The organism is Mycobacterium sp. Dal123C01 (assembly GCF_052566995.1).
In genome coordinates, this window is sequence record NZ_CP199580.1 from 569,551 (window position 1) to 624,162 (window position 54,612).

Annotated in this window: 61 protein-coding genes, 1 pseudogene and 1 riboswitch (2 of these 63 cut by a window edge); of the genes and pseudogenes, 31 read left to right on the top strand and 31 right to left on the bottom strand. The window is 66.2% G+C overall.

The features are described 5' to 3' along the window. Window positions 1-148: the 3' portion of an SDR family NAD(P)-dependent oxidoreductase gene (locus ACTXG5_RS02765; RefSeq protein ID WP_445162241.1), read on the top strand. Its footprint begins 764 nt before the window's first position; only the last 148 of its 912 coding nucleotides appear in the window; its start codon lies beyond the left edge, outside the window; the stop codon is at window positions 146-148. A gap of 61 nt (window positions 149-209) precedes the next feature. On the opposite strand, the gene ACTXG5_RS02770 is transcribed toward ACTXG5_RS02765, so the two are convergent. Next, window positions 210-905 (bottom strand): M24 family metallopeptidase, encoded by a 696-nt coding sequence (locus tag ACTXG5_RS02770; protein WP_445162242.1) that lies wholly within the window; start codon window positions 903-905, stop codon window positions 210-212. Between the two features lie 48 nt (window positions 906-953). Here ACTXG5_RS02770 and ACTXG5_RS02775 point away from each other — a divergent pair, with 48 nt between their 5' ends. Next, window positions 954-1,445, top strand: coding sequence for a cupin domain-containing protein (locus ACTXG5_RS02775; RefSeq protein WP_445162243.1), 492 nt, complete (start codon window positions 954-956; stop codon window positions 1,443-1,445). Here the strand turns inward: ACTXG5_RS02775 and ACTXG5_RS02780 are convergent. After that, window positions 1,433-2,044, bottom strand: coding sequence for a TetR/AcrR family transcriptional regulator (locus ACTXG5_RS02780; protein ID WP_445162244.1), 612 nt, complete (start codon window positions 2,042-2,044; stop codon window positions 1,433-1,435). The two genes, ACTXG5_RS02775 and ACTXG5_RS02780, sit on opposite strands and share 13 nt — an antisense overlap. A 99-nt stretch (window positions 2,045-2,143) precedes the next feature. On the opposite strand from ACTXG5_RS02780, the gene ACTXG5_RS02785 reads away from it, so the two are divergent. Next, a complete protein-coding gene (locus tag ACTXG5_RS02785) occupies window positions 2,144-3,898 on the top strand; it encodes a CocE/NonD family hydrolase (protein ID WP_445162245.1) in 1,755 nt (584 codons plus the stop codon). A 13-nt stretch (window positions 3,899-3,911) separates the two neighbouring features. Here ACTXG5_RS02785 and ACTXG5_RS02790 read toward each other — a convergent pair whose 3' ends face one another. Next, on the bottom strand, window positions 3,912-5,354 hold the full coding sequence (locus ACTXG5_RS02790; protein WP_445162246.1) for a flavin-containing monooxygenase: 1,443 nt from the start codon (window positions 5,352-5,354) through the stop codon (window positions 3,912-3,914). Then, window positions 5,345-5,824 (bottom strand): VOC family protein, encoded by a 480-nt coding sequence (locus ACTXG5_RS02795; protein WP_445162247.1) that lies wholly within the window; start codon window positions 5,822-5,824, stop codon window positions 5,345-5,347. The genes ACTXG5_RS02790 and ACTXG5_RS02795 overlap by 10 nt, the downstream gene beginning before the upstream one ends. 75 nt (window positions 5,825-5,899) lie before the next feature. On the opposite strand from ACTXG5_RS02795, the gene moeA reads away from it, so the two are divergent. The 5 genes and pseudogenes from moeA to ACTXG5_RS02820 form a co-directional block, all read left to right on the top strand. Next, window positions 5,900-7,099, top strand: a complete 1,200-nt coding sequence (moeA, locus tag ACTXG5_RS02800; protein WP_445162248.1) for a molybdopterin molybdotransferase MoeA — start codon at window positions 5,900-5,902, stop codon at window positions 7,097-7,099. Window positions 7,100-7,137: 38 nt separating this feature from the next. Further along, entirely contained in the window at window positions 7,138-7,833 is a 696-nt protein-coding gene (locus tag ACTXG5_RS02805) for a phosphatidylserine decarboxylase (RefSeq protein ID WP_445162249.1), read from the top strand. After that, window positions 7,830-8,729: a CDP-diacylglycerol--serine O-phosphatidyltransferase gene (gene pssA, locus ACTXG5_RS02810; protein WP_445162250.1), complete on the top strand. Its 900-nt coding sequence runs from the start codon at window positions 7,830-7,832 to the stop codon at window positions 8,727-8,729. Before ACTXG5_RS02805 ends, pssA begins: the two co-directional genes overlap by 4 nt. Continuing rightward, complete coding sequence (locus tag ACTXG5_RS02815; protein ID WP_445162251.1) at window positions 8,726-10,909, top strand: AAA family ATPase; 2,184 nt, start codon at window positions 8,726-8,728, stop codon at window positions 10,907-10,909. Before pssA ends, ACTXG5_RS02815 begins: the two co-directional genes overlap by 4 nt. Before the next feature lie 348 nt (window positions 10,910-11,257). After that, window positions 11,258-11,788, top strand: a pseudogene (locus ACTXG5_RS02820) (MFS transporter); the annotation flags it as partial. Here ACTXG5_RS02820 and ACTXG5_RS02825 read toward each other — a convergent pair. After that, on the bottom strand, window positions 11,774-12,022 hold the full coding sequence (locus ACTXG5_RS02825; protein ID WP_445164631.1) for a hypothetical protein: 249 nt from the start codon (window positions 12,020-12,022) through the stop codon (window positions 11,774-11,776). The pseudogene ACTXG5_RS02820 and the gene ACTXG5_RS02825 sit on opposite strands and share 15 nt — an antisense overlap. 28 nt (window positions 12,023-12,050) lie before the next feature. Here ACTXG5_RS02825 and ACTXG5_RS02830 point away from each other — a divergent pair, with 28 nt between their 5' ends. Beyond that, window positions 12,051-12,602 carry a hypothetical protein gene (locus ACTXG5_RS02830; protein ID WP_445164632.1) on the top strand — a complete coding sequence of 184 codons (552 nt, stop codon included), beginning with the start codon at window positions 12,051-12,053 and terminating at the stop codon, window positions 12,600-12,602. Here the strand turns inward: ACTXG5_RS02830 and ACTXG5_RS02835 are convergent. Beyond that, window positions 12,576-13,193 (bottom strand): TetR/AcrR family transcriptional regulator, encoded by a 618-nt coding sequence (locus tag ACTXG5_RS02835; RefSeq protein ID WP_445162252.1) that lies wholly within the window; start codon window positions 13,191-13,193, stop codon window positions 12,576-12,578. The two genes, ACTXG5_RS02830 and ACTXG5_RS02835, sit on opposite strands and share 27 nt — an antisense overlap. Before the next feature lie 21 nt (window positions 13,194-13,214). Between ACTXG5_RS02835 and ACTXG5_RS02840 the strand changes: the two genes are divergently transcribed. Genes ACTXG5_RS02840 through ACTXG5_RS02860 form a run of 5 tightly spaced genes read left to right on the top strand, consistent with a single transcriptional unit; the run spans window position 13,215 to window position 18,494 of the window. Further along, window positions 13,215-14,051: a hypothetical protein gene (locus ACTXG5_RS02840; protein WP_445162253.1), complete on the top strand. Its 837-nt coding sequence runs from the start codon at window positions 13,215-13,217 to the stop codon at window positions 14,049-14,051. 54 nt (window positions 14,052-14,105) lie between these two features. Beyond that, the gene (locus ACTXG5_RS02845; protein ID WP_445162254.1) at window positions 14,106-15,542 is read left to right on the top strand and encodes a hypothetical protein; all 1,437 of its coding nucleotides are present in this window, start codon (window positions 14,106-14,108) and stop codon (window positions 15,540-15,542) included. Continuing rightward, window positions 15,539-16,996 (top strand): acyl-CoA reductase, encoded by a 1,458-nt coding sequence (locus ACTXG5_RS02850; protein WP_445162255.1) that lies wholly within the window; start codon window positions 15,539-15,541, stop codon window positions 16,994-16,996. Before ACTXG5_RS02845 ends, ACTXG5_RS02850 begins: the two co-directional genes overlap by 4 nt. Next, on the top strand, window positions 16,993-17,925 hold the full coding sequence (locus ACTXG5_RS02855) for an SDR family NAD(P)-dependent oxidoreductase (protein ID WP_445162256.1): 933 nt from the start codon (window positions 16,993-16,995) through the stop codon (window positions 17,923-17,925). Before ACTXG5_RS02850 ends, ACTXG5_RS02855 begins: the two co-directional genes overlap by 4 nt. Then, on the top strand, window positions 17,922-18,494 hold the full coding sequence (locus ACTXG5_RS02860) for a TetR/AcrR family transcriptional regulator (RefSeq protein WP_445162257.1): 573 nt from the start codon (window positions 17,922-17,924) through the stop codon (window positions 18,492-18,494). The genes ACTXG5_RS02855 and ACTXG5_RS02860 overlap by 4 nt, the downstream gene beginning before the upstream one ends. Before the next feature lie 95 nt (window positions 18,495-18,589). Here the strand turns inward: ACTXG5_RS02860 and ACTXG5_RS02865 are convergent, their stop codons facing one another. The 7 genes from ACTXG5_RS02865 to ACTXG5_RS02895 are packed head-to-tail and all read right to left on the bottom strand — an operon-like array spanning window position 18,590 to window position 23,815. Beyond that, window positions 18,590-19,408, bottom strand: coding sequence for an enoyl-CoA hydratase-related protein (locus ACTXG5_RS02865; protein ID WP_445162258.1), 819 nt, complete (start codon window positions 19,406-19,408; stop codon window positions 18,590-18,592). After that, on the bottom strand, window positions 19,405-20,427 hold the full coding sequence (locus ACTXG5_RS02870; RefSeq protein WP_445164239.1) for a TIGR03617 family F420-dependent LLM class oxidoreductase: 1,023 nt from the start codon (window positions 20,425-20,427) through the stop codon (window positions 19,405-19,407). Before ACTXG5_RS02870 ends, ACTXG5_RS02865 begins: the two co-directional genes overlap by 4 nt. Before the next feature lie 50 nt (window positions 20,428-20,477). Continuing rightward, the gene (locus ACTXG5_RS02875) at window positions 20,478-21,128 is read right to left on the bottom strand and encodes an LON peptidase substrate-binding domain-containing protein (RefSeq protein ID WP_445162259.1); all 651 of its coding nucleotides are present in this window, start codon (window positions 21,126-21,128) and stop codon (window positions 20,478-20,480) included. Beyond that, window positions 21,128-22,279 carry a glutamate--cysteine ligase gene (locus ACTXG5_RS02880; RefSeq protein WP_445162260.1) on the bottom strand — a complete coding sequence of 384 codons (1,152 nt, stop codon included), beginning with the start codon at window positions 22,277-22,279 and terminating at the stop codon, window positions 21,128-21,130. The genes ACTXG5_RS02875 and ACTXG5_RS02880 overlap by 1 nt, the downstream gene beginning before the upstream one ends. Beyond that, window positions 22,260-22,973: a superoxide dismutase[Cu-Zn] gene (sodC, locus tag ACTXG5_RS02885; RefSeq protein ID WP_445162261.1), complete on the bottom strand. Its 714-nt coding sequence runs from the start codon at window positions 22,971-22,973 to the stop codon at window positions 22,260-22,262. The genes ACTXG5_RS02880 and sodC overlap by 20 nt, the downstream gene beginning before the upstream one ends. Before the next feature lie 31 nt (window positions 22,974-23,004). Further along, complete coding sequence (locus tag ACTXG5_RS02890) at window positions 23,005-23,487, bottom strand: LytR C-terminal domain-containing protein (RefSeq protein WP_445162262.1); 483 nt, start codon at window positions 23,485-23,487, stop codon at window positions 23,005-23,007. Between the two features lie 19 nt (window positions 23,488-23,506). Then, entirely contained in the window at window positions 23,507-23,815 is a 309-nt protein-coding gene (locus ACTXG5_RS02895; protein WP_445162263.1) for a DUF3263 domain-containing protein, read from the bottom strand. Window positions 23,816-24,080: 265 nt separating this feature from the next. Between ACTXG5_RS02895 and ACTXG5_RS02900 the strand changes: the two genes are divergently transcribed. The 4 genes from ACTXG5_RS02900 to ACTXG5_RS02915 all read left to right on the top strand — a co-directional run bounded on the left by ACTXG5_RS02900 (window position 24,081) and on the right by ACTXG5_RS02915 (window position 26,980). After that, window positions 24,081-24,674: a peptide deformylase gene (locus ACTXG5_RS02900; protein WP_445162264.1), complete on the top strand. Its 594-nt coding sequence runs from the start codon at window positions 24,081-24,083 to the stop codon at window positions 24,672-24,674. Continuing rightward, entirely contained in the window at window positions 24,674-25,492 is an 819-nt protein-coding gene (locus tag ACTXG5_RS02905) for a GNAT family N-acetyltransferase, cg3035/Rv0428c family (RefSeq protein WP_445162265.1), read from the top strand. Before ACTXG5_RS02900 ends, ACTXG5_RS02905 begins: the two co-directional genes overlap by 1 nt. 2 nt (window positions 25,493-25,494) lie before the next feature. Next, a complete protein-coding gene (locus ACTXG5_RS02910) occupies window positions 25,495-26,370 on the top strand; it encodes an exodeoxyribonuclease III (protein WP_445162266.1) in 876 nt (291 codons plus the stop codon). Window positions 26,371-26,542: 172 nt separating this feature from the next. Further along, window positions 26,543-26,980: a hypothetical protein gene (locus ACTXG5_RS02915; protein WP_445162267.1), complete on the top strand. Its 438-nt coding sequence runs from the start codon at window positions 26,543-26,545 to the stop codon at window positions 26,978-26,980. Between the two features lie 7 nt (window positions 26,981-26,987). Here the strand turns inward: ACTXG5_RS02915 and ACTXG5_RS02920 are convergent, their stop codons facing one another. Further along, complete coding sequence (locus tag ACTXG5_RS02920; RefSeq protein ID WP_445164240.1) at window positions 26,988-27,230, bottom strand: Rv1535 domain-containing protein; 243 nt, start codon at window positions 27,228-27,230, stop codon at window positions 26,988-26,990. A 63-nt stretch (window positions 27,231-27,293) separates the two neighbouring features. On the opposite strand from ACTXG5_RS02920, the gene ACTXG5_RS02925 reads away from it, so the two are divergent. Beyond that, window positions 27,294-27,569 carry a hypothetical protein gene (locus ACTXG5_RS02925; RefSeq protein WP_445162268.1) on the top strand — a complete coding sequence of 92 codons (276 nt, stop codon included), beginning with the start codon at window positions 27,294-27,296 and terminating at the stop codon, window positions 27,567-27,569. On the opposite strand, the gene ACTXG5_RS02930 is transcribed toward ACTXG5_RS02925, so the two are convergent. After that, on the bottom strand, window positions 27,566-28,246 hold the full coding sequence (locus ACTXG5_RS02930) for a PAS and ANTAR domain-containing protein (protein WP_445162269.1): 681 nt from the start codon (window positions 28,244-28,246) through the stop codon (window positions 27,566-27,568). The two genes, ACTXG5_RS02925 and ACTXG5_RS02930, sit on opposite strands and share 4 nt — an antisense overlap. Window positions 28,247-28,420: 174 nt before the next feature. After that, a riboswitch (TPP riboswitch) is annotated at window positions 28,421-28,531 on the top strand. On the opposite strand from ACTXG5_RS02930, the gene thiC reads away from it, so the two are divergent. From thiC to ACTXG5_RS02945, 3 genes are all read left to right on the top strand, one after another. Continuing rightward, on the top strand, window positions 28,524-30,164 hold the full coding sequence (gene thiC, locus ACTXG5_RS02935; protein ID WP_445162270.1) for a phosphomethylpyrimidine synthase ThiC: 1,641 nt from the start codon (window positions 28,524-28,526) through the stop codon (window positions 30,162-30,164). It overlaps the preceding riboswitch by 8 nt. Further along, entirely contained in the window at window positions 30,161-30,988 is an 828-nt protein-coding gene (gene thiD / locus ACTXG5_RS02940) for a bifunctional hydroxymethylpyrimidine kinase/phosphomethylpyrimidine kinase (protein WP_445162271.1), read from the top strand. Before thiC ends, thiD begins: the two co-directional genes overlap by 4 nt. An 8-nt stretch (window positions 30,989-30,996) precedes the next feature. Continuing rightward, entirely contained in the window at window positions 30,997-31,629 is a 633-nt protein-coding gene (locus ACTXG5_RS02945) for an alpha/beta hydrolase family protein (protein WP_445162272.1), read from the top strand. Between the two features lie 3 nt (window positions 31,630-31,632). On the opposite strand, the gene ACTXG5_RS02950 is transcribed toward ACTXG5_RS02945, so the two are convergent. Further along, entirely contained in the window at window positions 31,633-31,911 is a 279-nt protein-coding gene (locus ACTXG5_RS02950; protein WP_445162273.1) for a hypothetical protein, read from the bottom strand. A gap of 58 nt (window positions 31,912-31,969) precedes the next feature. Between ACTXG5_RS02950 and ACTXG5_RS02955 the strand changes: the two genes are divergently transcribed. The 3 genes from ACTXG5_RS02955 to ACTXG5_RS02965 all read left to right on the top strand — a co-directional run bounded on the left by ACTXG5_RS02955 (window position 31,970) and on the right by ACTXG5_RS02965 (window position 33,584). Beyond that, the gene (locus ACTXG5_RS02955) at window positions 31,970-32,194 is read left to right on the top strand and encodes a hypothetical protein (RefSeq protein WP_445162274.1); all 225 of its coding nucleotides are present in this window, start codon (window positions 31,970-31,972) and stop codon (window positions 32,192-32,194) included. A gap of 63 nt (window positions 32,195-32,257) precedes the next feature. Further along, window positions 32,258-32,695 (top strand): MarR family winged helix-turn-helix transcriptional regulator, encoded by a 438-nt coding sequence (locus tag ACTXG5_RS02960; protein WP_445162275.1) that lies wholly within the window; start codon window positions 32,258-32,260, stop codon window positions 32,693-32,695. Between the two features lie 16 nt (window positions 32,696-32,711). Next, a complete protein-coding gene (locus tag ACTXG5_RS02965; protein ID WP_445162276.1) occupies window positions 32,712-33,584 on the top strand; it encodes an LLM class F420-dependent oxidoreductase in 873 nt (290 codons plus the stop codon). 11 nt (window positions 33,585-33,595) lie between these two features. Here ACTXG5_RS02965 and ACTXG5_RS02970 read toward each other — a convergent pair whose 3' ends face one another. The 6 genes from ACTXG5_RS02970 to ACTXG5_RS02995 form a co-directional block, all read right to left on the bottom strand. Then, the gene (locus tag ACTXG5_RS02970) at window positions 33,596-34,018 is read right to left on the bottom strand and encodes a DUF4190 domain-containing protein (RefSeq protein WP_445162277.1); all 423 of its coding nucleotides are present in this window, start codon (window positions 34,016-34,018) and stop codon (window positions 33,596-33,598) included. Between the two features lie 73 nt (window positions 34,019-34,091). Next, entirely contained in the window at window positions 34,092-35,588 is a 1,497-nt protein-coding gene (locus ACTXG5_RS02975; RefSeq protein ID WP_445162278.1) for a neutral zinc metallopeptidase, read from the bottom strand. A 103-nt stretch (window positions 35,589-35,691) separates the two neighbouring features. Further along, a complete protein-coding gene (locus ACTXG5_RS02980; protein WP_445162279.1) occupies window positions 35,692-37,182 on the bottom strand; it encodes a M28 family peptidase in 1,491 nt (496 codons plus the stop codon). After that, entirely contained in the window at window positions 37,179-38,675 is a 1,497-nt protein-coding gene (locus tag ACTXG5_RS02985) for a M28 family metallopeptidase (RefSeq protein ID WP_445162280.1), read from the bottom strand. Before ACTXG5_RS02985 ends, ACTXG5_RS02980 begins: the two co-directional genes overlap by 4 nt. 59 nt (window positions 38,676-38,734) lie before the next feature. Next, complete coding sequence (locus ACTXG5_RS02990; RefSeq protein WP_445162281.1) at window positions 38,735-39,154, bottom strand: DUF2752 domain-containing protein; 420 nt, start codon at window positions 39,152-39,154, stop codon at window positions 38,735-38,737. Between the two features lie 21 nt (window positions 39,155-39,175). Then, window positions 39,176-39,508: a CD225/dispanin family protein gene (locus tag ACTXG5_RS02995; protein WP_445162282.1), complete on the bottom strand. Its 333-nt coding sequence runs from the start codon at window positions 39,506-39,508 to the stop codon at window positions 39,176-39,178. A gap of 298 nt (window positions 39,509-39,806) precedes the next feature. Here ACTXG5_RS02995 and ACTXG5_RS03000 point away from each other — a divergent pair, with 298 nt between their 5' ends. Together ACTXG5_RS03000 and ACTXG5_RS03005 are read left to right on the top strand one after the other, a co-directional pair. Next, window positions 39,807-40,328 (top strand): serine/threonine protein kinase, encoded by a 522-nt coding sequence (locus tag ACTXG5_RS03000; RefSeq protein WP_445162283.1) that lies wholly within the window; start codon window positions 39,807-39,809, stop codon window positions 40,326-40,328. 213 nt (window positions 40,329-40,541) lie between these two features. Beyond that, on the top strand, window positions 40,542-41,060 hold the full coding sequence (locus tag ACTXG5_RS03005; protein ID WP_445162284.1) for a serine/threonine protein kinase: 519 nt from the start codon (window positions 40,542-40,544) through the stop codon (window positions 41,058-41,060). Between the two features lie 3 nt (window positions 41,061-41,063). Here ACTXG5_RS03005 and ACTXG5_RS03010 read toward each other — a convergent pair whose 3' ends face one another. Genes ACTXG5_RS03010 through thiO form a run of 4 tightly spaced genes read right to left on the bottom strand, consistent with a single transcriptional unit; the run spans window position 41,064 to window position 43,873 of the window. Next, on the bottom strand, window positions 41,064-41,831 hold the full coding sequence (locus ACTXG5_RS03010; RefSeq protein ID WP_445162285.1) for an SGNH/GDSL hydrolase family protein: 768 nt from the start codon (window positions 41,829-41,831) through the stop codon (window positions 41,064-41,066). Next, window positions 41,828-42,628 (bottom strand): thiazole synthase, encoded by an 801-nt coding sequence (locus tag ACTXG5_RS03015; RefSeq protein ID WP_445164241.1) that lies wholly within the window; start codon window positions 42,626-42,628, stop codon window positions 41,828-41,830. Before ACTXG5_RS03015 ends, ACTXG5_RS03010 begins: the two co-directional genes overlap by 4 nt. A 7-nt stretch (window positions 42,629-42,635) precedes the next feature. Then, window positions 42,636-42,845 (bottom strand): sulfur carrier protein ThiS, encoded by a 210-nt coding sequence (gene thiS / locus ACTXG5_RS03020; RefSeq protein WP_445162286.1) that lies wholly within the window; start codon window positions 42,843-42,845, stop codon window positions 42,636-42,638. Further along, complete coding sequence (thiO, locus tag ACTXG5_RS03025) at window positions 42,845-43,873, bottom strand: glycine oxidase ThiO (RefSeq protein ID WP_445162287.1); 1,029 nt, start codon at window positions 43,871-43,873, stop codon at window positions 42,845-42,847. Before thiO ends, thiS begins: the two co-directional genes overlap by 1 nt. Before the next feature lie 154 nt (window positions 43,874-44,027). On the opposite strand from thiO, the gene thiE reads away from it, so the two are divergent. Beyond that, window positions 44,028-44,723, top strand: a complete 696-nt coding sequence (thiE, locus tag ACTXG5_RS03030; protein ID WP_445162288.1) for a thiamine phosphate synthase — start codon at window positions 44,028-44,030, stop codon at window positions 44,721-44,723. On the opposite strand, the gene ACTXG5_RS03035 is transcribed toward thiE, so the two are convergent. After that, a complete protein-coding gene (locus tag ACTXG5_RS03035; protein WP_445162289.1) occupies window positions 44,695-45,327 on the bottom strand; it encodes an NUDIX hydrolase in 633 nt (210 codons plus the stop codon). The genes thiE and ACTXG5_RS03035 overlap by 29 nt on opposite strands. A 131-nt stretch (window positions 45,328-45,458) precedes the next feature. Here ACTXG5_RS03035 and glnX point away from each other — a divergent pair, with 131 nt between their 5' ends. Genes glnX through ACTXG5_RS03050 form a run of 3 tightly spaced genes read left to right on the top strand, consistent with a single transcriptional unit; the run spans window position 45,459 to window position 50,025 of the window. Beyond that, window positions 45,459-46,778, top strand: a complete 1,320-nt coding sequence (glnX, locus tag ACTXG5_RS03040; RefSeq protein WP_445162290.1) for a protein kinase G-activating protein GlnX — start codon at window positions 45,459-45,461, stop codon at window positions 46,776-46,778. After that, window positions 46,778-47,755, top strand: a complete 978-nt coding sequence (locus ACTXG5_RS03045) for a glutamate ABC transporter substrate-binding protein (protein WP_445162291.1) — start codon at window positions 46,778-46,780, stop codon at window positions 47,753-47,755. Before glnX ends, ACTXG5_RS03045 begins: the two co-directional genes overlap by 1 nt. Next, window positions 47,755-50,025, top strand: coding sequence for a serine/threonine-protein kinase PknG (locus ACTXG5_RS03050; protein WP_445162292.1), 2,271 nt, complete (start codon window positions 47,755-47,757; stop codon window positions 50,023-50,025). The genes ACTXG5_RS03045 and ACTXG5_RS03050 overlap by 1 nt, the downstream gene beginning before the upstream one ends. A gap of 155 nt (window positions 50,026-50,180) precedes the next feature. Here ACTXG5_RS03050 and ACTXG5_RS03055 read toward each other — a convergent pair whose 3' ends face one another. The 4 genes from ACTXG5_RS03055 to fgd all read right to left on the bottom strand — a co-directional run. Further along, on the bottom strand, window positions 50,181-51,035 hold the full coding sequence (locus tag ACTXG5_RS03055; RefSeq protein WP_445162293.1) for an endonuclease domain-containing protein: 855 nt from the start codon (window positions 51,033-51,035) through the stop codon (window positions 50,181-50,183). Window positions 51,036-51,173: 138 nt separating this feature from the next. Continuing rightward, the gene (locus ACTXG5_RS03060) at window positions 51,174-52,358 is read right to left on the bottom strand and encodes an acetate kinase (RefSeq protein WP_445162294.1); all 1,185 of its coding nucleotides are present in this window, start codon (window positions 52,356-52,358) and stop codon (window positions 51,174-51,176) included. Next, complete coding sequence (pta, locus tag ACTXG5_RS03065) at window positions 52,351-54,426, bottom strand: phosphate acetyltransferase (RefSeq protein WP_445162295.1); 2,076 nt, start codon at window positions 54,424-54,426, stop codon at window positions 52,351-52,353. Before pta ends, ACTXG5_RS03060 begins: the two co-directional genes overlap by 8 nt. Further along, window positions 54,419-54,612, bottom strand: the final stretch of a protein-coding gene (gene fgd, locus ACTXG5_RS03070; RefSeq protein WP_445162296.1) for a glucose-6-phosphate dehydrogenase (coenzyme-F420). The gene runs 817 nt beyond the window's last position; the window shows 194 of its 1,011 coding nt (coding positions 818-1,011); its start codon lies off the right edge, out of view; it ends in the stop codon at window positions 54,419-54,421. Before fgd ends, pta begins: the two co-directional genes overlap by 8 nt.

Here is a 54,612-nt window from a genome sequence, read left to right on the forward strand (position 1 = left end):
GCAGTACTACGGTCCCGACGGCTTGGGCGAGCAACGCGGCTACCCCAAAGTCGTGTCGTCGAGCGACAAGTCGCACGACGTCGACGTGCAGCGCCGGTTGTGGGCGGTCTCGGAGGAGCTCACCGGGGTGGTGTATCCGGTCGACTGAGGCAGATGGTGCCGACCCGCTACGCCCGGCGCATGCGCCGCGCTTGCGATCGGCACTGAGGTCAGGGCAGATCGAGCAGCTGCTCGTAAAACCCGCCAAAACCGCGCGGGCGGTTGACCAGATGGATCTCGAGGATCCAGTGGCACGGCCGCCCGCCGCGGTCAGCGCGCCGCATGGGCTTATCCGAGCCGGGCGTGATGTACCACTCGAGGCCATCGCCGACGATTTTCTTGTGCGGAAACTCGCCCACCAAATGCCCGGCGATGGGGCTGCCCCATTCGAAACCCTCGGCGCGGGCCTTGCCGACGACGTAGTCGAACAACTCGGCGCCGGTGACCTCGGAATGACTGTCGAAATAGTCGTGCCCGGCCTGCCACACCCGCGGAAGCGCGTCGCGCACAGCGGTTTTCCCCGGATCGTCGCCCAGCACGAAGGTGCGACCGAAGTCAGCTTCCCACTCCTCGAAGATCGGGCCCAGGTCCAGGAAGGCGATGTCGTCGGCGGCGATCACCCGGTCCGGCGGATGCTCCTTGAAGGGCTGCAACGTGTTCTCGCCGGCCCGCACTATCCGCCGGTGCCAGTGCCGGGTCACGCCGAACATCTCCGCGGCCAGGTCGCGGATCTCGTCGGACAACGTCTGCTCTGCCACGCCGGGCCGGATCATGGCGCGTCGTTCGATCTCGTCGAACAGTTGGGCCGCCTTGCCCTGGGCATCGAGGAGTCGTTGCACTCGCACTTCTTCTCGAGCTTGTTCCATGGCGGTCGACCCCTCCACACCCGCGATGCTAGCTGGCAGGCTGGTCGGGTGTCCCTCGTCGTGCCGCCCTATCCGCCGCCCCGCTACACCGCCGACGAGCCGGAGGTCAGCGCCTGGCTCAAACGCGCGGACTCACCGCCGGACTACCAGTTCTCCGGGGTCAAGTACCACTACCTCGCCAACCAGCAGGCCACCGATGGCGACTACGGCCTCTACCGGGTCGATATCGCCCCGGCCGGTGGCGGGCCCCCGGCCCACTTTCACCGGGCCATGTCCGAGGCGTTCTTTGTGCTCTCCGGGACGATGAAGCTCTACGACGGCACCGAGTGGACCGACGGCCGTCAAGGCGACTTCCTCTGTGTCCCGCCGGGCGGGATCCATGGTTTCCGCAATGAGGCCGACGAACCGGCGTCGATCCTGATGGTGTTCGCGCCGGGCGCGCCGCGTGAGGCCTACTTCGAGGGTCTCGCCGCCCTGGCCGACATGAGCGACGACGAACGCAGCGACTGGTTCGTCCGGCACGACAACTACTGGATCTGAGCCGTCAGGTCCCCGCTCACGTAGTGCTGCAGGTTGGGGGTGATGGCCGCGATCACCTCGTCGTCTGTCATCGACGCGATGGGTTCGATTTTCCAGACGTAGCGCATCAGCGCGAAGCCCATCATTTGTGACGAGATGAGCCCGCTGCGGATCAGGCGGTCGCGTTCGTCGCCGCCGAGTTCCGATACGCCCATCAGGTTGCCCTCCACGACGCGGCGCAGCTTCTCGCGGGTGGCCGGTTCGTGCGCGGCGGTCTGCAGGATGGCCCGCAAGGTCGGTCCGACCTCGTCGTCGGCCCAGGCCGCCAGGAGCAGCGTGATCAGCGCGGCGCCAAGCCGATCGACCGGTGTGGTCCACACTTTGGCGACGCTCTCCAGCCATTTCAACGGCGGGTTCGTCGCGGCGTCCAGCAGGCCTTCTTTCGAGCCGAAGTAGTGATAGACCAGCGCGGGATCGACGTCGGCCGCTCGCGCGACCGCGCGGATGGTGGTTCCGGCCCAGCCGTGATCGGCGAACTCGCCACGGGCGGCAGCGACGATCCGCGCGGCCAGCACCCCGCGTTCATCCCGCGGTCCCGGAGTTATCGATTTCCTCGGCATAAGTCTCATCGTAGCGTGAATTTCCTCTTGCGTTGAGACTTGTTTCAACGTAGCGTGAGACTCAGAGTTTCAACGAGCCGTGAAAACCAGGAGAAGGCCATGAGCACCACCTCGAAGCGGGTCGCCGGAATCGAGCCCGGCCAGCGTCAGCTGAACGGACCGCAGACATCGGGCCGGGAGTTCCGCAACCTGAGCCAACCGCGTTACCGCACGCACCGGTACCTCAACGTCAAGATTCCGATGCGCGACGGAATCGAGTTGGTAGCCGACGTCTTTCGCCCGGACGCCGACGGCTCATTTCCGGCACTGGTGGCCGCATCTCCCTACGCCCGGCAAGTGCAAGACCTCGGCGCGCCGGCCGGCTTCATCGAGGCCGGGGCCACCGACTTCTGGGTGCCGCGCGGCTATGTCCACATCATCGTGAACCTGCGCGGAACCGGCGGCTCCGGTGGGACTTTCGCCTTCTTCGACAGCCAAGAGCGCCGCGACATGCACGATGTGATCGAGTGGGTCGCCGAACAACCGTGGTGTGACGGCAATGTCGGCATGCTGGGCATCAGCTACTTCGCCATGACCCAACTCGAGGCCGCCGTCGAGCGGCCGGCACACCTCAAAGCCATCTTCCCGTTCGCCGTCACTAGCGATCTCTACGATGCCGCGACGCACCACGGCCTGCCCAGTACGAAATTTGTCAGTTCGTTTCTGTCGATGCTTGGGCTGACGGCAGCGAAGAGCGACAGGTTCTACCGCAGTGCGCCTTTCGCCATTGCCCGCCGGCTGCTGAACCTGCCCCCGATACACAAGAAGTTCGCCACGATGAACGGCGAATCGGCCAACGGCATGCTCAACCTCCTGATGAAACTGCCCCATCCGCCGCGGCCGTGGGACGAGCTCTGGCAGGACGCCGTCGTCAAACATCCGCTACGGGATGCATGGTGGGACGATCGTGACCTGACGCCGTTGCTCGAAAACATCGATATACCAGTCTATTTAGGCTGCGACTGGGAGAACGCGCCACTACATCTGCCGTCGACCTTTTCGACGTTGCGCAACCTGACCAAGAGCCCTTGTGTGCGGGTCGCGATGCTCGGCAAATACGGCCTGACCTGGCCGTGGGAGAGCATGCACATCGAGGCGCTTGCGTGGTACGACCATTGGCTGAAGGGACAGGACACCGGGATTCTCGAGGGCCCCGCGTTCCGCTACTTCCTGCCCGAAGCCGACGAGTGGAAGGCGGAGGAAGCATGGCCACCGCTCAAGAGCTCACATGTGGAGTTCGCGCTGCGCGCCGACGGCGGTCTCGCCGCCGACGAGGGTGAGCCCGGCAGCCGCGAATACTGGGCCCTGGGAACAGGACTCAACCGCGCCGGGCCCAGCGAGATCGATCCGCCCTCGCTACTGACCTGGACCACCGCACCGCTGGACGACGACCTGGATGTGGCCGGCGACATTGAACTGCGACTGGTCGCCTCGGCAACGGCGCTGGACACCGGATGGATCGTGGTCGTGTCCGATATTGCCGAAGACGGCTCGCTTGTCGACCACCTCACCAGTGGTTGGCTTCGGGCCAGCCTGCGCGAGGTCGACGAAGACGCCAGCCGTCCCGGCGCCCCGGTACTACCGTGCCGGACCGCGGTCGGGATCCCGATAGGCCAAGACGTCGTCTACCGAATCCCATTGCTGCCCAATGCCCGTCGATTCCACCGCGGGCACCGCATCCGGTTGACGCTCTCCAGCGACGATCAGAATCCCGATGTTCCGGCGATCATGGACTTCCGTCACGCGCCCGTCGGCACCAGCACAGTCAACACCGTCCGATCGTCGTCGCGGCTGCTGCTGCCGGTGCTCGACTAGGCGCCGAGTTGGTCTACGCGCGCAGTTCGTAGTCCTCGTCGACCAGCGTGCGGGTGCGCTCGAAGAATGTCCGCCCGCTGTAGGGCAGTTGGGTGACGACCTTGCCGCTGGGATGGCGAAAGTAGTTGGTGCAGGCCATCCAGACCTTGCCTTCCATCGCGGCCTGGAGCTCGTCGTTGTAGCGCCGCTGCGCATCGGGTGTGACCTCGATGGTGCGCGCACCGTGACGGCCCATCACGTCGAGCATCTGGCGGATGAACGTCGTCTGCGCCTCGTGGATGTAGATGATCGAGTTGACGCCATTTGTGTTGGGGCCATACAGCATAAAGAAGTTGGGGTAGCCGGCTATCAGCGTGCCCAGGTAGGCTTCGGCGCCGTCGCCCCAGTCGTCGCGCAGCTGGCGGCCGCCGGTTCCGTGCACCTCGATGCTCGCCAGGTAGTCGGCGGCTTTGAAGCCGGTGCCGTAGATGATGGTGTCGACGCGGTGCTCGACGCCGTCGGCGGTGCGCACTCCGCGTTCGGTGAGCTCGGCGATCGCGGTCGTTTCCAGGTTGACGTTGGGCAACCCGAACGTGGGGTACCAGTCCCGCGACATCAGCGGCCGCTTACAGCCGACCGGGTAGTCCGGCGTCAGCTTGGCGCGTAGTTCGGGGTCGGTGATCTTGCGCATCAGGTAGCTGCGGGCAAGCTCGGTCGCCTCACGCGTCTGCTTGGCGTCGACGTCGAAACTGGATGCCTCGTAAGCGTCGAAGGCCTCGTCGCGCAGTTTCTGTGCCGCCGCCGGATCGCGTTCGAACTCTTCGTGCTGCTCGGGGCTGAACGGGAAATCGAACCGGGGCGAGATCCAGATCGGGGTCCGCTGAAACACGGTGAGATGAGCGGTTTTTGGGGCGATTGTGGGAACGTACTGAATAGCACTGGCGCCCGTGCCGATCGACGCGACCCGCTCCCCTGCCGTCGACTTGCGGTGATCCCACCGCGCGGAGTGAAAGTGTCGGCCCCGAAACCGCTGCGCCCCAGGGATATCGGGAATGTGAGGCACATCGAGCATTCCGACCGCGCTGACCACGGCATCGAAGTCGTGCTGCTGGCCGTCGTCGGTGACCAGCGTCCAGCGCCGGTGGGAATCCGACCAGCGCACCGCCGTGATCGCGGTGTTGGGCCGCAGGTGTGGACCCAGCCCGTGCTCGGCGGCCACCTTTTCGAGATAGGCCAGGATCTCGGGCTGGTTCGCGTAGGTCTTGCTCCAGCGTGGGTTGAGGGCGAACGAGTACGAGTACAGATGTGATGGGACATCGCAGGCCGCACCCGGAAAAGTGTTGTGCCGCCAGGTGCCTCCGAATCCGTCGGCCCGGTCGAAGATGGTGAAGTCATAACCACCCGCGGCGAGCTGGATTCCCATCGCGATGCCCCCGGCGCCGGCGCCGATGACCCCGACGCGCGGCTTCAATCCCATTGCGCGAAGTACGGTCGCTCGGGCCGGCTCTTCTCCACGAGGATGAACACCACGCCCCACGGATCGACGAACCAGGTGGTGCGCACGCGCGCGACGTCGGCGATTCCGCTGACGAGGAAGCGGACTCCTTTGCTCTCGAGTTCGGCCCGGGTGGCGTCAAGATCCTCACAAATCAGCCCGACGTGCGAGAGCCCGTGGTCGGTCAGGGCCGCGGTGGTTCGCTGATCGCCACCGTCCACGTTGAGGTACTCGATCACCTCCAGCACGCGGTCGCTGCCGTCGCCGAAGCCGACGATGGCCGCCTTCATCGTGGGATCCGATACCAGTTCACCCATGTCGTTGCGAATGGCATTACCGGCCATGACATACGGCGGCGAGAGCACACGCAGGCCCAATACATCTCGGTAGAAGGCCACTGCGGCCTCACAATCCGGCACGCACACCCCAGTGTGGGCCAACCCGGTAATCACGTTCTCGACTCTACGTCGGGCGGCGCCGATCGGGAGGGCGTCAGCTTCGAAATCTGACAGGCCGATAATGGCCGAGTGCGATCTGTCGAGGAACATCAACGCGTCGTAGCTGACATGATCAGCGCCCGCCCCGCCGTCACGGTGCCGCTAACGGAGGCGCAAGGCCTGGTCCTGGCCGACGACGTGGTCGCCGAGCTGGCGCTACCGGTTTTCGACAACTCCGCGATGGACGGATACGCGGTGTACGCCGAGGACACGGTTGACGCCACACCCGAACGCCCGGTGGTGTTGCCGGTGGCCGAGGACATCCCGGCCGGACGCACCGACCCGTTGACGCTGCAACCCGGGACCGCGCACCGGATCATGACCGGGGCGCCGGTGCCGGCCGGGACGACGGGGATTGTGCCGGTCGAAAACACCGACGGCGGCGTGGACTCGGTGGCCATCCGGGAGGCCTCGCAACCCGGCAAGCACATCCGCCGAGCGGGCGAAGACGTGGCACCGGGCACCACCGTCCTGCGCAAGGGTCAGGTCGTGACCCCCGCGGTGCTGGGCCTGGCCGCGGCGCTGGGATTGGCCGGGCTGCCGGTGATCCCGCGGCAGCGGGTGCTGGTGATCTCGACCGGGACGGAGCTGGTGACGCCGGGCACCCCGCTGCAGCCCGGACAGATCTACGAGTCCAACTCGATCATGCTGGCCGGGGCGGTACGTGAGGCGGGCGCGGACGTGATCGCCGTCGCGACCGCCGAGGACGACGTCGCGCAGTTCAGCTCTCTTCTCGATCGGCACGCGGGGAACGCCGACTTGATCATCACCAGCGGCGGAGTCAGCGCCGGCGCCTACGAGGTGGTCAAGGACGCGTTCGGCCGCGAAGGTGACCAGGGAGTCGAATTCGTCAAGGTGGCAATGCAACCCGGGATGCCGCAGGGCGTCGGCCGGGTCGCCGGCACGACGATCGTCACCCTGCCCGGCAACCCGGTCAGCGCGCTGGTGTCCTTCGAGGTGTTCATCCGCCCCGCGCTGCGCACGGCGATGGGCCTGTCGGACCCGCACCGTCCGCACCGGCCCGCCGTACTCGCCGAGTCGCTGACCTCGCCGCGAGGCAAACGCCAGTTCCGCCGGGCGATACTCGACGCGGGCAGCGTGATCAGCTACGGGCCGCCGGCCTCACACCATCTGCGGTGGCTGGCGTCGGCGAACAGCCTGCTGGACATCCCCGAAGATGTGGTGGAAGTGTCCGCCGGAACCGAACTGCAGGTCTGGGATCTGAGCTAGCCGCTTCCCCGCCCCCAGGGCTCCGTAAGATGACGCGCGTGGCACGACGCCCCCGCCCCGATGATGCGCGGCACATGCTCGATTTGGTGCGCGAATCCATTCCTCCAGTGCATCCCGCGGGGCTGCCCTTCATCTCCGCCGGCTTGGCGGTGGCTCTCGCCGGACGCAACGTCCGGTGGCTGCGCCGAACGGGTCTGCTGGCCGCGGGAGCCTGCGCGGCCTTTTTCCGCCACCCGCCGCGGGTGCCGCCCACCCGGCCCGGTGCCGTCGTCGCACCCGCCGACGGCGTGGTCTGCGTGGTTGATTCCGCCGCCCCGCCCGCGGAGTTGAGCATGGGCGACGCGCCGCTGCCCCGGGTCAGCATTTTCCTGTCGATATTGGACGCCCACGTGCAGCGCGCCCCGGTCAGCGGCGACGTGGTCGCCGTGCAGCACCGGCCCGGCCGGTTCGGGTCGGCCGACCTGGCCTCGGCGAGCGACGAGAACGAACGCACCAGCGTGCGAATCCGGACGGCCGGCGGTGCCGACGTGGTCGCGGTGCAGATCGCCGGGCTGGTCGCGCGCCGCATCGTGTGCAACGCGCACGTCGGGGACAAGCTGTCGATCGGCGACACCTACGGCCTGATCCGGTTCGGGTCCCGGCTGGACACCTATTTGCCGCCGGGCACCGAACCCGTTGTCCAAGTGGGGCAGCGCGCCGTTGCCGGCGAGACGGTATTGGCCGATCTGCCATGATCAGTCGCCCTCGCGGCCGGCCCGCGGTCAACCTGCAGATCCTGCCCAGCGCAATGACGGTGCTGTCCATCTGCGCGGGGCTGACGTCCATCAAGTTCGCCCTCGAGCACCAGCCGAAGGCGGCGATGGCGCTGATCGCGGCGGCGGCGATTCTCGACGGACTGGACGGCCGGGTGGCTCGCATCCTGGACGCGCAGTCACGGATGGGCGCGGAAATCGATTCGCTGGCCGATGCGGTGAACTTCGGCGTCACGCCCGCGATCGTCGTGTACGTGACGCTGCTGGAGACGTCGCCGGCCGGCTGGATCGCGGTGCTGCTCTACGCGGTGTGCGTGGTGCTGCGGCTGGCGAGGTTCAACGCGCTGCAGGACGACGGCACCCGGCCGGCCTACACGGGTGAATTCTTTGTCGGGATGCCCGCACCGGCGGGAGCGATCTCGATGATCGGTCTCATTGGGCTCAAATTGCAGTTTCCGCACGGCGGCTGGTGGTCGTCGACGGCGTTCCTGTGCATCTGGATCGCCGGGACGTCGATGTTGATGATCAGCAAGATCCCGATGCGCAAGATGCACGCGGCGGCGGTACCACCGAACTGGGCGGCGCCGCTGCTGGCCATCCTGGCGATCTGCGCGGCAGCGGCGGTGCTCGCCCCCTACGTCTTGATCTGGGTAATCATCGTCGCTTACCTCTGCCACGTCCCGTTCGCGGTGCGCAACCAGCGCTGGCTGGCCGCGCACCCCGAGGTGTGGGATGAAAAGCCCGAGCAACGGCGCGCCGTACGACGCGCCAACCGCCGCGCCCAGCCCCACCGGCGGCCGATAGTCCGGCTGGGCAGGCCCGGAGGGCGATCGATGGCGCGGCTGGGGCTGCGTAAGCCGGGTGGGCGCTTGCCATGACAGGGCCCGGCGCGGCGTCCAGGCAGCTGACGCTGACCGCCCGGCTGAACACCTCAGCCGTCGACTCACGCCGTGGCGTCATCAGAATGCACCCGAATGCCGTTGCTGCCCTTGGCATCCGGGAGTGGGATGCGGTATCCCTGACGGGTTCGCGAACGACAGCCGCGGTGGCGGGACTGGCCGACCTTGGCACCCCGGTGAGTACGGTGCTGCTCGACGACGTGACGCTGTCCAACGCCGGGCTGCGGGAGGGCACCGCGGTGATCGTCAGCGCGGTCACGGTTTACGGCGCGCGGTCGGTGACGCTGAATGGCTCTTCGCTGGCCACCCAATCGATTACATCGGCCCACCTCCGACAGGCCCTGCTCGGCAAGGTGATGACCGTGGGCGACGCGGTGTCGCTGCTGCCCCGCGACCTCGGTCCCGGCACCTCGACGTCGGCAGCCAGCCGGGCGCTGGCGTCGGCAGTCGGGATCAGCTGGACCTCGGAGCTGCTGACCGTCACCGGCGTGGACCCCGACGGACCGGTGAGCGTACAGCCCAACTCATCGGTTGCCTGGGGCGACGGGGTTGCGATCGGCGCCGGGGCCGCGGCGCACCGGCCAGAACGGATCGGCATCGCGAATCCCGCCATCCACGTCGACGATCTCAAGGGGTCTCAGACGCAGGCCGGCAAGCTCACCGAATGGCTCAAGCTTGCCCTCGATGAACCGCACCTACTGAAAACCCTTGGCGCCACGACCAATTTAGGTGTGCTGGTGTCGGGGCCAGCCGGTGTCGGCAAGACCACGATGGTGCGCGCGGTGTGCGCGGGTCGCAGGCTCGTCGAGTTCGACGGCCCGGAGGTGGGCGCGCTGGCCGCCGAGGACCGGCTCAAAACGGTGGCCGCTGCGGCGACCGCCGTCCGCGACGGCGGCGGCGTACTGCTGATCACCGATGCCGACGCGCTACTGCCGGCGACCGCGGAGCCGGTGGCCGCCCTCATCCTCGCCGAGCTGCGCAACGCGGTGGCCACCGACGGCGTGGCGTTGATCGCCACTTCCGCGCGACCCGACCAGCTCGATCCGCGGCTGCGCTCCCCCGAGCTGTGCGACCGCGAACTGGGCTTACCACTCCCCGACGGGGCGACCCGCAGGGCGCTGCTGGAGACGCTGCTGAAATCCGTACCCACCGGCGAACTCAATCTCGATGAGATTGCAGGCCGCACACCAGGTTTCGTCGCCGCCGACCTGGCCGCTCTGGTGCGGGAGGCGGCGCTGCGGGCCGCGTCTCGGGCCAGTGCCGACGGTCAACCACCGAAGCTGAACCAGGAAGATCTGGTCGGCGCGCTGAGCGTCATCCGGCCGCTGTCCCGCTCGGCCAGCGAGGAACTGACCATTGGAAACGTGACGCTCGACGACGTCGGCGACATGATCCAAGCCAAGCAGGCGTTGACCGAAGCGGTGCTGTGGCCGTTGCAGCATCCCGATACCTTCGCGCGCCTGGGAGTCGATCCGCCCCGCGGAGTGCTGCTCTACGGGCCGCCCGGCTGCGGCAAGACCTTTTTGGTCCGCGCGCTGGCGAGCACCGGACAGCTGAGCGTGCACGCCGTCAAAGGCTCTGAGCTGATGGACAAATGGGTGGGCTCCTCGGAGAAGGCGGTCCGCGAATTGTTCCGTAGGGCACGCGATTCGGCACCGTCGCTGGTGTTCCTCGACGAGGTGGACGCGCTGGCACCCCGGCGGGGTCAGAGCTTCGACTCCGGCGTGACCGACCGGGTGGTGGCTGCGCTACTCACCGAACTCGACGGCATCGACCCGCTGCGCGATGTCGTGGTGCTGGGCGCCACCAACCGCCCCGATCTGATCGACCCCGCGCTGCTGCGCCCGGGCCGGCTGGAACGACTGGTATTCGTTGAACCGCCCGACGCGGCCGCCCGCCGCGAAATCCTGCGGACCGCAGCGAAATCCATTCCGCTGAGCGCCGACGTCGATCTCGACGACATCGCCGCCGAACTCGACGGGTACAGCGCGGCCGACTGCGTGGCCCTGCTGCGCGAGGCCGCACTCACCGCGATGCGGCGCTCCATCGATGTCGCCGATGTCACCGCCGCCGACCTCGAGGCAGCCCGCAAAACCGTACGACCGTCCCTGGACCCCACACAGTTGGAGTCACTACGGGCGTTCGCCAAAGCTCTTTAGCAACGCACGCATAAGCGCGCCACAGCGCATTCCCAGTCCGCGTGTAACCACGTCGTATACATCTTTCTGAGAAGTGTTCCGGATCACGGGTTCCCGAGAGGTGTTCCGGATCACGGTGGCCGAGAGGTGTTCCGGATCACGGTTGCCGAGAAGTGTTCGGGATCACGGACTTTCGAGGAGGAATCGGATGAACGCCGAGCGGCGCGGCCTCGTGAGACCGGCATGATCGAGGTTCAGCCCTCTCCCGGGATCGTCCTCACCGCTTCCGGGCGCCGGGCGACATCGCTGCTGAAATGGCGCGATCTCGCGCCAACGAGTCGAGTCATGGTGGTGGCCACCACAGTGTCGATGGTCGCTTTCCTCGACGTCACCGTCGTGAACCTGGCACTGCCGGCCACGGCGCGTGACCTCGGCGGAGGCCTGTGCTTGCAGCAATGGGTGGTCGATGGCTATCTGCTGGCGCAGGCGGCCATGATTCTGCCGGGCGGCTCCATCTCCGATCTCTTTGGGCGGGTGCCGGTCATCCGTTGCGGGCTGGTGGCATTCGGGACCGGTTCGCTGCTGGCTGCCAGCGCGACCTCGCCGGTCATGCTGATCGCCGCGCGCGTCATCCAAGGGCTCGGTGCGGCATTCTTGGTCCCCGGGTGCCTCGCTTTGATCAATTCCACGTTTGATCGCGCAGCTCGTGCCGCGGCCATCGGGTGCTGGACCGCCTGGACCGGTACCGCGTTCGCGCTCGGCCCGCTGCTGGGCGGCTTGGCCGTGGACTTTCTCAGTTGGCGATGGATCTATGCCTTGTCAGCAGTCCCGATGGTCATCGGTTTCGCGTTGACGTTTTGGTTGCGCCCGGTGCAGTCCCCGGATTCAAGGCCCAGACGCCATGCCCGCCTCGACGTTGCCGGGGCCGCCTTGTCGGCCGTCGGGCTGGCCGGCACCGTGTATGCCCTCATCGAATCGAGGGACCGCGGATGGGCCGATCCCCGCGTCACCACGTCGCTGGTTGCCGGCGTCGTCACCCTGCTGGCGTTCGTTGCCTGGCAGCGCCGCGCCGCGCACCCCTTGGTGCCGCCCAGCCTCTTCTCGATCCACAACTTCGCGGGCGCCCAGTGTCACCTCGGCATTCGTCTATGGGGCCGGCGCCATGGCCGTTCTTGCGATCTCGCTCTACACCCAGGAGGTCGCCGGCTATGGTGCGACGCTTGCGGGCCTGGCCACCCTGCCCACCCCGGTGATGTCGTTCCTGTTGGCCAAACGCGTCGGTGGCCTGGCCGCACGGATCGGGCCCCGGATCTTCCTGATCGCGGGCCCGGCGCTGGCCGGGTTGGGTCTGCTGCTCATCCGCCCCGGTCACGGATTCAACTTCGTCACCCATCTGCTGCCCGGGACGATCGTGCTGGCCATCGGTATGGCGCTGACCCTGACACCGCTGGCCGCGGCGAATCTGGCCTCCGTCGAACCGGCCCGCAGCGGAGTCGCGGCAGCCATGCTTAACGTGGTGGGCAGGACGTCGGCGCTGAGCTCCGTGGCCTGCGTGGGACTGATCGCAAACGGCATGCTGACCGATGCCAGCTTCGCCCGGCTGCTGCAGGTCGCCGCCGCGCTGTACTTCATCGGCGTGTTGGTCAGCGGCTTCTTTGTCACGAATCCGATCTGTCCTATCAAACGCCTACCCGCGTTCGCCAAAGCTGTCTAGCATCGCGCGCACCGACGCCGCGACGTCGGCCTCCAGCCAGGACGGCATCGGTTCGTCGCGCGCGTGCCGCCGTACGACGGCATAGGGCAGGTCGGCGACCGCCCGCGTGACGGCATCGACGGATCGGGAATCTTTGCGCCCATAGAGTTTTCGAGCCAGCACCCCGACCCGCTCGATTAGCGGCGCGTTCATGGTGGCCACCGTCTCCTGAAATTGCGCGTCGGGCTCGTCGTCAAGCAGGTCACCCGGGCGGATGGTCAACAACAGCCGGGCGTCCTCCGGGATTTCCCGCGCGAAGCTGATCGCGGCCACCGCCATCGCGACCGCCGTTTCAGCCGGCGTATCGGCTGTGTCGGTCGCACCGGTTTCTGAGGCCGCGATGGCCCGGGATTGGAAGCGTTCCAGCGCGCGCAACCACGCCGCCGTCAGGATGCCATCGCGGTTACCGAAACGGTGATACAGCGTGCCCGCCGGCGCACCGCTGGATTTCGCGATCGCCGCGACACTGGCCGCGCGCGGTCCGCCCTCGAGTACCAGCGCTCGGGCTGCGTCGAGGATCACATCGGTTTCATGCTTCCGCGGAGGTGCCATGATCTAGTACATTCCTTCTATATGGAACGATTACCCTATATTGATGAGCATGCCATAACCGTCGACGCGAATCCCGCAGAAACGTGGTCGGCGCTGCTGCGCGTGATGTGTCGCGACCCGCACGATCCGTCCACCGTGCCAATCGGTTTCGTGCTCGACGAAGCACGGTATGCCGAACGGTTCGCGCTGAAAGGCCGCCACCCGTTCGCGGCCTATCGGTGGGTGTTCGAGTTGGACCCGCTAAGCGGCATGGTGCCGGCGGGCCGCACCCGGGTGCGCGCGGCCACCTGGGCGACCTTCCCCGGTGTGCACGGGAAGATCTATCGAGCCCTGGTCATCGGCACCGGTGGACACCGTGTCGCAGTCCGGTGGACGCTGAAACGCATAGCAGCGGCGGTGTACGCCGAGCAAACCGAGATCGGCGAGACCCCGGCCGATTACACCGACGTCTTCGAAGTCCCGATCCCGCAAGGTGACTCGCGCACTGCCGAACAGATGTTTCACGATGCGCTCGGGGATGAATCGGGCGCGGGCGGAGGCATCGTCTTGTGGATCCACCGCCACGTCTTGAGATTTCGCCTCGGGCCGCCTTCCTCGCCGGAACACGTAATCGGCTGGTCGATCGCGCATTCGGATCCCGATGAGATCGTGCTGACAGCGAGCGGGCCGCTGATGCGCGGGCAGCTGACGCTGCGGCGCCTGGACGGTGGGCGCGCCACGCTGACCACCCGCGTGCACTATCAGCGCAAAATCGCCGCCCGAACGGTCTGGGCTGTGGTCGGCCCCCTACATCGGGTCATCGCACCACGGCTGATGGAGCGGGTGGCCCGCCAGGCCGAGCGTGCCATCAGGCACTAGTTGCAGTTGACTGCACTATTGCGTCTGACTGCATAAAGTGTCTACGATGGCCCGATGGCAGTCACGGAACACCCCGCACGCTCGCTGACCGACTTCATGAATGACCCGATCAGCTTTTTCGGCCAGTCCTACACCCAGATGCACAGCATTGGCCGCGACGAGCTTGAGGAGTTGCAACGCCAGGCCATGGGCATCCGCTTTCGGGAGCACTATCAGCGCATCGAGATGCTGCGTAAGCTGGCCGAGCGGCTCGGCATCACCGAGCTCAACGAGTTTAACGACGTTGTGCCGCTGCTGTTCTCACATACCGCGTTCAAGTCATACCCGGCCGCACTGGTCGACAAGAAGCGCTTCGACCTGATGACCAAGTGGCTGGACAAGCTCACCAGCTACGACCTGTCCGCGGTCGATACCGCCGGCTGTACCGGGATCGACGAGTGGATCGACCGACTCGATGAGCAAACGCCGCTGGAAGTGATCACCTCCAGCGGCACCACCGGCACCATTTCGATCCTCCCCAAGGACAAGCACGGCGCCGAAGAAGGCATGACGCTGTGGAAGATCTGTCTTTTCCAGACCTTCGGCCACGAGCCGACCGACGCCGAACTCAACCCTGCGGTCGATGTGGTGTGGCCGAACTTCGCCAACGGCAAGCTCGGTCATCTACGCATTGCCAACATGATCAAGCGCGGCTTCACCGGCGGTGACGAAACCAGATTTCACGCGCTCTACCCGTTCGCGGTCGACACCGACCTGATGTTCCTGGCTTCCAAGATGCGTGCGGCGGCATCCCGCGGGGAGCTCGACCGGCTGGAGATCGACCCCGCGCTGGCCGCCCGCAAGGATGAGTTCATCGCGATGCAGGCACGACAGGCTCAGGACATGGACGTGTTCTTCACCCGCATCACCGAGCAGCTGCGTGGCAAGCGGGTGTTCATGCTCGGCACCTATCACCTGATGTACGACATCGCGAAGGCCGGCCTGGAGCGCGGCGTGCGCAATGTCTTCTCCCCCGACTCCGCGATTCTCACCGGCGGCGGCATGAAAGGTGTTGCGCTGCCTGATGATTTCATGGACGTCATCACGGACTTCCTCGGCGTCGACCGCATTCAAGTCGGCTATGGCTTCTCCGAATCGAGCACCTTCCACTGGGGTTGCAGCGAAGGCCGCTATCACGTCGCACCGTGGGTGGTTCCATTCGTGCTCGATCCCGAGACCAGCGAGCCGCTGCCGCGAACCGGTGTGCAGACCGGCCGCGCCGCCGTCTACGACATCCTGCTGCGCGCCCATTGGGGCGGCGTCATCTCGGGCGACGAAGTCACGATCGACTGGGACCTGCAGTGCCCCTGCGGTCAGGCCAGCCTCGCGTTCGAAAAAGACATCATGCGCTACAGCGAAAAACAAGGCGTGGATGACGACCGGATCACCTGCGCCGCAACGCAAGAGGTGCACAACGAGGCGGTCAACTTCATGAAGGGTGTCGACCTGTGACCGCCTACACCGTCCCGCTGTTCTTGCGGGGGCAGGTCATCACCGACGATCTCGTCAAATTCGACACCCGCATCGGCGCCGCGCAGTTCGCCGCGCCGGACATGGGCAAGTATGTCCAGCACCTGCCGCTCAAAAGTCCCGCGGAGATGTCCGACCTCTACGAGTTGAGCTTCGACGAAATCCTTGACGTGCTGGCCGCCCTCGGCGATGCGCTCGACTTCGAGTCGAACACCCACCTGCAGGAGGCCTACGAGGCCTCGCTGGTCGCCAACGTGCTGCCGGCGGAGATGATGAAAAACAGCTATCGCGTGCTGCGGCCGCTGTTTTCCCGCGACAACGTCACCGAAGTCGCCGACAGTCAGGTCGGGTTGGACTACCTCAACGGATGGGTCCCGCACAGGTTGCACGACGGACGCGAACTACGGGTGCGCGCCTTCGGATCCCGAGTGCTGCATATCCCCGCAGGCAACGGCGGATTGGTCTCGGCGGTCACGATCCTGCGTTCGGTGATCACCCGATCGGACGTCATCATCAAGGCACCTTCCAACGATCCGCTCACCGCGATCGCGATCGCCCGCACGCTTGCCGATGTCGCGCCCGGCCACCCGATCACCCGGCATCTGGCGGTCGGGTATTGGAAGGGCGGTGATCTGGCCGTCGAAGAAGCCCTCTACCAGCCCCAGCACATCGAAAAGATCGTGGCCTGGGGCGGGATGGCGTCGGTCAAGCACGTAACCCGGTACATCCAGCCGGGTTTGGAGCTCATTGCACTGGACCCGAAGCGCAGCGCGACCATCATCGGCGCCGAGGCGTTCGCCGACGACGACACCCTGCGCGAGGTGGCCCGCCGCGCCGCGACCGACATCGGCGTGGCCAACCAGGAAGGGTGTGCCAACGCCCGGGTCATCTACGTGCTCAGCGGAACCGATGCCGTGGGGCTGGCCAACGCCAATCGGCTCGGCGAAATGATGTACCAGGAACTGGTCTCCCTGCCCGCCGTCGTCAGCACCCCGCCGCGGTATCCGAACCGCGAGCTGCTCGACCATATCGAGGCCTCGCGCATGACCGATGACTTCTACCGCGTCATCGGCGGCGAGCACCGCGAGGGCGCCATCGTGGTCTCCCAGTTCGACGAGCCGGTCGACTATTCGTCGATGCTGTCCGGGCGGGTCGCCAACATCGTGCCGGTGGATAGCATCGACCGGGTGACCGCGGCAGTCAACGCCTACACTCAGACCATCGGCATCTATCCTGAGTCGCTCAAGCGACAGTTACGAAACACGCTGCCGCTGTTCGGCGCCCAGCGGCTGACCAGTCTGGGCTACGCGTGCAGCGTCGCGATCGCAATGCCTCAGGACGCCATCGAGCCGATCCGGCGGATGTGCAAGTGGATCGTCGACGAAGAATGCGACCCCGACGTGGTCGTTCCGCTCTGGCAGCTCGCGCGGGCATGACCGAACGCCGCAGCGCGTGTGAGGTCGTCGAGGGAATCGACCTGTCCGGCAAGGTCTGTGTGATCACCGGCGCCTCGTCCGGCCTGGGCCGCGAGTCGGCGCGAGCGCTGGCCACCGCGGGCGCACACGTGATCTTGGCCGCTCGCAACCAGGATGCACTGGCCGAGACCGCCGCCTGGACAGCGGCCGAAGTGCCGGGCGCTCAGATTTCGACCGTCGAGCTCGACCTCACCGCGCTTTCCAGCGTTCGCGCGGCGGCGACGATGATCCGCGAGATCACGCCCGCGGTGCATGTGTTGATGAACAACGCAGGCGTCATGTTCACCCCGTTCGAACGGACCCACGACGGGTTCGAATTGCAAATTGGGACAAATCATTTCGGGCACTTCGAGCTCTCCCGGCTGTTGGTCCCGCAGCTTGCCGACGCCGGGGGCGCGCGGGTGGTGATCCTGTCCTCCGGCGGCCACGTGATGGGTGACGTGGACTTCGACGATCCCCACTGGGAGCGCCGCGAATACGACAAGTTCGTCGCCTACGGCGCATCCAAGACCGCGAACATCCTGCACGCGAAAGAGGCCGATCGGCGGCTGTGCGAGTTGGGAATTCGGGCCTATGCCGTCCACCCCGGCACGGTTGCCACCTCGCTGGCACGGTATATGTCCCGCGAGGACTTCTCGCAGCTGCGCCGGCATGCCGCCGCGACCAGCGCGGCGCGCGGTGAGCCGAGCGACGGCTTCCTTGACTTCGTCACTCCCGAACATGGTGCGGCCACACAGGTATGGGCCGCGGTAAGCCCGGAGCTGGCCGGCCAGGGGGGGTTGTACCTCGAAGACTGCGCGGTCAGCGAGACGGCCGCCGCGTATGCGCGCGATGAGCAGCGCGCGGAACAGTGGTGGGCCCTTTCCGAGAAGCAGTGTGACAGAACGTGAACAGACTGGAACGGCGCAAGCAGGAGATGCGGGAGAAGATCCTGGTGGCGGCGTTTGACCTGTTTTTGGCGCAGGGCGTCGCGGCCACGACCATCGAGGAAATCTGTGAGCGCGCCGATGTCGCGAACCGGACGTTCTTCAATCACTTCGCTACCCGCCAGGACATGATCGGCGCGCTGGCGCAGCGTCGGCTGGTCAACCTGCATGACGTCGTCTTCGACCGCGCCGATCAACCCATCCCGGCGCGCCTCGTCGGGGTGTTCGACGACATCGGCGCGACGCTGGTCAAATCGGGCGACACCTACCGCGAGCTGATCGGCGAGATGATGGCTACCAGCGGCCACGGCGTCCACCGCGGATTCAACCTGCACGACACCTTCGTCGAGCTCGTCAAAGAAGGCGTCTCCCGCGGAGAGGTCAACGCGCGCCACGATGCGGAAACGTTGGCCGACATCATCGTTGGCGCACTGTCCGGCGGCATCCTCAACTGGACGGCCGATCGCACGTACTCGCTGGAAACCAACCTGCACAACCTGGGTGTCGCGCTGGCCGACTTGCTCAAGGCCTGAGCCGGGCACCCTCGGTGTCGCCGAGCCTGTAAATTTGCAGACAAAGTACGAGTGAGAGCCTGCAGATTTACAGGCTCGACGAAGCTAGTGCGTGCTCACGGCTCCGGCAGTGGCTTCCAGTCACGGGACACCCGCGCACCGAACCGCGCCGGTCGCCTTTCGACGAACGCGGCCACACCCTCACGGGCATCGGCGGTGCCCATCACCCGGTGGTGCAACTGCGTTTCCAGCGAAGCGACCTGCCGCGGGGTGTAGCTGTGGATCGCGCTGTCCCACAACAGCCGCTTACTCAATGCCGCCGACATCGGTGCCACATTCACCGCGATGTCGCGGGCCATCTCCAGCGCGTGGGCGAGCACCTGCCCGGCGGGCAGCGCCCGATTCGCGATGCCGAACTCCACTGCCTCGGGCCCGTCGAATGTACGCCCGGTCAGCAGCACCTCGGCGGCCACGCCAAGACTCGTCAAGTGCGCCACTGTCCAGTGCGACATGCAATCGGGTATCACTCCCCGGCGTACTTGCACCACACCATATTTGGCGTCCTCGGCAACGATGCGAATGTCGGCCTGCAACGCGATGGTCAGCCCGATTCCGATGGCATGCCCGTTGACGGCGGCGATCACCGGTGTGCGCAATTCGAACGCCGCCGGGTCGATCGGCGACGCGGAGAACGAGCCATCGTCGCGCGGGCTCTCGAACGGCGTTGCGCCGCCGGAGAAATCGGCGCCGGCGCAAAAGGCCCGGCCGGCCCCGGTGACCACGATGGCCCGGACATCGTCGTTCTCGTCGCATTCCCGGTATGCCCGGCTCAACAGCGCGCCCATCTCGGCGGTATAGGCGTTGAGGTGATCTGGCCGATTGAGCGTGAGCACCGCCACGCCCGCGTCGACGTCGACCATCACCTCGGTGCTCATCGCCGCGCCGGGCTCCGGTGCAAGGCGCCGATCAAGTCGGCGATGTCCGCACCGGGCGGCGTGTATCCCGGGAAGTAACAACACACCTCGTCGACGTGATCGCCGAACCGTGCGACGAGCTGCTGCGCACATTGCTCGGGAGTTCCCACGATCCCGATCTGGGCCACCATCGGATCGGTGATCAGGGCGCGCATCTCGGCGAAGCGTCCCTGCTTGGACAGCGCGTTGAGTTCGGGCTGGAGATCGGCCCAGCCCTCGACCTCGAGCACCGGCAGGTAGGCCGGTGTCGAGCCGTAGAACGCGATCAACGAAGCGACGCCGTTGACGGCAGCGGCCAGGTCTGCCTCGTTGCTGCCGACCGCCACCATGGCCTGGGCGATCACCTGAAAATCGTTGACCGTGCGCTGCGAGCGGCGTAGCCCCTCGTTGATCGCCGGGATGGTGCGTTCGGCGAAGTGCCGCGCGCTGTTGAACGGCATGACCAACAGGCCGTCGGCGACTTGCGCTGCGGTGCGCGTCATGATCGGGCCCAGCGCCCCCATCAATACCGGAGGCGGCCCGAACGGGTTGGGGCCCGGGTTGAAATTGGGTGCCATCAGGGTGTGCGTGAAGAACTCACCGCGAAAATTCAGGCGGGACTGGCCTTCCCAGGCGGCAAATATCGCCTTGATCGCCGCGATTGTTTCGGCCATCCGCGCCGCCGGCCGATCCCACGTGCTGCCGTAGCGCTTTTCGATGTGAACTTTGATCTGCGAACCCAGACCGAGCCGGAATCTGCCGCCGCTTAAGAGCTGCATATCGTAGGCGGCGTGGGCCAGGTGCAACGGACTGCGCGGCGCGGCAATCGCGACGTTCGTCATCAGGTCCAGGCTGGTCTCTTTGGCGGCGAAGATCAGCGGAAAGAACACATCGTGCTGTCCCTCGAAGGTGAACAGGCCATCGGCACCTGTCTCGGCGATCTCGGCAGCACTTGCCGACGCCCCAGTCGGCGAGCCGTTGACTTGCAGATGTACTTTCACCTCAACCGTCCAGTCGCGCAATCAGATTCCCTATAGGAAAGCACAGCCGGTTACTCCGACAACTGGAACTCCACCATCTCGGCAATCGCGTCCACCGCCTCACCCACTGCGGCGAGCCGTTCGGCTGCCGAGGGCGCCGACAGCACGGCGTAGCGATCGGCCGCGCCGATCGGGATCCGCGACGCCAATTCGAACAGGCGCTGTCCCGCGTCGGCTTCGCCCGAACCCAGCAGCACGTCGCGGTCCGGCAGCGCGGCGCCGCGAGCTTCCGCGATCCGCTCGAACAAATCCATCATCCGGTCTTCGACATCGACAAGCTGGGAGACGGTCACCGCGTCGCCGGGCGCGTCGGGCTCGTCGGGCCACAGCCGCACGAAAGCCCGCGGGTAGGGATCGTCGGTCAGCCACTCGCACACCCGAATCCGCTCACCGGTCCGGCAGCGCAGCGAGTATCGGTCCGCGCCCTGATCGACGCATTCGGTGATCCTGCACAGGACGCCGACATCGCATCGTGAATCGCCGCCACCGACCTCGCGGCCGCGGGCGATCAGCACCACACCGAAGGGTTCACCGGCCTCGACGCAGTGCCGCACCAGCGCGACGTAGCGAGGCTCGAAAATCCGCAACGGCAGATCCTGGTTCGGCAGAAACGCCGCCTCCAGCGGGAACATCGCCAGCTCGATGGGCTCCAGGTCGGTCATCAGATGTCCAGTTCGCCCACCAACGCATCGACAACCGCGCGCAGATCGCCATCGTGCTCTTCGGCCACCCGCCGCTGCCGCTGATAAGAGGCACCGTGGCGGCACATGTCCTCCACCACGGCCAGTTCGTCGGCGCAGTGCAGCAACTTGGCGATCGGCTCCAGCCGGTTCAGCACATCGACGAGATCGTCGGTAACCAGCCGTTCGTTGCTGTCCGCGTCCAGGATGATCACCGCATCGAGGCCGTAACGGGCGGCGCGCCACTTGTTTTCCTGGTTATGCCACGGCGGCATGGTCGGCAACGACTCGTCCGCCTCCAGCCTGCGATCCAGATCGACGACCAGACAGTGCGTCAACGCGACGAGCGCACCCAGCTCACGCAGGTTGGAGACCCCGTCACAGATCCGTACCTCGAGAGTGCCCAGACGCGGTGAAGGCCTGATGTCCCAACGGACTTCGTCGACATGGTCGATGATTCCGGTCTTCTTCTGGTCGTAGACGAAGCCTTCGAACTCCGCCCAGGTCTGGAACTGGAACGGCAACCCGGCGGTGGGTAACTGCTGAAACATCATCGCCCGGTTGCTGGCGTATCCGGTATCCACACCCGTCCACCATGGCGACGATGCCGAGAGTGCCAACAGATGCGGGTAGTACTTCAGCAGTGACGTCATGATCGGCATCACCTTGTGCGCCGACGAGATACCGACGTGCACATGCACACCCCAGATCAGCATCTGCCGACCCCACCATTGGGTGCGCTTGATCAGCTCGGCGTAGCGGGGTGCGTCGGTGAGCTGCTGGGTGGACCACTGTGCGAACGGGTGGGCCCCGGCACAGAACAGTTCCATGCCGCGATCCCGGACGACGCGCCGAGCGGGGCCCAGGGTCTGGCGCAGATCCTCCATCGCCTGACCCGTGTCGTCACAGATGCCGCTGACCACCTCGACCGTATTGCGCAGCAATTCCTTGTGCACGCGCGGGTTTTCGCCGATCTCGGCGATGACCGCGGTGGCTTCGTTGCTCAGGTCACGGGTCTGCGCATCGACCAGAGCGAACTCCCACTCCACACCGAGGGTTGGCCGCGGCGAGCGGGCGAAACCGATGTGAGCATCGCCTCTTTTGGAGGCCCTGCTAGCCGGCACCAATGACACCGCACGCCACCCGCTTGCCGGCGTCCCCGGTGCTCATCGTCATCGAGTCTGGACCCGGTGCGCCGTTGGTCTGGCTGTAGCGCTCCGGAGGAATGTTGGCGAAGTTGTCGGCCCCGGCGTGGATGATGATCGCGGTCTTCTCACCCGTCAACAGGTCGTCCATCGCGAAGGCGTCTGTGGTGGTCACCAACGTCCCCACACCGTCCCGGCGAACCTCCAGCGAGGTGAGGTCCCCGCTGGCGGGCTCGTTCGAGTGGCCAGGCGCTTGGAAGTGGCCGCCGGCGGAGAGAAAGTCGCCGGGTGCGCCGCCGGTGGGGCCAACCGAATTGGCCTCGCACTTGCCCGCTTTGTGGATGTGCACGCCGTGGAAGCCGGGGGCGATCAGCCCGGAGCCGGTCGTCGCGATCGTGATGGTGGCATAGCCGTTGCTGAAGTCGAACCTCGCCGTCGCGACCTGTGTGCCATCGGGCGCGCGCAGGTGGGTGGTGATGCTCGGCCGCCCGGCGCCCTCACCTTCAGCCCCCGCGGTCCCTGAGGGCGCGGGTGAGCCCGTCCAGACGGCCGGTACGGTACCCGGGACCGACGACGCGTGCTGGGGCGAGGAGCACGCACTGAGCAACACGACCGAAGTGGCTGCGGACAATGCGGAGACGGTGGCGGCAACGGCATTGTGGTGACCGGCAAACTTTGGCATAGCGAGAGCCTAACCGGCTCAGGACTCAGAGTCAGCCCGTCACCAAGACGATGACGCCGGGTGGCTGGCCGCTGAGTGCGGGGGTGCGCGGTTCGACGGGCACGCCCAAGTTCTTGCCCACGGCGTCCGCGGTGGCGTGCTCACCGTCGGCGTCGGTGAAGTACACGGTCGTGGTCGGCACATCGGGCAGCGTCAGGTTCCCGACGTCGATGACCTTGAAGCCGGCGGCTTTGAGTTGGTCTGCGGCATGCCCGGCGATGCCTTCCTTGCCGGAGATGTTGAACACGTGGACGTCGGCCTCGTTCGCCGCGGGCTTCGCGCTTGTCGACGTCGACGCGGCAGGGCTGGCGGAGCTGGTCGCACTCGAGGCCGCCGAGGCCGAGTCGTCGTCGGACTTCCCGGAGGAACTCAGGGCCTGCCACCCGAGCAGCAGGAAAATGACGCCGAGGAACAACAGCACCATCACCATGGCCCGCAGTGGGAGCCCCGTGGAGTCGGGCACGCGCTCTTTCATCGAGCCCTACTGTAGCGAGTCAGGTCACCTCGAAGCCGAGGCGCCGCGCGGCGCGGGCCTTCTGACGGCTGGCACGCAGCCGCCGCAACCGCTTCACCAGCATCGGATCGGCGGCCAGAGCTTCGGGCCGATCCACGAGGGCGTTGAGCACTTGGTAGTAGCGCGTCGCCGACATCGAGAACAGCTCTTTGATCGCGTCCTCCTTGACACCGGCGAATTTCCACCACTGCCGTTCGAAAGCCAAGATGTCGTGCTCGCGGCGGGTCAGCCCATCGGCGATTCCAGAATCGTCCCCCGATGGATTTGCCCGCGCCATGGCGCTGTCCATATTGCTTCCCCTGGACCCTTCCGCCGAATTCCCGGTTGCTCGAATGACTTGACTTACATAGGGGCATGTTTCGGCGAATATTGAACCACGCCGCGAACCCTCAAGCCGTCATGTAGACCCGCGCGTCGGCCGATTGCTTTGATTGCCTGCTTCGCGGCCCCGCCCACCGAGTGGCGCGCATCGTCACCGGGCTTGAGCTGATTGCCCGCCATCTCAGCCCGCCGCTGTGCGGCGCGCATCGTCACCGGGCTTAAGCTAGCCGACCATGGCAGTCGTTCCCATTCGCATCGTGGGCGATCCGGTGTTGCACACGCCGACAACACCTGTGCACGTCGGCGCCGACGGTTCGTTACCCGCAGACCTCGCCGGATTGATCGCCGACTTGTACGACACCATGGACGCCGCCCACGGCGTCGGGCTGGCCGCCAATCAGATCGGACACAGCCTTCGGTTGTTCGTCTACGACTGTGCTGAGGATCGCGGAATCCCCGAGCGCCGCCGCGGTGTGATCATCAATCCGATCCTGGAAACCTCCGAGATACCCGAGACCATGCCGGACCCGGGCGACGACGACGAAGGCTGCTTATCGGTTCCCGGCGAGTCCTTCCCCACCGGGCGTGCGAAATGGGCGCGGGTAACCGGCCTCGACGCCGACGCCAAACCGGTCACCATCGAAGGCACCGGACTGTTCGCCCGGATGCTGCAACACGAAACCGGGCACCTGGACGGATTCCTCTACCTGGACCGCCTCATCGGCCGGCACGCCCGCGCCGCAAAACGAGCCGTCAAATCCCAGGGCTGGGGCGTACCCGGGCTGACGTGGACGCCGGGCGACGGACCGGATCCGTTCGGTCACTGATGGTCTCGTGGCCGGACCTCGGCACCCGGGTGACGGTTCGCTACCGGCGCCCCGCCGGATCGGTCCCGCCGCTGACCGATGCGGTAGGACACCTGTTGGCGGTGGATCCGGTGGTGCGGGTGCAGACCAAGACGGGCGCGGTCGTCGAATGCGCGGCCGCCGATGTGGTCGCGCTGCGAGTGCTGACCGACGCGCCGGTTCGCACCTCAGCGATCCGCGCGCTGGAGCATGCCGCCGCGGCGACTTGGGCCGACGTTGAACACGCCTGGCTGGACGGCTGGCTCCTGCGGGCCGGACACGGGACCGGATTCGCCGCCAATTCGGCAGTGCCACTGGATATTTCCGCTCGGCTGAGCTCGGTCCCCGCGATCGTCGCCTGGTACAACCGTCGCGGGCTGGCCCCGCGACTGGCCGTCCCGGACCGCTTGTTGACGCTGCCGCCCGCCCTGGTGAGCGAATACGCCGAGCGCGTGTCGGTGCGCGACGTTAGCGACAGCCACGCTGGCGTGTCGCTCGGTAACGACGGCCACGCCGGCGTCACCCTCGGGGAGTTCGCCCGCGCGGCGGTGACCGATGCGCCCGACGGCACCCGCTGGGTGGGCCTGTCCGAGGTCCGCGCGGCCGACGACTACGGCGCCGCAAGCCGGGAGTGCGAGGAGCTGCTGGCCTGGGGTGCACGCCGTGGCGCCACCCGCGGCTACCTGGAAGTCGCCGAGCTCGACACCGTCACCGCCCGCCTCGCCGAGTCTCTGGGTTTCCGACTCCACCACGGCCGCCGCTACTTCGAAGCCCCATCGGGTGGCTGGGATACCGTCTAGCCATGCCCGACGGCCCAGTCGATGCCGACGACCCGCTGCGCCCGGCTTCGCCGCCCTTGCGATCGCCACGCCTACGGCTGGCGACCTGGAACGTCAACTCGATTCGCAGTCGCCTGGATCGTGTTGTCGACTGGCTCGCCCGCGCCGACGTCGACGTGCTGGCCATGCAAGAGACCAAGTGCACCGACAGCCAGTTCCCCACTCTGCCGTTCCTCGAACTCGGCTACGAGGTCGCACACGTCGGTTTCAATCAGTGGAACGGCGTGGCAATCGCCTCTCGCGTGGGCCTGGACAATGTGCAGATCGGATTCGAAGGCCAACCGAGCTGGAGCAGCAAGCCGGAGGTGGCCGCCACCGCGGAAGCCCGCGCCCTGGGCGCCACCTGCGGCGGTATCCGGGTGTGGAGTCTGTACGTGCCCAACGGCCGCGCCCTGGCCGATCCGCATTACACCTACAAGCTGGAATGGCTTGCTGCCCTGCGCGATACGGCGGCCGGCTGGTTACACGACGATCCCAGCGCGCCGATCGCATTGGTCGGTGATTGGAACATCGCCCCGACTGACGAAGACGTGTGGAGCATGGAATTCTTCGCCGGCGCCACGCATGTTTCCGAACCCGAACGCCACGCGTTCAATGCCATTGTCGACGCGCAATTCACGGACATAGTAAGGCCTTTCACCCCGGGCCCCGGTGTCTACACCTACTGGGATTACACCCAGCTACGGTTCCCCAAGAAGCAAGGCATGCGCATCGACTTCATCCTCGCCTCACCGGCGTTGGCCGGCCGGGTGGCCGATGCGCAGATCATCCGCGACGAACGCAAAGGCAAGTCGCCCAGCGATCACGCGCCGGTATTAGTCGACTTTAAGGCTGGGTAAATCACGGAAATTGCAGACGACTTCGCGTTGTCTGCGCGTTTCCGACGTGGCAGCATTTCCCGGTGTTAGGTGCGTGAACAATTCTCGTGGCCGCTGTTAACTTCCCATTCGGCGGGTATACATGTTGCTACGCGGTTTGCAACCAGAGCGACCGAGGAACCAGGGAGTGATCATGGGTGTCGTCGGAGGCGCAGTCCGTAACGCGGGGAAGACGGTCAATCGCGCGGCGGATGCCACCACCGCCGCCGCCGGCGCTGTCGGGGGTGCGGCAGTCAACGGAATCGTCGGTGCGGTAACCGGTGCCGCGGACGGCATCAAGCGCGGAATCAACTCGGGCAGTCATTCGACACCGGCGGCCGCACTCGCCATTGGTGCGCTTGGTGTGGCCGGGCTGATCGAGTGGCCGCTGCTGTTGGCCGTCGGCGGCGGTGCGTTGGTGCTGCACCGACTGAACGGGAAATCCGGGCCGCCGGCGAAAGCCAATCTCAAGCCGGTACCCACCCCGTCGACGCCACAAAAAGCCGCGCCGCAAAAGTCCGCCGCCAAATCGCCCGCCAAGAAGACGGCGGGACGCCGGGCGGGCGCCGCCGGGTTGCGCAGCACCAACTGACGCCGACTTACGCCGACGCGCGCTGCGGCCGTCCTGAACCGTGTGCAGACGGGTCAGGGCAGAGTGCCCCCCTCGACCCCGGAGCTATCCGGGCCGAAAACCGCGGCGGCCTGCGAAGCCTCCGATCGTGCTCCACAATCTCCACGATCCCGACGCGCCACAGAAGCGCATAGAGTTCGAGCAACGGCACGCGCAACACCGAAGCAACGGACGAAAATATCGGATCGGCCAGGGAGTCGGTCGTCGACATATGTCCGACGGTGACCGGGTCACCCGGCGGGATGGGAAACCCTTCGTTACTGAAAGGCAAATGATGGCGGAAAAGAAAACTCACCGAGCAACGTCTCAGCGCGATGCGGTGGAGAAAGTTCGCGAAGGCGAAACCTTCGTCGTGAAGCTGCCACTCGTCGGTCAGATGGAGATTCCGCGGCCCGAACAGCTGGCCTACTACGGCGGTCTGGCGGCCCTGGCGGCCCTGGAGCTCATCGACTGGCCCGTCGCTCTTGTCATCGCGACCGGACACCTGCTGGCCAGCAATCACCACAACCGGCTCCTCGAAGACCTCGGCGAGGCGATGGAAGAGGTCTAGCAGCCGGTTTCGGGGGGAATCCGCTCGTGGACCGTCAGCAACAGACGGTCGAATTGGCTCCGGACGCCAGCTGACATGGGTGGCATGCTGCTGACCTCGTGAATCAGTCGCTTGGCCAACGTGCGTAACTTGACGTTGGTTTCTTGCGAACGCCACTGCAACACCCGGAACGCCTGCTCGGGGCTGACCCGGTAGACGGCCATCATTACGCCCTTGGCCTGCTCGATAGCCGCGCGGTTCTCGAACAGATCGGGCAGTGCTTCGTCGAGCACTTCTTGACGGCTCTCATAACGGGCTTCGTCGAAAGTGCTGGTGAGGTCGATGTAGTAGCCCGCGGTCCCCGTCACCGCACCCGACTCGTCCACGATGCAATCGGCCACGACGATCGCATCGTGCACACCGCCGTCCGTGTCGACAAACCGGTGACGACTGGAGAAAGACTCCCCGGAATGCAATGCCTGCTGGAGCAGGTCCCGGACGTGTTCCCGGTCGTCGGGATGCTTGTGGGACAACATCAGTTCCGTCGTCGGTGCCACCGCCCCGGGCTCGTAACCGTGCATCCGCGCAACCTCGTCGGACCACTCCCACCGCTCACCGTCGAACCAGAACCGGAAGCTGCCGACGTCCAGATGCGAGACAGCGGTGTCCCCGGTCGCGCTGGTCGAGGGCTGCTGCACCTCGCGATCATCCCACCCCGACGAAATCACCGGAAAGCAATCCGCTCATTGGGAGCCGTTTCAGCGGCAAGACCTGGTCAATGTTTCCGCAATCTGGACCACTTCCCCGGCGGGGAGGCGCGGATGGGCCGGGGTGGGGGTAACGTCGCGTGCGGGCCATCTGGCCCCACCAAAGTAAATACCCGCGGGAGCGCACGCCGAGTGTGCTGAGAGGACGGCTTGGGGCCGTCGACCGTACGAACCTGACCGGGTAATGCCGGCGTAGGGAGATGAGAAAATGACCGTAACCGTCGAACCATCGGTGACAACCGGACCCATCTGGGGCAGCAGCAAGGCTTACCGCGAAATAGAGGGCCCAGACGGAGGCACACTCCGGGTGCCGCTGCGACGGGTGAACCTGTCCAACGGAGACCACTTCGATCTCTACGACACCTCGGGTCCCTACACCGACCCGGACGTCGCGATCGACCTGGCGGCCGGGTTGCCGGCGCGGCCCGGGGTGGTCCGCGACCGCGGCACCCAGCTACAGCGCGCCCGCGCTGGGGAGATCACCGCCGAGATGGCCTACATCGCCGCCCGCGAAGGCATGCCCGCCGAGCTGGTGCGCGACGAGGTTGCCCGCGGACGTGCGGTAATCCCGGCCAACCACAACCACCCCGAGATCGAGCCGATGATCATCGGCAAGGCGTTCGCGACCAAGGTCAACGCGAACATCGGCAACTCGGCGGTGACGTCGTCGATCGCCGAGGAGGTCGACAAGATGGTCTGGGCCACCCGCTGGGGCGCCGACACCATCATGGACCTGTCCACCGGCAAGAACATCCACGAAACCCGTGAGTGGATCATGCGCAACTCGCCGGTGCCGGTCGGCACCGTGCCGATCTACCAGGCGCTGGAAAAGGTCAACGGTGATCCAACCGAGCTGACCTGGGAGCTCTACCGCGACACCGTGATCGAGCAGTGCGAGCAGGGCGTGGACTACATGACCGTGCATGCCGGGGTGCTGCTGCGCTATGTGCCGCTGACGGCCAAGCGGGTCACCGGAATCGTGTCCCGCGGCGGCTCCATCATGGCGGCCTGGTGCCTGGCCCACCATCGGGAGTCATTCCTGTACACCAACTTTGAAGAACTCTCCGACATTCTTGCCCGCTACGACGTCACCTACTCCCTCGGTGACGGCCTGCGGCCAGGCTCCATCGCCGACGCCAACGACGCCGCCCAGTTCGCCGAGCTACGCACCCTGGGCGAGCTGACCAAGATCGCGAAAGCCCATGGGGTGCAGGTGATGATCGAGGGCCCGGGGCACGTCCCGATGCACAAGATCGTCGAGAACGTGCGGCTGGAAGAGGAGCTCTGCGAGGAGGCCCCGTTCTACACGCTGGGCCCGCTGGCCACCGATATCGCGCCGGCCTACGACCACATCACGTCGGCGATCGGCGCGGCCATCATTGCCCAGGCAGGCACCGCGATGCTGTGCTACGTCACCCCCAAGGAACACCTGGGGTTGCCGGACCGCAATGACGTCAAGGTCGGGGTGATCTCCTACAAGATCGCCGCGCACGCAGGCGATCTGGCGAAGGGGCACCCCCACGCCCAGGACCGCGACAACGCGCTGAGCACGGCGCGCTTCGAGTTCCGCTGGAACGACCAGTTCGCGCTGTCACTGGATCCCGACACCGCCCGGGAATACCACGACGAGACGCTGCCCGCCGAACCGGCCAAAACGGCGCACTTCTGCTCGATGTGTGGGCCGAAGTTCTGCTCGATGCGCATTACGCAGGATGTCCGCGACTATGCCGCCAAGCACGGCCTGGAGACCGAAGAGGACATCGAGGCCATGTTCGCCACCGGGATGGCGGAGAAGTCGGCCGAATTCGCCGACCACGGCAACCGGGTGTATCTGCCGATCACGCAGTGAAATACCTGCCGCTGCCCGCGCCGGGCACGACGCCGCGCCGGGTGCTGTCCATCGCCGGATCGGACTCCGGGGGCGGCGCGGGCATCGAGGCCGATATGCGCACCATCGCGATGCTGGGCGAGCACGCGTGCATCGCGGTTACCGCCGTTACTGTGCAGAACACATTGGGAGTCAAGAGCTTTCACGAGATTCCCGTCGACGTCGTCGCTGGCCAGATCGAAGCGGTGGTCACCGACATCGGCATCCAGGCAGCCAAGACCGGGATGTTGGCGTCGGCGCGCATCATCGACACCGTGGCCACCACCTGGCGCCGGCTCGGATTGACGGTTCCACTCGTCGTCGACCCGGTGGCGGCATCCATGCACGGCGATGCGCTCATGGCGCCGTCGGCCCTGGATTCGCTTCGTGGCCAACTGTTCCCGTTGGCCACGCTGGTCACGCCGAACCTCGACGAGGTGCGCCTGTTGGTCGGTATCGATGTGGTGGATGCCGAGTCGCAGCGCGCGGCGGCGAAGGCACTCCACGCGCTGGGTCCGCAGTGGGTGCTGGTCAAGGGCGGTCACCTGCGGTCGTCGCAACGCAGCTGCGACCTGCTCTACGGTGGCACCGATTTCCACGAGTTCGATGCGCAACGGATCGCGACCGGCAACGACCACGGCGGTGGCGACACGCTGGCCGCCGCGGTCGCCTGCGCGCTGGCCCACGGGTTCACCGTGCCTGACGCCGTCGAGTTCGGGAAGCAATGGGTCACCGAATGTCTGCGCGCCGCCTACCCACTCGGCCACGGCCATGGCCCGGTCTCGCCGCTGTTTCGGCTGACATGATTGCCCGCTTGAATCTCGACCAGATCGCGGGCATCGCGCACGAACCCGTGGGTGACCACAAGCGCGGCCCGAAAGGGACAGTGGTGCTCACCCACGGCGCCGGAGGCAACCGGGAATCCGAGCTGCTGCAACGGGTTTGCGACGAATGGGCCCGGCGCGGCTGGCTGGCGATACGGTACAACCTGCCCTACCGCCGGCGCCGGCCGACCGGTCCGCCGTCCGGCTCGGCAGCAACCGACCGGGCCGGGATCGATGAGGCAATCACCTTGTGCCGCACGGTTACCGACGGCCCGCTGATCGCGGGCGGACATTCCTACGGAGGCCGGCAGACATCGATGGTGGTCGCCGAGGCAAACCCGGCGCAGGTCGACGTCTTGACGCTGTTCTCCTACCCGGTCCATCCGCCGGGGAAGCCGGAACGCCCCCGCACCGAACATCTGCCCGATATCACCGTGCCTACCGTATTTACCCACGGAACATCGGACCCCTTCGGCACGCCGGCCGAGGTGCGCGACGCCGCGGCGCTGATCGCCGCACCGATCGAAGTTGTCGAAATCACCGGCGCCCGACACGACTTGCGCTCAAAGACCCTCGACGTGCCCGCACTCGCGGTCGACGCGGCGCTACGGCTGTTGCGCTGACAATTACTGCCCCGCCGCTGTGCACGTGCTGGGAAGCAGCAGAATCGCGGGCCACAGCGCCGCCGCTTCGCCGGTAGCAGCGACGTCCGCGCCCGCGGGCACCACGTTTGTCCATTGGGTTTGTAGCGCTTGGACAGTGTCGGGGTGGATGACGGCCCAGAAAAATCCGACCATGAGGTAGGGCACCGCGATCCACATTGCGAACTCGATGAGCGCTTGCACCGACACCGGATGCGCGAGCCCGCGCCGAATTCCGGCAAATGACGACGCCAAACCGTGCATGCCCTCACCATAATTTAAGGCACCGGCGGCCTCGCGATATTTGGAAGGAGTGAGGTGGTTGATCACCAAGCTGCGGCAGTTGCTGAACTACGAGATGACGGTGGCCGAGTGGATCACGTGCGCGGTCCTGCTGGGCATTCCGTACTCCATCGTCGGGCTGATCTGGTCATCGACACACACCGACCATCTTCGCGGTATGCAGGGTGCGGACCTGGTGGTGTCGTTTCTCGGCTCGATCGTCTCCTGGCCGGTGCTGCTGTTCTCCAACGTCTGCATGACATGACGCCCATCCCAATTTAGCCAGTCCAGACTGGACAGTTTGAACTGTCTAGTGTAAAGTGGTGGCATGGATGGCATCGGCGAGTCCGCTGCAACCGCAGCCCGCGATATTCGAGTGGTGTTCAGCCGACTACGACGTCGGTTGCGAGATGTCGAGGTCCGCAATGATCTGACCCCGTCACAGACAGCGGTGCTCACCCGGCTCTGGAAAGAGGGGCCATCGTCGGCCAGCGAGTTGGCCGGCGCGGAACGGGTACGTCCCCAGTCGATGGCAACCATACTGGCCGCCCTGGGCCAACGCGGACTCATCGAGCGCACACCCGACCCCGAAGATGGTCGGCGCCAAGTGGTCTCGTTGACCGAGGCCGGCCGTCAGCGCGCCGAGAGCGATCGCCAAGTGCGGGAGGAGTGGCTGGCCCGCGCCTTGCAGGAGCGTTACTCCGAAGCCGAGCGGCGCATCATGCTCGAGGCGCTATCACTGCTCGAACGATTGACCGAATCATGAAAGGGCACTGGTTGCAATGGAATTAGGCGTGCACTTTATCGACTTTGTGCCAGGCGACTCCGCGAAGCTGGGTCCGACGTTGGCCGACGCGGCTAAAACCGCCGAGCAAGGCGGCGCGACGCTTTTTACCCTGGCCGATCATTTCCTCCAGATGGAAAGAGTCGGCCGCGCACACGATCCGTTCCTCGAGGGCTACACATCCTTGGGTTTCCTGGCCGGGCAGACTACGACGATCGACCTCAGCTTGCTGGTCACCGGGGTCACCTATCGCTATCCGGGAGTGCTGGCCAAAGCCGTCACCACGCTCGACGTACTGTCGCAGGGTCGCTCGATGCTGGGATTGGGCGCGGCCTGGTACGACCGCGAGCATGCAGCCCTCGGCATCGACTACCCGCCGTTGCGCGACCGCTTCGAGATGGTCGAGGAGACGCTGCAGATCTGTCAGCAGATGTGGAGCGACAACGACGGGCCGTACACCGGCAAGCACTACCAGTTGGCCGAGACAATCTGTGAGCCGCAACCGATTCGGCGGCCCCCGGTTCTGATCGGTGGCGACGGTGAGAAGAAGACACTCCGGCTGGTCGCACAGTACGCCGACATCTGGAACAGCACAGTGCTGGAGGTCGACGGGCTCAAACACAAGATCGACGTGCTCAACCGGCACTGCGACACGGTGGGCCGCGACCCCGGCGAAATCCGCAAGACGGTCGGCCTTTTGGTGGTCGACCCGTTCGAGGACATCGACGGGTACTTGAAAACCGCAGAACGCTACGCCGAGCTGGGAATCGAGATGATCAACGCCGGGCCGGTCCCCGGCAACCCCGACCCGGTGGGCTTCATCCGCCGTCTCGGCGACGAACTGATTCCCCGACTCGCTGAGATCGGCTGAGCCCCAAGCACTTAGGCAGCGATGCCGGGGATCACCTGTGGTGCAACGGCGTCCATGGTGAGGACCACGGCGGGCGCGCCCGAGTAGTGGTGGTGTTCTTCAAAACCCCCGCTGACCAGCGAGAGAATCCCGCCAATGACGCCGAAGACGATCAGGACCGCACCGATAGCTATTCCGGCAATGGCCAACCCGCGGCCGCCCTGACCGGTTTCCTTGATCTTGTTCAGTGCGAGAACGCCGAAGATGATGCCCAAGATGGGGCCTACGCCGCAGAGCCACCCCAACAACGAGCAGACCAGCGACGCGATGGCCATGCCGTTGGTGCCGACGGCTTGCGGGTAGGCGGCGCCCGGTGGAGGCGGATAACCCTGCCCCGGCGGGGGATACCCGGAGTCGCCCGGAGGCGGAGGATAGTTGGGCGGTTCTTCCGTCACGAACGCCTCCTGAGATCGAGTGGCCCATACTCTACGCTGCGCGTGCTGCCTTGTCGCGCAGGATTTTTCTCCCTCAGCCGGGATAGCGGGAGTAGCACGCGTCCATGTTCCCGGCCACGCCGCCACGGAATGCCGCTATGCGCGTGAAGCCGGCCGGCACGCTGGTCCCGTCCGCGTCACTGGCAACCATGTGGTTGGTGAGCAACCCGGCGACGGCTTCATCGAGATCGCCGGCGGTCAACAACAGCTCCTTGTGGGAGGGCGTGTCGATCGGTTCGGCCATCTTGCGGTGCACCACACCGGTCAGGCACGCGGTCCGCAGCGCGGTCCAGGGGCTCTGCATCGGCAGACCGCGTTCGTGCTGCACCGCAAGCGCGTATCTCGACATCACCATCGACAGGGCGGTGTCGTCGCCTTGCGGCAAGGTGTGTTCCCTCTCGGCAGAGACCTTCGCGACCGCCGCCAGCCCGGACAAGTCGACCATGATGGTGTTGGTGGCTGGGCAGTAGGACGCCGGCGGACTGGGTTTCGCGTCCGGGCAACCGTCCGTCTTGAAGGACAAGGTGGGCGGATTGCTGGGCGAGAACACCTTTCCCAACAACTCCATCAGCGTCGACAAGGTGTCTTCATTGATCGGGACCTCACCGGTCTCCGGGTCCCCGTTGGGATCGGTCTGCAACCCCTTGGGCAGGTCACCGCGGCGCCCCGCGATTTCCTGCTGGTTGATCCCGGCGCAGGCCGACGCGCCACTGATGAAGCCCATCTGGAAGGCACTGACGCGATCCAGCGCCGACCCATGCTCGTCGTCGTTGTCGGTGTCGGAATCCATCACCGGGTCACGGGTGGTGATGATCCCCGCCAGCACGTGGTCGAGCCCGTCGGCGGTGCTCAGCGTGAAGCGCGCGGACTTGCCGGCGGCAACCCAATACAGGTAGACGCCCGCGAAGCAGTCGGCCTGCTGCTCCCGAACGATGGTGAGGTCCTTTTTTGTGACCAGTTTCGCCATCTGCTGCAGGGCGTGCCCGAACTCGTGTGCCAGCACGCCGGTGACGGACATGTCACCGAAATAGCGTTGCGCGACAGGCATGAACACCCCGCGATCCCAGGCGATCAAGTTGCAGCGTGAGGTGAAAAAGGCGTTGACGAGCTTGTACGTTTCGTTGTGGCAAACGATGGGACTGCTCGGATCGTTGGAGTCGTACGAGACCAGTTTGGCGACCGGGAGAAACGTTCCTTTCAGCGACTGGCTGTACGTCGATTTCCAGTAGTCCTCGATATCGGTAACCGACAGCAACGACAACTTGTCGATCGCCCCGTTGTCGGTGTTGACCACCGTGCCGCTCGAACCCGGCCCGTTCGCGCGAGGCCCGCTGGGACCATTGGTAGCGGGCAGATCACCCACACGGAATGGGTCGTTGAGCATCGACAAGGACCGCCCCTCGACGACGGTGGTACACCCCGCAACCACGAGCACTGCCCCTGCGCAGGCAATTGCCGCTCTCAGCGAACCGATCACGGTGCGCCTGCGACCACCGTGGCCCCGACGTCGATTTTGCCCACGGCTCATCATGACCAACCTCATCCCGACCGGCTGCACGGCAGCAGCAAAGGGTTCTCATTCTAGATCCGCCCGTCGACGGGCGTAGCAAAAGCGAGAGACCCAGCAAACACAGCTAGGGTACCCTGGTCCGGTGCCGTTTGTCGTGGGGCGGGACGCCGTTGACACCGCCGACCGACTCGGCGTAGCTGCCCACCGCGAAGGCCACGCCAGAACCCATGACGGCCAATGCTTCCCGGTTGATGTTCTCGATCGTGTCCCGGGGACCCTGGAAGTTGGGATCGAACCCGACACCGACCTGACCGCCCCATAGGCGTGCTTGCACAGTAGTTTTCAGCTGCGATGCGCCGGTGCTCATGCCGCCGATCGGCACCCCCGCGACCATGAACGGGTGATAGTCGGTCCGGGTGCCCAACGGCATATCGGCGGGCCGCTTCCCGGCCAAATTCAGATAGCCGGACAGCGTGCGCTCGATGCCGGCCGACCCTTCGGGCACGTCGCTGAACGCGATCCCCTGTCCGGGCGGACCGGACTGATCGCCGTCATCGGTGAAGAAGCCGGCGTTGGGCGAACCGAGCAGGTTGAAGTTCAGGTACATCGCGATGTCGCTGAGTTGCTCGTCATCCAGGCCGAACACGTAATCCATGACGCCGTCGAGCCCGCCCTCGTCGGCTCCCCAGAACACGAAGCGCACCGCGTTGTTCACCGGTGCCAATGGGCCCAACTGCAGCGCGGTCTCCAGCACCGCGGCCACCCCGGACCCGTTGTCGTTGATGCCCGGACCGCCGCGCGGGCCGTCGAGATGCGCACCGACCATGATCACGTCTTTTGTCGAGCCGGTCTTGGTCTGCGCCAGCACGTTTCGGGACGTGATCTTGATGTTCTCGGCATCCAGCACCAGGCGTACCGGCGCGGTGGTGCTGGCCAGCGCGCTGCCACCGTGGCTACCCACCACGGCGACCGGCATGGTCAGTTGCTTGAAGTAGCCGGGGTTGAACAACCTGGGCGGGGCACCCTGGCCGTTGGGCGCGCTGACCACGATCAGTGCCGCCGCTCCCTTGGCCTTCGCGCTGTTCTGCTTGTCGACCACCGAGCATCCAGCGTCGTCGACAACGGCGATCGCACCCGCGGGCAGGGCGGGCGGGTAATCGCTCACCGCGCAGCCCGACGGTTTGGTGGGCCGCACCGGTTGGCCGGTGACGCCGCCGGGCGGAGTCCGGACCAGCAGCGAGGCCTGGTCGATCGGATAGTTACTGCCGGCAACCGTCAGCGACGGCTTGCCCGGTGATATCGCGTACAGCCGGTCGAACTGTGGCGTTTCCACCTCGAATCCCTTGCTGCGCAATGCTTTCACGACGTATTCGACGCTGGCGTCGTAGCCCGGCGTCCCCTCTGCCCGGTTCCCCTTGTTGGCGTTGGCGATATCCTGCAGCGCGCGCAGGTGGACGAACATCCCGTCCGCGGTGACCTTCGCGGCCAGGCCACGACCCAGATCGGGTGCTGCGGCGGGCGCAGCCGGCCGCGGTGCGGCGCAGCCCGCCAGCAGGCCGGTCGTCAGCAACGCCGCGCCCAGCCGGCGCAGCCTGGCCTCACGAGCACACGTCATGGCTTTGCGAGCACGTGGCGCGTGCGGTCCCCCGTGATCGGAACGCCGTTTCGTCCGCTGAGGTCCTGTGCGTACAGAGCCACCGCGTAGGCGACGCCGGCGCCGTTGATCCCCAGCGAGGTGCGGTCGATGTGGTCGAGGGTGTCGTTTTTTTGGTGATAGTTGGGATCGAACGGCTCGTCTGCCGTCCCGCCCCACAGCTTTGCTTGGTCGCCGGATTTTTTGGCCTCCGCACCGGAGAAGAGGCCGCCCGCTGGGATACCGGCCAGGGTGAAACCGTCGTAGTCGGAGCGACCGTCGAACGAGGTGTCCTGCGCGGTCTTGCCCGCCGACTTCAGGTACGCGACCAGCGTGCGTTCGATGCCGGCCGAGCCTTCCGGTACCACTGGTTGGCCGCGGGTGTCCTTCGGCAGGGATTGGTCTCCGTCATAGGTGAAGTAGCCGGGGTTCGGCGAGGCGAGCATGTCGAAATTCAGGTACAGCGCAATGTTTTTGAGGTCGTCGAGATTCAGCGATTCGACGTAGTTGCGCGATCCGATCAGTCCGAGTTCCTCAGCACCCCAGAAACCGACGCGCACCGCGTTATGCACTTGCGGCGAATTCCCCAGCTGCACTGCGGTTTCCAAGACCGCAGCCACACCAGAGCCGTTGTCGTTGATACCCGGGCCCTCGGGCACGCTGTCCAGATGCGCGCCCGCCATCACCACATCGGTGGGCGAACCCGTCTTGGTCTGCGCGATGACGTTGCGGGCTTTGAAACTCTTGCTGCTGGCGTTCAGCTTGATCGTGGTCGGCCCAGGCTGGGCGCGCAGCTGCATTCCGGCGGACTTGGTCACGCCCACGGCCGGAATCTTCACCACAGTGTCTGCCCCCAGCGTGCCGCCCATCTGCTCCTCGTCGACGTTGTCGGTGACGATCATCGCCGCGGCCCCGCGCTGCGCCGCGGCATCCTCCTTCTTCGCGAACGGGCAGGTGCCGCGCTCCAGCAGTACGATCGCACCGCGCACCGGAAGGTTGTCGTAGTCCGACGGCGCACAGCCCAGGCCGTTGCCCGTCGACACCGCCAGCAACGGCCCGCTCACCCCGTCGGGCCCGGTGCCGAGGCTGTACTCGAGCGCGTGCGCCTCGACGGTCTTGCCGCCAACCGTGACCGCCGGCTTCTCGGCGTGAAAAACGCGCGCCGAGAACTCGGGGGTTTGCACATCAAACCCATTGTTGCGCAATGTATTCACCACATAGTCGACGCTGGCTTCATACCCGGGTGTGCCGACCGCGCGGGTGCCGTTATTGGCGTTGGCGATGTCTTGCAGTTTTGTCAGGTGCGCCATCATCGCGTCGGCCGTGACCTTGTTGTGCACTGCCGTGGCGAACTCGGCGGCGGCGGGGTCGCTCGCCTGCCCGGAGTTAGCCGAGCGATGGAAGCAGCCGGTCAAAACCGCGGCGAGGGCGACCGTGGCGAGCATTGCCGGCAGCGTCCGTGATTTGTTCACCATCGCGCCCAAGGTTAGACGCCCGTGGGCGGTCACCGCACTCGGCTCACCGCGGCATCACATCAGACATGCAGCCCGCTGAATGGGGCAAACGGAATGTTGCGCACCACAAACCAAATCACCACCAACGACAGCGCCACCATCGCCGACCAGCGCTGGTGTTGCCAGCCCCGGATCCGTCGGCCCGTCATGCGACCGTAGGTCCAGACCAGGTAGGTCCACACCAATAGCACGACCGCCACCAGACCCAGCGCGTTGAACCTGGCGGCGGCCATCAGATTGCCGTGCAAGAGCGAATACAGCATGCGCAGGCTGCCGCATCCGGGACAGTCGATACCCAGCAGCGCCTTGGTGGGACATACCGGCAGGGGGCCACCCTGGGTGGTCGGATCACCCACCCAGGTGGCAGCACACACAAATGCCGCGGACGCGGCGACCATCAGTGGGGCGCCGAGCCCAAGCGCAATATGCCCCTGGCGCATACCCGCGAGCGTAACCCGCGTTTAGCGCAGCCCCACAAGCATCGCCGCGGGGGTATCCGGCGTGCTCAGGGCCGCCGCAATCGCGATGATCGCGTAGATGATGACGATGACAACCCAGGCGACGACCGACCAGATCACCCACTTACGGGCGCTGGCGGCGGCTGCCGTCGCGTCGGCGTGCAGGCCCTGCGTCCACAGTCCATTGACCGAGGCGGCCTTCACGATCGCGACGATCCCGGTGATGGGGAAGCAGAACAACGTTGCCAGAATGGCCCACACCAAGTAGTTGTTCGGCGCTTGCCCAGCGGGCGGCTGCTGCGGCGGATAGCCCGGGGGTGGCGGTTGTGCGGTCATGGTTCTCCAGTCACGAGAAGTTAGCTGGCGTGAAGCGGTGCTTACCCTACCCGAGCGAAGTCGTGACGGCACTAGGTACGCGAAAAACAGTTGCGCCAGGTCCTCGACCTCGGCGGCACCGCAGCCGCCCGCCACCCAGCCATCTCGTATGAATAGCGGATCCACTAGCCAAATACATTGGCTAGCCATCGCTTTCAACGCCATCGGGAATTGCCGAAGCCGTACGCGAATGATGCCCCGAAAGACAATGTCCAGTGGAATCTATTACGTAGCCACGACAGAGACCTACAGTCGGTGCATGGGGTATCTCGCCAACGCGCTGCGTGCCGTGATGGCTGGGGCGCTTGTGGGCGGTTTCGCGTTTGCGGGCGCCGCGACGGCGACCGCAGACCCCAATACCGGTACCGCCGCGGATATCAACACGTTGGCCAGTGCGCTCTCGAAGGGCTACGGCCTCAATAACTGCACCGCCCAGGCGGTTCCCAATGGCGCGCTGGCCTACTTGCAGTGCGGACAGAGTCCCGACCCCAGCGGGCCGATAGTGGGCAAATACTTCCTGTTCAGCAATGGCAACGATCTGGCCAGCTCGTTCAAGGCCGTCATCGGGGGCGACACCCTGAGCAGCTGTGGGGATGCTTCCTCACCTACGCCATGGCATCAAGGCAGCTCCGCCACCAACGCGGGATCGGTAGCGTGTGGGACTTTTCAGAACCATGCCGAGATCATTTGGACCAATGACGCCAAAGACATGCTCGGCCTGATCCGTGCGTCCAGCGGCGACGTCTCGTCGCTCTACCAATGGTGGCGAAACAATGGCTGACCTTTACAGTTGAGCCGCAACGGATTCCACCTCCGCACAGCCGGCCCGCCCTTCAGCCGGCGGAAGTTGCTCAAGGTTCGGGAAACATGCAGGTGGAAATGGTATTCGGCGGAATGGGTTGCATAGCTGAGGTTTATCCCTACGATCATTCTCGCGGCGAAAAAAGTCGTCAGAGCAAACTTCCGGCGGTTAGACAAATTTCAGGAGTCGAGGATGCCTTACCCGACCAAAGCGCTGCGGGCCGCGACGGCCGCAGCCTTCACAGCGACCTTTTTCTGTGTTGGTACTGCCACCGCGACCGCGGGCCCCATCGACACGCTCACCAGCGCACTGTCGAAGGGCTACACCAGCAGCAACTGCTCGACCCAGCAGGTGTCCGACGTACAGGGCTCCTTTGGCGCCCCTGTGGTAGCAGTGCTGCAGTGCGGGCAGAACACCGACTCCGCCGGTCCGATGGGCGGTAAATATTTCCTGTTTGGCAGCAGCGCCGACACGGCCAGCTCGTTCACCAAGCTCATCAGTGGCGATACCCTCACCAACTGCGGAGACGCCAAGTCGCCGACCACGTGGCACCAGGGCAACTCCGACTCGGCCGGACAAGTGGCGTGCGGGACGGATTCGGGTCAGGCCGAGGTCCTCTGGACCGTCGACTCCAAGAACGTGCTGGCCTTCGTCCGCGCGTCCAACGGCGACACGGCGGCCCTGTACAAGTGGTGGCAGGCCAACGGCTGAGCTTTACAGCTGGGCCACAACAACTTCCGCCACCGCGCGCATCCCGGTGCTGTTCGGGTGCAACGGTGCGGGCCGATGCGGTAGCGGGACAATGTATTTCGCCGGCACGGTCGTCCAGGGTTCAGCAGACCATGCGTGATGTTGACGGCTGGCCGCAGCGGCGCTGACGACCTCACAACCGGTTGCCGAGGCCGCGTCAGCCGTGAGTTGTTCCAGGGCGGCCGCCACATGGCGGCCCAGGTCGGCATCTGCTTGCGACAGCGGTGGTGCGGACACTCCGGCGGGCGGCAGCATCGTCAGGTAGTCGACGAAGAAAACTCGTGCCTGCGGCGCGCGTTCGCGCACCAATTTTCCGACCGCGCACAAGGAATCGAACGCTTCGGCCAGGGCCCGATCACGCGCGTCCCGGTCCAGCAGTTGGGCTATCCGCGTGCCCAGCAGCGGCAGCCGCCGGGCCGGCCGCGGCAGCGCCGCGGCCATCAGCAGCGGAACGTAGCCGACGTCGTTGCCGCCGATGGTGACGGTGACCAACGCCTCCGAGCCGTCCAGTGCGCTGATCTGGGGCGGCGCGGAATGCTGCTCCTCGGTGAGGATGTGGGCGGTGGTCGCGCCGGAGAAGGTGACGTCAACCAAGTCGAGGTCCATCCGTGCGGCGACCAGATGCGGGTAGTTGCGGGCTGATCGGCCCGACCATCGGGGCGCGCCCTGGGCGCGCGGCAAGATGCCCGGACCGGCAGCCATCGAACTACCCAGCGCGACATAGCGTTTCATGGTTGCGGACTGGATGCCTGCGCCCAGAAGCGTTTCGGGATCCGCCCGGCACGTCGCGCCAGATAGCCGGCGGTTACCGCGGCCGCCATCGCGGCGGCCATGGCGGGCGGATCGGTGGCCCGGGTCACCGCGGAGGCCAACAGCACGGCGTCACAACCCAACTCCATCGCCAGCGCGGCGTCGCTCGCGGTGCCGATACCCGCGTCGAGAACCACCGGAATACCGGCCCGGGCAACGATCATCTCGATGTTGTGTGGGTTGGTGATGCCGAGGCCGGTTCCGATCGGCGAACCCAACGGCATCACCGCCGCGCAGCCGGTGTCCTCCAGCCGGCGGGCCAGCGCCGGGTCGTCGTTGGTGTATGGCAGCACAACGAATCCGTCGTCGACCAATTGCTCTGCCGCCCGGACTAATTCGATCCCATCGGGCAATAGTGTTCGATCGTCGGCGATCACTTCGAGTTTGACCCAGTTAGTGTTGAGCGCCTCGCGGGCGAGCTGGGCGGTGAGCACCGCTTCGGCCGCGCTGCGGCACCCCGCGGTATTGGGCAGCGGTGTGATGCCGAGCCGGTTGAGCAGGTCCAGCAATCCGGTGCCGCCCTCGGCGTCGACCCGGCGCATCGCGACCGTGGTCAGCTCGGTACCCGAGGCGATCAGCGCCTCCTCCAGCACCGCCTGGCTCGTCGCTCCCCCGGTCCCCATGATCAGCCGCGAAGCAAAGCTGCGGTCCGCGATCGTTAACTTGGTTTCCGTCCCCTGACGATGCGGGCCAGCCTGGCCCGCTGAGGAGGGGGACAAATCAGACCTAGCCACCCTGCACCGCCGTCATTACGTCGAGCCGCACCGGCTCACCGGGAAGCTCCGAAACTCTTGTCGTCCACGACGATCGGGGCAGCACCGAGAGGTCCAAGGCCACCGCGATACCCCGTTCCGGAAAGCCCAGCGACTCCAGCAACCCGGCCACTGTAGTTTGGCCGTCGACCTCGACCGCCTTTTTGTTGACTAGCACGATCATCAGTGGGCTCCAACCGGAACGAGTTCGGACACAATCTGTTCGGCGGTCCACGGCGCCAGCAGAAAACCTGACCGGCCGTGCCCGGCGGCGACCAGAGTGCGTTCGTCCAGGCGTTGCACGAGAGGCAGATTATCCGCCGTCATCGGGCGCAGCCCGGCGGCGCACTCGGCCAGTTCGTACTCGCCCAATGCCGGCAACACCGCACACGCGTCGTCCAGCAGGTCACGTACTCCGGACACGACCGGCGCCGTGTCGCGGCCGTGCTCATACTGCGTCGCGCCAACGACCACTCCGTCGACACGCGGCACCATGTACACCTGGCGCCCGTGCACACGAGCACGAATCACCCTGCCCAGCAACGGCATACATCCCTTGCGCCAGCGCAGGCGCAGCACCTCGCCTTTCACCGGGCGCACCGGTAGCCCGGGCCATAGCGCCGGTGCGTCAATCCCGTTGGCGATCACCACCGCGTCACCCTCGACCCGCGACAGGTCATGCGCCGGCGGTGCCCACTGCACTCCGAGACGTTCGCAGTCCGCCGACAGCGCCTCGAGGACCGCGCGGTTGTCCACAGCCAATTCTGTGGGCGCTCGAAAGCCATGTCGGATGCCTTGCGCCAGAAGGGGTTCGACGTCACGCGCCGCCGACTCCCAGATCACCGGATGTCCCTGGGCAGCTAGCCAGTCGGCAACGGTGCGCAGGTCGGCGACATCGGCGCCGTCGACGGCCACCACCAGCGACTCGCGGGCGGTGATCACCTCGGGCGGCAGTCCGTCCAGGTAGCCGCCCTCATGCCACAGCCGCAGCGACTCCAGGCCCAGCCGCAACAATCGTTCTTCGCCGGGCCAGCCTTCGCTGTGCGGGGCCAGCATGCCGCCGGCGACCCAGGATGCGCCTTGCTCGCCGGTGCGGTGCACCCGCACCGACCATCCGGCCTGCGCTGCCCGGCGCGCCACCGACAGCCCGATGACGCCGCCGCCGATGACGGCCAAATACCCCGTCGGTGGACCCAATCCATTCGCTGGCATCCTTGGCCTCCCTTCGCCGGCATGATCCGGATCAGGTGTGACGGTAAGGGCAGGTCCGGTTGCCCGGCTGTGCCCACTCTCAGCCCCGCAGCTCGCCGGGACTCCCGTGTCTGGTAGTTCTTCGGGTTCTACGCTAGCGCGCTAGCGTCTCGGTGTGCACCAACCTGTTACCCGTCTTACGTCCGCCAGGCTTTATCTGTGTACCGACGCGCGGCGCGAGCTCGGCGATCTGGCCCAGTTCGCCGAGGCCGCAGTGGCCGGCGGGGTGGACATCATCCAGCTGCGCGACAAGGGATCGGCCGGTGAACAGCGGTTCGGCCCACTGGAGGCGCGCGACGAGCTGGAAGCCTGCGCGATCCTCGCGGACGCGGCCCGGCGGCACGGTGCGCTGTTCGCGGTCAACGACCGGGCCGACATTGCCCGCGCGTCCGGCGCCGACGTGCTGCATCTGGGCCAGGGCGACCTGCCACCGGCCGTGGCCCGCGACATCGTCGGGCCCGACACGGTGATCGGCCTATCCACCCACGACGCGGACCAGGTCGCGGCGGCCGTGGACAGCTCGGCAGCAGGGCAAGCCGACTATTTCTGCGTCGGCCCGTGCTGGCCCACGCCCACCAAACCGGGTCGCACGGCACCGGGCCTGGGACTGGTCCGCGCCGCGGCGCAATTGGACTCGGCACTCGGGAGCGGCAAGCCGTGGTTTGCGATCGGGGGCATCGACGCGCAGCGGCTGCCCGAGGTGCTCGAGGCCGGTGCCCGGCGCATCGTGGTGGTGCGCGCGATCACCGCGGCCGAAGACCCCCGGGCCGCAGCGCAGCAGCTCAGGTCAGCGCTTCTAGCAGCGAGTTGATGCGGGGACTGAACTGCGAGGGCACCTGATCCGCATCGCCGGGCATGCACCAGACGAAGACTCCGGTTTCGATCTCCATGGTGCGCGGCAGATGCTGTCGCCGTTGGTCGCCGTGGCCCAGCGGAACCAGCGCCGGGGCCGTGCGCAGCCGTTGCCAGCTCGCCGCGAAGCCCGGATGCAGCGGCAGGTCTGCCACCTCGTTCTCGTCGACCCAGCGCAGCTCGGCGCTTTCCCGGTTGGGCACCGTGTGCAGCAACTCGCCGGCGTCGGCGACGACGGTGGTGTAGGTCCAGTGCGTACCGCCGAGCCCGGCGATCTGTGCGGTGACGACCGTCGCCCGGACCGCGAGGCGCTCGGCGAGCAGGCCGGCCTCTTCGTGAGCTTCGCGGACCGCCGTCTCCTCCGGACTCTCGTGGCTGTCCCGGGCACCACCCGGCAACGCCCAGGTGCCGCCCTGATGGCTCCAGACCGCTCGATGCTGCAGCAGCACCGCGGGGGTACCGTCGGATCGTGGGGCCCGCAGCAGCAAACCGGCCGCGCCGTACCGACCCCAATAGTGGGCGCCGCTGTCGGATACCACCCATCCGTCACCGTCGCCATGCACGCGTTCAGGATATGCAGGCGATCACCGAAATGGGTCCGCCTCCCCCCATCCGCCCCGACATTCTCTTAGAATTCGCTTATACAGGTTCGAGCAGCGCATTCCAGTGGCCGAGAGATGAGGTCTGAACAGACGTGACGGTTGAGCTGGCGCACCCGACGACCGAGCCGCAGGGGTCACGGTCGCCGGGCGAACCGGCCCACCCCCGTTGGTGGTTCATCTCGACGACTCCGGGCCGCATCTTGACGATCGGCATCGTCCTGGCGGCGCTCGGGGTCTCCAGCGCGTTTGCCACCTCGACGACCATCAACCATCGCCAGCAAGTGCTGTCGACCGTGCTCAACCACACCGAGCCGCTGTCATTCGCCGCCGGACGGCTCTACACCACGCTGTCGGTGGCCGACGCCGCGGCGGCCACCGCGTTCATCGCGCAAGCCGAGCCGTGGCCGGTGCGGATGCGCTACGAACAAGCCATCACCGACGCCGCGGTGGCCGTGGCCCGCGCGTCCAGCGGGATCGACGATCAGCCGCTGGTGCAGCTGTTGGGCAAGATCAACGCCGAACTGGCCGTGTACACGGGGTTGATCGAGATAGCGCGGACCAACAACCGGGAAGGCAACCCGGTCGGGTCGTCGTACCTGTCGGAGGCCTCGGGCCTGATGCAGGCGACGATCCTGCCCGATGCGGCGCAGCTTTATCAGGCGACGTCAGAGCGGGTGGACTCGGAAACCACCGCGTCCACCCACTTTCCGGCTCCGGTGATCCTCGTTGTCACCACCACGGTGGTCTTCGGCCTGTTCTCGCATCGCTGGCTGGCCCGGCGTACCAGGCGCCGGATCAACCCGGGCCTGGTAGTGGGCGCGCTCGGTATTCTCGTCATGGTGGTGTGGGTCGGAACTGCGCTAACAATCTCCACGACTGCCAGCCGTAGCGCCAAAGACACGGCGGCCGAGTCGCTCAAGACCGTGACCAACGTGGCGATCACCGCGCAGCAGGCCCGCGCCGACGAGACGCTGTCGCTGATTCGGCGCGGCGACGAACAGATCCGCAAGCAGTCGTTCTATCAGCGCATCGACTACATGCACGACCAGATCGAGCAGTACATGGCCCGCAGCGACGCCGTCGACAAGACCGATCTGCAAGGTGCTGACCAGTTGTTGGTCCGGTGGCGGCAGGCCAACGACCGGATCAACTCGTACATCTCGGTCGGCAACTATCGCGCCGCCACCCAGATCGCGCTGGGCAGCGCCGAAGACGACTCAACCCCCGCGTTCGACAAGCTCGAAGATCAGTTGGGCAAGGCCATGACCCAATCCCGCGCGCACCTGCGCAACGACGTGATCAATGCGCGCAGCGGGCTGTCCGGCGCCCAGGTCGGCGGTGTGGTGCTCAGTCTGGGTGCCGCCCTCGCGGTCGCCCTGGGCCTGTGGCCGCGGCTGAAAGAGTATCGGTGATGAACCGTCTTCCCAGGATCCGCCGGGCGAGCGCCGTGCTCGCCACGGCGATCGTGCTGGCGGGTTGCGGGCGCACCGAATCGCTGACCGTGGCCACCGCGCCGACGTTGCCGCCGCCCACTCCGGTCGGCATGGAGCAACTGTCGGCAAAACCGCCGCTGCCGCCGGACGATTCCGGCCAGGATTGCAACGCCACCGCCAGCCTGCGCCCGTTCCCCACCAAGGCCGAGGCGGACGCCGCGGTGGCCGACATCCGGGCCCGCGGCAGGCTGATCGTCGGGCTTGACATCGGCAGCAACCTGTTCAGCTTCCGCGATCCGATCACCGGCGAGATCACCGGTTTCGACGTCGATATCGCCGGTGAGATCGCGCGCGACATCTTCGGCGCCCCGTCGCATGTCGAGTACCGGATCCTGTCGTCCGACGAGCGCATCACCGCGCTGCAGCACTCCGAGGTCGACATCGTCGTGAAGACCATGACCATCACCTGCGACCGCCGCAAGCAGGTGAACTTCTCCACCGTCTACCTCGATGCCAGCCAGCGCATCCTGGCCTCGCGTGACTCCCCGATCTCCAAAGTCGCCGACCTGTCCGGCAAGCGCGTCTGCGTGGCCAGGGGTACCACGTCGTTGCATCGAATCCGGCAGATCGACCCGCCCCCGATCATCGTCTCGGTGGTGAACTGGGCGGACTGCCTGGTGGCCATGCAACAGCGGGAGATCGACGCCGTCAGCACCGACGACTCCATCCTGGCCGGGCTGGTCGAAGAAGACCCGTATCTACACATCGTCGGACCGAACATGGCCACCCAGCCCTACGGCATCGGGATCAATCTGGACAACACGGGGCTGGTCCGGTTCGTCAACGGCACGCTGGAACGCATCCGTCGAGACGGCACCTGGAACACCTTGTACCGCAAGTGGTTAACGGTTCTCGGCCCGGCGCCCGCCCCGCCCGTTCCGAGGTACGTGGACTGATGACCGAGGCCGAACACGAATCCGGTTCCGACGACGCGGACCCGGGAATCGAGGGGTCGGACGCGCAGACCGGTGCGACGACGGGGCGCACGAATGCCACCCAGGCACTCTTCCGTCCCGCCTGGGACGACGATGACGACGACGACCTGCCGCACATTTCGCTCGGCGGCCTAGACCCCGACCTGCAAGACCGGATGACGGTCGCCACCCGGGTGCTTCCGCCCACCAGGAAACTTGCTGGCGGGCTGGTCGAAATCCCGCGGGTCCGCGACATCGACCCGGTCGAAGCCCTGATGACCAATCCCATGGTGCCGGAGTCCAAGCGGTTCTGCTGGAACTGCGGAAAGCCCGTGGGCCGGTCCAGATCCGAGGGCAAGGGCGCCTCGGAGGGCAAATGCCCGTCCTGCGGAAGTTCATATTCCTTTTTGCCCCAGCTAAATCGCGGCGACATCATCGCAAACCAGTACCAGGTCAAAGGCTGCATCGCGCACGGCGGGCTGGGCTGGGTGTACCTGGCCGTCGACCACAACGTCAACGACCGCCCGGTGGTGCTTAAGGGCCTGGTGCATTCCGGTGACGCCGAGGCGCAAGCGATCGCGATGGCCGAACGGCAGTTCCTCGCCGAGGTGGTTCACCCGCAGATCGTGCAGATCTTCAACTTCGTCGAACACGCCGACCGGCACGGCGATCCGGTCGGCTACATCGTCATGGAGTACATCGGCGGGCAGTCGCTCAAGCGGGGCAAGAAGGACGCCAAACTGCCCGTCGCCGAGGCCATCGCCTACCTGCTGGAAATCCTGCCCGCGCTGAGCTATCTGCATTCCATCGGCTTGGTCTACAACGACCTCAAGCCGGAGAACATCATGCTCACCGAAGAGTTGCTGAAGTTGATCGACCTGGGCGCGGTGTCACGGGTGAATTCGTTCGGCTACCTCTACGGCACGCCCGGATACCAGGCGCCGGAGATCGTGCGCACCGGCCCGACCATCGCCACCGATATCTACACCGTCGGACGCACCCTGGCCTCGCTGACGCTGAACCTGCGCACCCGCAACGGCCGCTACGTGGACGGGTTGCCCGAAGACGACCCGGTGCTGTTCACCTATGAGTCGTTCGCCCGGCTGCTGCGCCGCGCCACCGACCCCGACCCCCGGCGCCGGTTTGTTTCCGCCGAGGAGATGTCCGCGCAGTTGATGGGTGTGCTGCGCGAGGTGGTCGCTCAGGACTCTGGGGTTCCGCGGCCCGGGTTGTCGACGCTGTTCAGCCCCAGCCGGTCCACCTTCGGGGTGGACCTGTCGGTCGCGCACACCGATGTCTATCTGGACGGCCAGGTGCATTCGGAGAAGCTGACCGCCCGGGAGATCGTGACTGCGCTATCGGTGCCGCTGGTCGATCCGACCGACGTCGCGGCCCCGGTGCTGCAGGCGACGGTGCTCTCGCAGCCGGTGCAGACGCTGGACTCGCTGCGCGCGGCCCGGCACGGTTCACTGGCCGCCGAGGGTATCGACGTGTCGGAGTCCGTCGAGCTGCCGCTGATGGAAGTCCGTGCGCTGCTGGACCTGGGCGACGTGGCCAAGGCCACCCGCAAACTCGACGACCTGGCCGAGCGGGTGGGCTGGCGCTGGCGGTTGGTCTGGTTCCGGGCCGTCGCCGAATTGCTCACCGGCGATTACGAGTCCGCCATCAAGCACTTCACCGAGGTGCTCGATACCTTCCCCGGCGAGCTGGCACCGAAGCTGGCGCTGGCCGCCACCGGCGAACTGGCCGGCAACATCGACGTCGACAAGTTCTACCGGACGGTGTGGCGCACCAACGACGGCGCCATCTCGGCGGCATTCGGGTTGGCGAGATCCCTTTCGGCCGAAGGCAATCGAATCGGCGCGGTGCGCACACTCGACGAAGTGCCGCCGACTTCCCGACATTTCACGACCGCCCACCTGACCAGTGCGGTGACCCTGCTGTCCGGCCGGTCGACCAGTGAAATCACCGAGGGGCAGATCCGCGACGCCGCCCGGCGAGTGGAGGCGCTGCCGCCCACCGAACCGCGGGTGCTGCAGATCCGTGCACTGGTCCTCGGCGGTGCGATGGACTGGCTCGGGGACAACGAGGCCAGCACCAACCACATCCTCGGTTTCCCGTTCACCCAACACGGGCTGCGGCTGGGCGTCGAGGCGTCACTGCGCAGCCTGGCCCGGGTAGCGCCTACCCAGCGGCATCGCTACACACTCGTGGACATGGCCAATAACGTCCGGCCCACCAGCACCTTCTAGGTCGCGGCTTTAGGTGTGCGGCTATCGGTGTGCGGCTTTCTTTCTCTTCCCGTCGAGTGTGCGTCCAAGGCGTTGGGTGTGCGTCCAGGGCGGGAAATCGCCGGCATCCCCGCCGTGTGCGCACACTCGAAGCCGCGTGTGCACACTCAAAGCCGTTACCGCACATTGGAAGCCGCAATAGCGGCCCGGACGCGCCGCAGCACCGCCCCGGGGGCATCCTCGGCGACCACGCGCACTAAGGTCCACCCCATCTCCTCGAGCATCTCCTGTCGCCGAATGTCTTTGACGTATTGCCGTCGGTCTATTCGGTGCTGATCGCCGTCGTATTCCACTGCGACCATCCACTCCTGCCAGCCCATGTCCAGGTAGGCCACGGGAATCCGGTCCACACCCAGAACCGGTATCTGGGTCTGCGGCCGCGGCATACCCGCGTCGATGAACAGCAGCCGCAAGTAGCTTTCCCGCGGCGATTGGGCGCCCGGATCGACCAGCTCCAACGCGGTCTCCAGGCATCGAAGCCCCGGCGAGCGCGGGTGGTCACGAGCCACGCGGAGCACGTCATCGACTTTGAAACCCGTTGCGCGAGCCAGCGCATCCAGGCGGGCGACTGCTGAATGGACGGCTCCGAGACGGCCGATGTCGAAGGCGGTTCGCTCGGGTGTGGTGACTGCGCGCCCGTCGATAATCTGTGTCTCGCCGTCCTTCACGGCACCGCGTCGCATCAGCACACCCCGAGGTGCGCGCGGATTGGCATGGATCAGTTCGACCGGGACATTCTCGGGAATCCATTGGGCGCCGTGCACCGCAGCGGCGGCCGCACCGGCGATAGTCCCCCGGCGGTTGGACCACAGCCACGCCCCGGCGATCCGCTGTTCGAGAGAAGCATGGACGTCTTTGCCCAGGTAGACATTGGGAAACACAGCCCGATAGCGCGTCCTCAGTTGGTGCCGACTCAGCAGCCCGCCGGCCAGTGCCTCGCTACCGATGAATGGTGTTGCCGCGTCGACCATGCCGCGAACACTCGCATATCAGCGCCGCGCGTGATTTCGGCTATCCACAGGGACGTCGAGTGTGCGTTCTCGGCGTTGGGCGTGCGTCCAGGGCGGAAATTCCGCGCGAATCCCGCCGTCAGCGCACACGCGAAGCCGTCAGCGCACACTCGACGTGTCGGGTGATCCTTCCAACAGGCTCGCGCAATCGCGGGCGATGGCCAGTTCCTCATTGGTCGGAACGACCAGCACGGTGATCGGTGAGTCGTCGGCGGAAATCCGCTGCGCGCCTGCTCCTCCGGAGATGTTGCGGCCATCGTCGAGCACGATGCCCAGTTCTTCCAGCCCGGCCACCGCGTCGCGGCGCACCGCGGGATCGTTCTCGCCGATCCCCGCGGTGAAGCTGATGACATCGGTGTGCCCTAGCACGGCCAGGTAGGCGCCGATGTACTTGCGCAACCGGTGGATGAACACGTCGTACGCCAATTGTGCTAAGCTGTCGCCTGATTCGATCATCGCGTGCAGCCTGCGGAAGTCACGCTCACCGGCCAGACCCCAGACGCCTGACTGATTGTTGAGCATGGACTCGATCTTGTCCACGTCCATCTTCGCGGTGCGCCACAAGTAGCTGATGACGCTGGGGTCGATGTCGCCGCTGCGGGTGCCCATCACCAGACCCTCCAACGGGGTCAGGCCCATCGATGTGTCGGCCGGCCGGCCACCGGCAATCGCCGAGGCCGAGGCGCCATTGCCCAGATGCAGCACGATTTGATTCAGGCTGTCCAGCGGTCTGCCGAGGAAGGCGGCGGCTTGCTCGCTCACGTACCGGTGCGACGTGCCGTGAAATCCGTAGCGGCGTATCTGGTATCGCTCCGCCAGCTCCCGATTCATCGCGTACGTCGCGGCCGCGGCCGGCAGGTGGTGGAAGTAGGCCGTGTCGAACACGGCGATGTGCGCGACGTCCGGCAGCAGCTTGCGCGCCACCTTGACGCCCTGCACCGCAGGCGGATTGTGCAGCGGGGCAAGCTCGGACAGCTTATCGAGATCGGCGATCCGGGCGTCGTCGAGTAGCGTCGGCCGATAGAATTCCTGACCCCCATGCACGATACGGTGTCCGACCGCCAGCAGGCCGCACGACTTCAGGTCCACACCGCCCTCGGCCATCTGGTCGAACGCCAACCGCAACGCTTCTTCATGGTCGGCGACCCGTGACGACGGCTCGCCGATCTGCTGGATGCCGCCGCCCGCGCGTTCGACGCCGGAGAACGGCTCGACCAACTTGTACTTCAGCGACGAGGACCCCGAATTGATCACCAGCACAGGTCGATTCGTGCTATCAGCCATGGCCGACACCCTGCGCCTGGATTGCCGTGATCGCAATGGTGTTGACGATGTCTTCGACCAGTGCACCGCGAGAGAGGTCATTCACCGGCTTGCGCAAGCCCTGCAGCACCGGACCGATCGCGATTGCCCCGGCGCTGCGCTGCACCGCCTTGTAGGTGTTGTTGCCGGTGTTGAGGTCGGGAAAGATCAGCACGGTGGCGTGACCGGCGACTGCCGAGCCACTCAGCTTGGTGGCGGCCACCGACGGTTCAATCGCGGCGTCGTACTGAATCGGCCCCTCGACCAGTAGCTGCGGATCCCGGGCGCGCACCAATTCCGTTGCCTTCCTGACCTTGTCGACGTCGGCTCCGGTGCCGGAATCACCGGTGGAATAGGACAGCATCGCTACCTTCGGCTCGATGCCGAACCGCGCAGCGGTGCGTGCCGAGCTGATCGCGATGTCGGCGAGCTGTTCGGGCGTGGGGTCCGGCACGATCGCGCAGTCCCCGTAGGCCAGCACCTGATCGGGCAGACACATCAGGAAAATACTGGACACCGTCGAGACGTCCGGAACGGTCCTGATGATCTCGAACGCCGGGCGAACCGTGTGTGCCGTGGTGTGGACGGCACCGGACACCATGCCATCGACCATGCCGTTGTGGACCAGCATGGTGCCGAAATACGAGACATCGTGCATGATCTCGTGAGCTTGCTCGACCGTGATGCCTTTTGCCTTGCGCAATTCGGCGTACTGCTCCGCGAACTGGCTGCACAATTCTTCGTTGCGCGGGTCGATGATCGTCGCGTCCTGCAGATCGACTCCGAGTTCTGCGGAGCGCAACCGGATTTGGGCTTCATCGCCCAAGATCGTCAGGTCGGCGACGCAGCGCTTCAGCACCCGGCCGGCAGCCTTGAGGATCCGGTCGTCGCTACCTTCGGGAAGAACGATGTGCTTGCGATCCGCACGCGCCTGCTGAGTGAGCTGGTGGGTGAACATCTGCGGTGTCGTCACCGTGAGGATCGGAATAGCCAGCTGCGCAATCAGATCCGCGACATCCATGTGGCTGGTCACCAGCTCCACAGCGGTGTCGATCTTGCGATGCGAGTTCGCCGTGACCCGGCCCCGGGCCGCGGCGACCACGCTGGCCGTGTCGTAGGTACCCAGCATGGTGGCGATGATCGGCAGCCGCAGTCGCAAACCGGACACCAGCGCCGAGATGGACGGATGCAGGTCGAAGCCGCCGTTGAGGATCAGGCAGCATAAGGACGGAAACCCTTCGGCCGCATGGGCGCTGGCGGCGGCCAGCACGACATCCGAACGGTCGCCGGGGGTGATCACCGCCATGCCGTCGCGCAGCCGTTCCAGCACATGGTCTGCCGTCATCCCGGCCACCAGCACACCCATCGCCTCGCGCCCGACCAGCTCGGGGTCGCCATTGACCAACCTCCCGTGCACGGCCGTCTGCAACTCGGCCACCGTCGGCGCCGACAGCAACGGCTCGTCCGGCAGCACATAGCTGCGGGGGGCGAACGAGCGCAACGCCGCGGCGACGGCGTCCACCTCCGTCGGCTCACAGCGGTTGGCAACCACCGCCGCGGTGTGGGCACGCTGCGCGGCCAGCTCGGCCAGACACACCTCGACGACGCCGGCGACCTGATCGGCGGTGCGTCCCTTGGCCCGTACCGCCAGCAGCACCGGTGCGCCGAGATTGACTGCGATGCGCGCATTCACCGAGAGTTCGGCCGGCCCGGTGACGTCGGTGTAGTCGCTGCCGACGATCACCACCGCGTCACATGCCTGCGCCATGGCGTGATAGGCGTCGACGATAGTGACGATCGCGGCGTCGGTATCGGCGTGGATCTGCTGGTAGGTGACGCCGACGCATTGTTCGTAGGACAGGCCCGCGGTCGTGCGGGTCAGCAGCAGTTCCAGGACGTAGTCACGCTCTTCCCCGAGCCGGGTGATCGGCCGGAACACACCGACTTTGGCGACCGTCGCCGTCAACCGGTTGAGCAGCCCCAGCGCGATCGTCGACTTGCCGGTCTCCGGCTCGGGCGCCGCGATGTAGATCCCAGCGGTTTCAGCCAAGTCGCCGCAGCCTGGGGGCCAGATCCTTTTCAAAGAGCTCCAGGAACCGGCGCTGGTCGTGACCGGGCGCGTGGAACACCAGGTGGTTGAGGCCCCATCCCACGTATTGACCGACCTTTTCGACGGCCTCGTCGGGATCCGACGAGACGATCCAGCGCTTGGCGACCTGCTCGATCGGCAGCTCGT

Excerpts from the sequence above, each read along its gene's own strand:
- ACTXG5_RS02770 (WP_445162242.1), bottom strand. The coding sequence starts at position 905 with ATGGAACAAGCTCGAGAAGAAGTGCGAGTGCAACGACTCCTCGATGCC.
- ACTXG5_RS02780 (WP_445162244.1), bottom strand. The coding sequence starts at position 2,044 with ATGCCGAGGAAATCGATAACTCCGGGACCGCGGGATGAACGCGGGGTG.
- ACTXG5_RS02785 (WP_445162245.1), top strand. The coding sequence starts at position 2,144 with ATGAGCACCACCTCGAAGCGGGTCGCCGGAATCGAGCCCGGCCAGCGT.
- ACTXG5_RS02790 (WP_445162246.1), bottom strand. The coding sequence starts at position 5,354 with ATGGGATTGAAGCCGCGCGTCGGGGTCATCGGCGCCGGCGCCGGGGGC.
- pssA (WP_445162250.1), top strand. The coding sequence starts at position 7,830 with ATGATCAGTCGCCCTCGCGGCCGGCCCGCGGTCAACCTGCAGATCCTG.
- ACTXG5_RS02815 (WP_445162251.1), top strand. The coding sequence starts at position 8,726 with ATGACAGGGCCCGGCGCGGCGTCCAGGCAGCTGACGCTGACCGCCCGG.
- ACTXG5_RS02830 (WP_445164632.1), top strand. The coding sequence starts at position 12,051 with ATGGCCGTTCTTGCGATCTCGCTCTACACCCAGGAGGTCGCCGGCTAT.
- ACTXG5_RS02835 (WP_445162252.1), bottom strand. The coding sequence starts at position 13,193 with ATGGCACCTCCGCGGAAGCATGAAACCGATGTGATCCTCGACGCAGCC.
- ACTXG5_RS02840 (WP_445162253.1), top strand. The coding sequence starts at position 13,215 with ATGGAACGATTACCCTATATTGATGAGCATGCCATAACCGTCGACGCG.
- ACTXG5_RS02845 (WP_445162254.1), top strand. The coding sequence starts at position 14,106 with ATGGCAGTCACGGAACACCCCGCACGCTCGCTGACCGACTTCATGAAT.
- ACTXG5_RS02855 (WP_445162256.1), top strand. The coding sequence starts at position 16,993 with ATGACCGAACGCCGCAGCGCGTGTGAGGTCGTCGAGGGAATCGACCTG.
- ACTXG5_RS02865 (WP_445162258.1), bottom strand. The coding sequence starts at position 19,408 with ATGAGCACCGAGGTGATGGTCGACGTCGACGCGGGCGTGGCGGTGCTC.
- ACTXG5_RS02875 (WP_445162259.1), bottom strand. The coding sequence starts at position 21,128 with ATGACCGACCTGGAGCCCATCGAGCTGGCGATGTTCCCGCTGGAGGCG.
- sodC (WP_445162261.1), bottom strand. The coding sequence starts at position 22,973 with ATGCCAAAGTTTGCCGGTCACCACAATGCCGTTGCCGCCACCGTCTCC.
- ACTXG5_RS02890 (WP_445162262.1), bottom strand. The coding sequence starts at position 23,487 with ATGAAAGAGCGCGTGCCCGACTCCACGGGGCTCCCACTGCGGGCCATG.
- ACTXG5_RS02895 (WP_445162263.1), bottom strand. The coding sequence starts at position 23,815 with ATGGACAGCGCCATGGCGCGGGCAAATCCATCGGGGGACGATTCTGGA.
- ACTXG5_RS02900 (WP_445162264.1), top strand. The coding sequence starts at position 24,081 with ATGGCAGTCGTTCCCATTCGCATCGTGGGCGATCCGGTGTTGCACACG.
- ACTXG5_RS02905 (WP_445162265.1), top strand. The coding sequence starts at position 24,674 with ATGGTCTCGTGGCCGGACCTCGGCACCCGGGTGACGGTTCGCTACCGG.
- ACTXG5_RS02910 (WP_445162266.1), top strand. The coding sequence starts at position 25,495 with ATGCCCGACGGCCCAGTCGATGCCGACGACCCGCTGCGCCCGGCTTCG.
- ACTXG5_RS02915 (WP_445162267.1), top strand. The coding sequence starts at position 26,543 with ATGGGTGTCGTCGGAGGCGCAGTCCGTAACGCGGGGAAGACGGTCAAT.
- ACTXG5_RS02920 (WP_445164240.1), bottom strand. The coding sequence starts at position 27,230 with ATGTCGACGACCGACTCCCTGGCCGATCCGATATTTTCGTCCGTTGCT.
- ACTXG5_RS02925 (WP_445162268.1), top strand. The coding sequence starts at position 27,294 with ATGGCGGAAAAGAAAACTCACCGAGCAACGTCTCAGCGCGATGCGGTG.
- thiC (WP_445162270.1), top strand. The coding sequence starts at position 28,524 with ATGACCGTAACCGTCGAACCATCGGTGACAACCGGACCCATCTGGGGC.
- ACTXG5_RS02950 (WP_445162273.1), bottom strand. The coding sequence starts at position 31,911 with ATGCACGGTTTGGCGTCGTCATTTGCCGGAATTCGGCGCGGGCTCGCG.
- ACTXG5_RS02960 (WP_445162275.1), top strand. The coding sequence starts at position 32,258 with ATGGATGGCATCGGCGAGTCCGCTGCAACCGCAGCCCGCGATATTCGA.
- ACTXG5_RS02965 (WP_445162276.1), top strand. The coding sequence starts at position 32,712 with ATGGAATTAGGCGTGCACTTTATCGACTTTGTGCCAGGCGACTCCGCG.
- ACTXG5_RS02975 (WP_445162278.1), bottom strand. The coding sequence starts at position 35,588 with ATGATGAGCCGTGGGCAAAATCGACGTCGGGGCCACGGTGGTCGCAGG.
- ACTXG5_RS02980 (WP_445162279.1), bottom strand. The coding sequence starts at position 37,182 with ATGACGTGTGCTCGTGAGGCCAGGCTGCGCCGGCTGGGCGCGGCGTTG.
- ACTXG5_RS02985 (WP_445162280.1), bottom strand. The coding sequence starts at position 38,675 with ATGGTGAACAAATCACGGACGCTGCCGGCAATGCTCGCCACGGTCGCC.
- ACTXG5_RS02990 (WP_445162281.1), bottom strand. The coding sequence starts at position 39,154 with ATGCGCCAGGGGCATATTGCGCTTGGGCTCGGCGCCCCACTGATGGTC.
- ACTXG5_RS02995 (WP_445162282.1), bottom strand. The coding sequence starts at position 39,508 with ATGACCGCACAACCGCCACCCCCGGGCTATCCGCCGCAGCAGCCGCCC.
- ACTXG5_RS03000 (WP_445162283.1), top strand. The coding sequence starts at position 39,807 with ATGGGGTATCTCGCCAACGCGCTGCGTGCCGTGATGGCTGGGGCGCTT.
- ACTXG5_RS03005 (WP_445162284.1), top strand. The coding sequence starts at position 40,542 with ATGCCTTACCCGACCAAAGCGCTGCGGGCCGCGACGGCCGCAGCCTTC.
- ACTXG5_RS03010 (WP_445162285.1), bottom strand. The coding sequence starts at position 41,831 with ATGAAACGCTATGTCGCGCTGGGTAGTTCGATGGCTGCCGGTCCGGGC.
- thiS (WP_445162286.1), bottom strand. The coding sequence starts at position 42,845 with ATGATCGTGCTAGTCAACAAAAAGGCGGTCGAGGTCGACGGCCAAACT.
- thiO (WP_445162287.1), bottom strand. The coding sequence starts at position 43,873 with ATGCCAGCGAATGGATTGGGTCCACCGACGGGGTATTTGGCCGTCATC.
- ACTXG5_RS03045 (WP_445162291.1), top strand. The coding sequence starts at position 46,778 with ATGAACCGTCTTCCCAGGATCCGCCGGGCGAGCGCCGTGCTCGCCACG.
- ACTXG5_RS03050 (WP_445162292.1), top strand. The coding sequence starts at position 47,755 with ATGACCGAGGCCGAACACGAATCCGGTTCCGACGACGCGGACCCGGGA.
- ACTXG5_RS03055 (WP_445162293.1), bottom strand. The coding sequence starts at position 51,035 with ATGGTCGACGCGGCAACACCATTCATCGGTAGCGAGGCACTGGCCGGC.
- ACTXG5_RS03060 (WP_445162294.1), bottom strand. The coding sequence starts at position 52,358 with ATGGCTGATAGCACGAATCGACCTGTGCTGGTGATCAATTCGGGGTCC.